Below are 57,671 nucleotides of genomic sequence, written 5' to 3'. Positions count from 1 at the left end.
CTATGCCGACGCGAAGCGAAACGTGATGGGCGAGTTCACCAAGCGAATCCTGGAGATGGGCCTCTGGGCGTTCGCCAAGTGGGACTATATCTTCCTCGCGCCGCCCCTGATCATCACGCCGGAGCAGATCGACGAGGCCGTGGCCATCCTGGACAAGGCGCTGGAATACCCGGATTCGCTGCTCAAGACCACATGAACCTCCGGCGACAGAGCGCCGGAGCTACAGGGTCTGTAGTCCCGCCGCTCTGCCGGCGGAAAGGGCGCGGCGGGCGACAGCGCGCGCGGTGAGGGGTTCCCATGGAACGCGAAATCAACGGGATCCACGAGTGGGACGGCGAGCTGACCGGCCCGCTGGCGAGCCGGGACATGGCGCCGGTCCGCCTCGCGGACCGGAAGTGGAACCGGTGGGACATCGCCGCGCTCTGGGTCGGCATGGCCGTCTGCATCCCCACGTACATGCTCGCCTCCAGCCTGATCGCGGGCGGCATGAACTGGTGGCAGGCCGTTCTCACGATCTTCCTGGGCAACGTCATTGTCTTGATCCCCATGGTGCTCAACGCGCATGCCGGCACGAAGTACGGCATTCCCTTCCCGGTTTTTGCCCGCGCTTCTTTCGGCCTCCAGGGAACCCATGTCCCCTGCGTGCTTCGCGCCATCGTCGGCTGCGGGTGGTTCGGCATCCAGGCGTGGATCGGCGGGGCGGCGACGCATCAGATTCTTTCCGCGGTGTTCGAAGGCTGGCGCCACCTGCCGGTCCTCGATCTCGGCATCCTGGGGATTCAGCCGGTGGGCGCCTGGCTCGGGTTCCTGATCTTCTGGGCGGCGAACCTGGCCATCGTCATCCGGGGCATCGAATCCATCCGGTGGTTGGAAAAAATCGCCGCGCCCTTCCTGTTGCTGATCGGCCTGGCGCTGCTGGCCTGGGCGCTGGTGCGCGCGCAGGGGTTCGGGCCGATGCTCGGCAAGCCGTCCGCGTTCAAAACCTCCGCGGATTTCTGGGAATATTTCTTCCCGGCGCTGACCGGCATGGTTGGCTACTGGGCCACGCTGTCGCTCAATATCCCGGATTTCACGCGCTACGCGAAAAGCCAGCGGGACCAGGTCGTCGGCCAGGCGCTGGGCCTGAACACCACGATGCCCCTCTACTCCTTCATCGGCGTGGCCGTGACCTCGGCGACCGTGGTCATCTTCGGGCGGGAGATATGGGACCCCGTCCAACTGTTGGCGGAGTTCAAGAGCCCGGCCCTGGTCATCCTGTCGATGGTCGCCCTCTGGATCGCGACGCTGACCACGAACCTGGCGGCCAACGTGGTCGCCCCGGCCAACAGCCTCTCCAACCTCTGGCCGCGTCGGATCTCCTTCCGCCTCGGCGCCATCCTGACCTGTGTGATCGGGGTGGTGATCATGCCGTGGAAACTGCTGGAGACGCCGGGCGGATACATCTTCACGTGGCTGGTCGGCTATTCCGGCCTGCTGGGGCCCATCGCCGGCATCCTGATCGCGGACTACTACCTTGTGCGCCGGATGCGGCTGGACCTTGGCGCCCTGTACGGCGTGGGCGACCGGTATCGTTATCGCGCCGGCTTCAATCCGGCCGCCATGGTCGCGCTGGCGGTCGCCATCCTGGTCAACTTGCCGGGGTTCCTCGCGGAGATCCGGGTGCTGGATGACACGACCTCCAGGCTTGCAGCCGCGGCGCACCGGCTCTACAGCTATGCTTGGTTCGTCGGGTTTGCCGTGGCTTTTATCCTGTATCTCCTCCTGTGCCGGCCGGCCCGCGCCAAGGAGTAAAGCCCCATGGACCTCCACCAGATCATCAGCCTGTTCGGCACCGTCATCCTGCTCTTTATCGGTTGGCTGTTCTGCAAGCACCGGAAGAGCGTCCGCTGGCGCACGATCCTGTGGGGCACGGCGCTGCAACTGGTCTTTGCCCTGCTGGTTCTCAAGACGCCGCCCGGGCGCTGGCTGTTCAATTTCATGAACGATGCCATCGTCAAGCTCCTGTCGTTCCAGGAGGAGGGCGGCAAGTTCGTCTTCAACGCGCTGTCCATCCCCGTCGGCCAGCCCGGCTCCATGGGCTTCTTCTTCGCCTTCCAGGTCCTCACCACGATCGTTTTCTTTTCGTCCCTGATCTCCGTGCTCTACTACCTGGGCGTCATGCAGAAGCTGGTGGTGTTCTTCGCGCGGATCATGTTCGTCACCTGCCAGACCTCCGGCGCGGAGACGCTCTCCGCCTCGGCGAACATCTTCGTCGGCCAGACCGAGGCCCCGCTGCTCGTCCGGCCGTACATCAAGGACATGACCGAATCCGAGCTGATGTGCGTCATGGTCGGTGGCATGGCGACCGTGGCGGGCGGCGTGATGGCCGCGTACGTCGGCATGCTGAAGGGCTATTTCCCGGACATCGCCGGCCACCTGCTGGCCGCGAGCGTCATGTCCGCACCGGCCGCCCTGGTGATGGCGAAGATCATGATCCCGGAGACCGGGCTCCCGAAAACCCACGGCACGGTCGCCATCGCCTACAAGGATCCGAGCGTCAACGTGATCGAGGCGGCCGCCAACGGCGCCACGATGGGCATGCACCTGGCCTTCAACGTGGGGGCCATGCTGGTGGCGTTCATGTCGCTGCTGGCGATGGCCAACTGGGCCGTCGAGCACGTGATCGGCTGGCTCGGGCCGGAGGGCGTGACGCTCGAGAGGCTCTTCGGATGGGTCTTTGCGCCGCTGGCCTGGATCATGGGCGCGCCGTGGAAGGACTGCCAGGTGCTCGGCCGGCTGATGGGCGAGAAAACGGTGCTGAACGAATTTGTGGCCTACACGAGTTTGATGAAGCACGTCGCCGCGCACCCGGGGGCGCTGTCGTACCGCTCCTACGTGATCGCCACCTACGCGCTCTGCGGGTTCTCGAACTTCCTGTCCATCGGCATCCAGATCGGCGGCATCGGCGCCATCGCCCCGAACCGCAAGCGGGACCTGGCGAAGCTGGGCCTCTACGCGCTCGTCGGCGGCTCGCTGGCCTCCTTCATGACCGCCACCATAGCGGGGATACTCATCCCTTGAATCGCGTTGGCTGGGGCTAGGCTTGGCTGGCGATCTGCGGCAATGTGAAAGATTACCGAGGCAACTTGCTTAAACGATATACGCCGGTATTGACAAGCAAGATGACCTTGTGCCATAGGGAAAAGTGCGGAGGCCAACTCTTCAAGCATGGCTTATGAATGAACGTGGATATGTTCTCTCTCTCTCTCTCTCTCTCGTAGCAAGAAATGCCGGCCGAATGGCCTTGTAGCCGTTTGTTGCCTGGCTGCTTTCCTTTGCTCGGCGTCCTTAATCGCCGCGGCGCCCGTGGCCGGATTGCGCGAGGTGCAGGTGGCGTTCTCGCCCCGGGGAGAGGCGCTGCCCATGATCCTGCGCGAATTGCGAGCGGCCCGCCGGGGCGTGGACGTCGCCATGTTCTACATCAATCAGGGCGAACTGGTGGATGCCCTGTGTTTCCTGGCCAGCCGGCAAAGAATCCCGGTGCGCCTGATCACGGACATCACCATGGGCGCGCCCGCCCAACGGCCTCTCCTGGAGAAGCTGGCCCAATACGGCATATCGGTCTACCTGGTGCAATTGCCAGGCGGCGGCAAGATGCACTTGAAAAGCCTGGCGATGGACGATCGCCTGGTCATTACCGGCACGGCCAATTGGACCCAACAGGCCTTCGGAGGCAATTTCGAGGACACCCTCATTATTCGGGGCGAAGCATTGGCGCGTCATTATCGCGAGCAGTTCGAATCGCTCATTGCGACGGCTGAAGACATCGTGGAGTCCAGCGAGACAACGATACGCCCGCCGAGGCTGGACTACCCGCGTCCGTCGCGCGGCGCATCCCGTACTCCACCGGATCGCGTGGACGCGCCCCGACCCAATCTGTTCCGTACCGTCCATGAAGTCGACGCGCATTTCATGCCCCGGCCCGAGGTGATCGTGACCCTTCAGGACCAATTGCGTCGCGCGTCCAACCGGGTGGACCTGGCTCTTTTCCTGATCAATGAGCCCGCGCTGGTGGACACGCTGGAGGAGATCGCCCGCGAGAAGCGTTGCCGGGTGCGGCTGCTGGCGGACCACATGATGCTCGATCCGGGCAACCTGAACGTCCTGCATCAACTGGCGACCGCCGGAGTGGAGGTGAGGGTCTTCGGCTCGGATCGCGAAAGCCTGCACCTGAAAACGGCCGTTATTGATGATCGTCACGTCTGGACCGGCTCGGCCAACTGGACCCAGGGGGCCATCGGATTGAACGTGGAGGACATGCTCCGCTTCGACTCCCCCGACATGGCGCGATATTACCGATCCTGGCTGGACTCCATTGCCCAGGTCGCCGATCCCTTTGTGCCGGTCAGCCTGGAGCGGTCGAAGGTGGAAACGCAGGCTGCACTGGATGCGTCCGGTTATTTGGTGGGCCTGCCCCTCACCGGTGCGCGCACTAACTGGAGTGACCTGTATCAGCATGTGGATGTCCCAGGCTTCGACGTCGAGGCGTGGACGCGGTATTTGCCCGACGAGCAGTTTGTCTCCGTTCTCTTGGATCTCATCCGCACTGCCCATCAGTCCATCCTGATCAGCCTCTATGCCCTGCCTCCGCGTTCCTCGTCCGAGGATGAAGAATCGCTGAAGTTGGATGTCCTTCAGTCGCTTCAGGAAGCCGCATCACGAGGTGTGTATGTGCGGCTGTTGCTGTATTTCCCTTCTTCGCCGCAGGATCGGCTCTACGAGACGCACAGTGAATGGGCGGAGGAATTGCGAGGGCAGGGCATAGACGTGCGCCTGGGTCTGCTGACCCTGCCGTTTCACGAAAAAATCGTGGTGGTGGACTTGTGCAAGGTTCTGATCGGCTCGCACAACTGGTCGAAGGGGGCTCTTTCGGGCGAACGGGTCTACGAGTCGAGCGTACTCGCGGTCCTGCCGAAGCAGGACATTCGCCTGGCCGAATATCTCTCCAGTCGGCCGATTCTTTCCGACATGCGTAGCAGGGCTGTGTGGGAACAGGAGGCGGCCCTGATTCGCCGGGTGATCAGCGTCAGCGGGTCGGATCGTGACGAACTCATCCGAACCCTCGAGGAGGATGCGCCATGATTCTCCAACAGGTAGGGCGGGTTCGCCGAACCCGCCTCCGCATGGCGTTGGCTATCTGCGCCCTGCCCCTCTGGGCTAGCACCTCTGTTCATGCCGCCGATCAGGTCTACCTTCGTGACGGACAAATCCTGGAGGGCCGCGTCTTGAGCGAATCCCGCGGATCGTATCTCCTCCAGCCGGATGCGCCGAGCGAACCGGTGCGACAAATCCCTTCTCAAGCCGTTATGTACGTTTTGTATGAAGATGCCGCCCGTGCCGCGCAGGTGCTGGGCATCGAGCAGGCCCGGCGGCATACCGAAGGCGAATGGACATTCGTCCGCGTTCTTCCCACCCGCGCATTTGGCCAATCGCTTCTGGAGGCATTGCGCCAGGCCCAGACCTCGATCTGGATCACCGTCTACTACCGCCGGACAAGCCCGATTCGGGACGTCTACGAGGTGCTCCAGGACAAGGCGAAGCAGGGCGTGGAAGTCATCTTGATCGCGGAGCAGGGCGCGGGCACAAGCAGCCGCATCAAGGAAGCCAGTTACAACTTTGCCCAAGAACTGGCGCGATCGGGGATCCAGGTGCGTTACTTGCGAGAGCGGAGGGTGTTGCATAAGAAGCTCATCATCGTGGACGGTCGGGCCGCCTTCGTCGGCAGCTCGAATCTCACCCTTTCCGGCACGTTGCAGGGCTATGAGAGCAATGTGCTGGTAACCGAGACGAATTGCGTGGCGCGGGTCATGGAAGATTTCCGCAGGATTATGGGGCGGAGCCGGGAGACACTGGAGAAGTTGTGAAAGGAGGGCGGGGGTCGTGTTGACAAATCCGAGAAGAAAGACGCACAGTGCCACCGACAGACGCGCCGTGCTCGTCACGGTGCGCGTGCTGTGCCTGCTGACGATGGGCGCCCAAGTGCAAGCGGAAGAGGCTTTGCCGATGACCAGGCACGAACTGCCTGATGGACGGTTGTACTTTGCCATCCATACCGCCGAGCGGCCGGCAGTCCCCGAGCCCGGCAGAATTACGGTCATCGGTCCGTCCGATGCTGGAAGCGACAACCAGCCCATAGCCGGGAAGTCAGCGGGTAATTGCACCAATGCGTGCGAATACTGGGATCAGCATGCCAACAGCGGCCAGGGCGCCTGCTTCCCCTTGCCCGCTGGCACCGCGATCGAAGGACAGCCGTGCAAGATGTGCGACGATAGCGGCGGAATAACGAATAGGCCGGCCGGAACGGCCGTGCCCGATAAGCCTTGTCAGGTGTGCGATGGCATGGGAAGCGTAACGAATCGGCCGGATGGAGTTCAAGTAACCAACCAGACGCCGCTGGGCGCATACTATCGTTGTTGTGGAGGCGAGCCGATCGATCCCAACTGGTATGCCTGCTGCGGGGGGAAGCCACAAAGCTATGCCACTCAACAATGCTGCTGTGCAAAGTACGTATATGATCCCAATAATAAAGGCTGCTGCGTCACCGAGTTCAATCAGCGGTGCATGCTCACGGATAACCCAGAAAAAGGAGTTAACCCATGCGAAGCCCTCCCGCCTCAATCTAATGCGTTAGCACACGTCCTGTGCTATAACGGAAAGCCGATCCCTTGTGTGTATCCGGCCAAGTTTCCACCGGAATGGCCCGCGGCTATTGCCGAAACGTGTGCGAAAGCGCATGAGCAGGCGCATGTAGACGACGGGCGCCGGACTCGATGTTACCTGTGCGAACCTTATCATGCCGGGTATCCTATTACCGCTTCCGCCGCCGGCGAGTGTGAGGCCTATCGGGCTGAACTGAAATGTATTGATGAAAACAAGCAGGATTCAGAGGCGTGGAGACGACTGCGGGCGGACGTGGTAAGAACAGGTCAGCCATTCTGCAAGGAGGCTGGGCTGCCCCCAATACAATAGCAGGCAACCGGAGTTGGAAAATGACACGAGCAATAATCGCGTTAATGGTGCTAACAGGCCAGGCTATCGCCAGCGTTGATCCAACAAATCAGATCGCTGTCTCGTATGACTATATTCCTGAGGATCGGGTCAATGTACTGCGTGCTCTTCTTGTTGATAAGCTGGATGGCGGCGTGGTGTATCAGGTCATCGAAGTAAACAGGGGCACCGTGTCAACGGGTGAGGTTGTGAAATTATATATGAAGGACGGCCTCCTGGAGGGTGGGATTCCCGAAGATGCCATTCTTGTTCTTGAGAGGCATCAGTCTAGCATTAATGCGTCGGATGTATGGTATGAGCAGTTCGATGGCCCAATAGGCAGGAGTATAATTTCGTATTCAAATGCGCTATGGCGTGAAATAAGCGCGGCTTCGTCTATTGTTCTTAGTCGTCAAAAACCGGACGGGATTCTGCCTGTCGATCAGGCCATTCAAAAAGCGGTAGAGGAGTCAGTGAGGCGATACGGGGCCTCTTCCGTAATCTCCTTGAAAAACGGGAGAGTTGTGCGGCGTAGTTTCGGGTGGGAGATCCCATTGTTAGTGCGCATGCCCATTTCAGGGCGCGACCATGTTTACCTGCAAATGCTTGATTATGTAACCGTTGATGATGCCGGCATTGTTCAGCATTATCTTGCGGATCGCCATGCTCGGGAAGTCGGGGAGGATGGCTATTCCGTGCGTCCGGTGGAAGCCCTCATTGATCGCTTCGCGATCAGCGTAGCCGATGCCAGATTAATGGTTTCTCACGAGGTGGTGTGTGGAACGAATACTTATCGTGTGCCCGAAATCTCCTTGGAATTGCCGTACGAAGACCTGTTTGTCTGGTGGGATGAAGCACAACCACCCGAGGCCCTTGAAAACCAGTACGTTCGGTGGCTGCGCACGCTGGATCCGGGCCGGGATTGCGTGGTTCTAAAGGGCGTATTAGAGGAGGTCGGGCCTTACTGGCAGAATTTGTGGCTGGCCAATGCAAGGAACGGCATTCGATTCGCCATTGATCTTAAGAAGCGGGCCGAATCCTCGCCGGCACAGGACGTTGATGGGCACCCCCCGCAGTAGTGCGCCGAGCGTTGCCGCAAAACTCTACTGCTTCAGTTCGCCTTCGAGTTCCCGGCCCAGCGTCACCGTGTCGGCGCGCTTGTACGACTTGGGCATTTCCTTGAAGGTGATCAGGCCGTCGACGGGGCAGGCGAAGCTGCAGACCATGCAGCTCAAGCACTTCTTCTCGTCGAGGACCGGGCGGCGCTTTTTCGCGTCCCAGTCCAGCGCCCAGCCGCCGGCGTCCTTGCAGACCGTGTAGCACTGGCCGCAGCCGACGCAGCGGTCGAGGTCGTACCGGGCGATGCCCTGCCGCGCGAGGTTGAAGTCGTGCGTGGCGTGCACGTTGGGGAGGGCCTTGCCGATCAACTCCTTCACGCTCTTGATGCCTTTGATCGTCAAGTAGTCGGACAGGCCCTCGATCATGCTTTCCACGATACCCTGCCCGTAATGGATGATGCCGGTGGTCACCTGGATCGTCGTCGCGCCGACGAGCAGGTACTCCAGCGCGTCCACCCACGTCTCGATGCCGCCGATGCCGGAGAGCGGCAGCTGCAGGTCAGGGCACTTGGCCAGCTCGGAGATGCAGCGCAGGCCGATCGGCTTGATCGCCGGGCCGGTGAACCCGCACGCGGCGCCCTTGCCGAACACGTTGGGGCTGGGCACCCAGTCGTCCGCGCCGATCCCCGAAAGCCCGGCCACGGAGTTGATCGCCGCGATGCCGTCCGCGCCGCCCTTCTTGGCGTACATCGCGGGCACGGTGATGTCCGTGATGTTCGGGGTCATCTTGGCGACGATCGGGATCGAGCAGGAGTTGCGGCAGGTGGCCGTGAACTTCTCCACCAGTTCCTGGCACTGGCCGACCTTGGCGCCGGAGCCCTCGACGGTCATGTGGGGGCAGGAGACATTGACCTCCAGCATGTCCGCGCCCGCGTCGGCGCAGGCCTTCGCCAGGTCCGCCCATTCCTGGTTGGAGAACCCCATGATGCTGACCATGACCAGGTGGTCCGGCCAGTGCTTCTTGAGGTACAGGATGTCCAGCAGGTTGGCCTTCAGGCCGCGGTCGGAGGTCTGCTCGACGTTCTGCACGCCCATCTGCCGCTTGCCGGCCGGCCGGTACGCCGCCATGCGCGGCGACGGGTGGATGATCGGAATCCGGTCCGACACCACCGTTTTATACGCCACGCCGCCCCAGCCGACGTCGAACGCGCGCCCCACCATCTCCGCGCTGTTCGAGACCGGAGACGACGACAGCATGAACGGGTTCTTCATCTTGAACCCGAGGAACTCGACGGAGAGATCGGCCTTCTTACTCATGGGCGTTCTCCTTCTTCGCGAAGCGTTGGATGATGGCCTGGGCGGCGGTCTTGCCGTCCCGCACGGCCTCGATGATCAGCGCGGGGCCGCGGACGATGTCGCCGCCCGCGAAGACCCGCTGGATGGACGTCTCGCCGGTGTCCGGGTTGACCGTGACCAGGTGGCCGTCCGACAGCTTCATGGACCGCGACCACTCGATCGAGTCCCGGGCCGGCTGCGCGCCGATGGCCTCGATCGCTACGTCGATTGGCAATTCCCAGTTTGAACCGGCGACTTCGACGGGCTTCCTGCGCCCGGAGGCGTCGGGCTTGCTCAATTCCGTGCGGACCAGCCGGACGGCTTGGAGCCGGCCCTTCGCGTCGGTCGAGTAATCCACCGGCTGGTTCAGCAGCAGCAGATGCATGCCCTCCCGCAGGGCGGCCTGCTTTTCGTCCTCCTCGGCGGGCATCTCGGTGTACGAGCGGCGGTAGACCAGGTAGACGTCCTTGGCGCCGAGCTTGATCGCGGATTCCGCGCAGTCCATGGCTACCGAGCCGCCGCCGATGACCGCGACGCGCCGGCCCTTGACCTGCTTGCCGAGCGCGGCGAACTTGCCCTCCTTGAGGGGCGTCAGGAATTCCGTCCAGGCCAGCACTCCCTTCCGGACCTTGGCCTTCACCTTCAGCCGCAGCGGTTCCCAGCAGCCGGGCGCGAGGAACACGGCGGCGAAGCCCTTTTTCAGCAATCCTTCCAGGGCGCCTTTGCCGCGGACCGGCTTGTTGCACTGAAGCTTCACGCCCAGAGAGGTCAGATCCTTCAGTTCGCGATCGATGAAGTCCGGCGAGAAGCGATAGGACGGCACCCCGTAGCGCAGCACGCCGCCGGCCTTGGCGCGGGCTTCAAAGACGGTGACTTGGAAGCCGGCCTTCGCCAGTTCCGCGGCGCAGCTCAAGCCGGCCGGGCCCGAGCCGACCACGGCGATCTTCTCCTTGCGCGCCGGGCCCTTTTCGAGCGGGTTGAATCCGATCTGCCAGGAATGCTCGACGAGGAAGCGCTGGATCTTGCCGATCTGGATCGGGCGGTCGAGCCCGGCGGCGGAGCACTCCTTCTCGCAGAGCAGCGGCGTGGGGCACAGTTCGCCGCAACTGCCGCCGAGGATGTTGTTCTGCTTGATCGTGCGGACGGCGCCGGTGAGGTTCTGGAACCGGAGCTTCCGGATGAACGTCGCGGGATCGGTCCCGCCGGGGCAGCCCTTGGAGCAGGGCGCGTCGTGGCAGAGCAGGCAGCGCTGGGCCTCCGCCACGGCTTGTCCATAGTCGAAGCCCTTCTTCATGGAGGCGAACGGGGCTGGAACTTTCGGCATGAGCCCTCCTTACTGTTTGGCGGCCAAGCGTTACACGTTAATCCTAGTTTGTTCCCGAAGCCTCGTACAGGCTTTTTCGGCGGTTCAGCTGACGTCAGGCCGGGCGAGCCGCGCGTCCTATCCGCGGCGGAGGCCCCGCCGTTCGGCGGCATGACCTGTGACATGTTTTATAAAACATGTCACAAGCCCCGGGGTGCGAGTCGCGCGGGGGGAGGTCTTTACGGCGCATAAACCTGGATCCGGCTCGCGGGCACGCGGCGGGAGAGGCGCTCCAGGGAGCGGTTGACCTGCCGGATGATCTCGTCCTTGTCGAGGGTCAGCAGCTTGCGGTTGCGCATGATCACCTTGCCGTTGACGATCACGGTTTGCACGTCCGAGGCGCGCGCCGCGTAGACCAGGCTCGCGGGCACGCTGTGGAGGGGCTGGTGATGCGCGCCGCCGAGGTCCACGAGGATGAGGTCGGCGAGATAGCCCCGCTCCACGGCGCCGAGCCGGTCGCCGAGCCCGACGGCCTTCGCGCTGCCGCGCGTGGCGATCTCCAGCGACTCCGCCAGGGTCATGTTCTCCGCCGCGCCCGTGGCCTCTTTCTGGGTCATGGCCATCAGGCGCAGGCTCTCCCAGACGTCCAGCGTGTTGTTGCTCACCGCGCCGTCGGTCCCGAGCCCGACGGTGACGCCCGCCTTCCGCATCGCGACGACCGGGGCGATGCCCATCGCGAGCTTGAGATAGGTCTTCGGGCAGTGCGCGACGGCGGCGAGGCGGTCGGCCAGCAGCCGGATGTCGTCCTCCGTCGCGCCGACGGCGTGGGCCAGGAGGCTCGGCAGGCGCAGCAGGCCGAGGTCGTCGAGCAGGCGGATGGGCGTGACGCCGCGCTTTTTCACGTGGGCCGCGGTCTGATCGCGGGTTTCCGCCACATGAATGTGAATACCGATTCCGAGTTCGTCCGCCCGGTCGCGCGCGGCGCGCAGGAAATCGTCGTCGCAGGTGTACGGCGCGTGCGGGGCCATCCAGGTCGTGATCCGGCCGTCCGCCGCGCCGTTCCAGCGCCGGCAGAACTCCGCCGTGCGGTCGAGGGCCTCGATCCCCTGGCTGCCGAACACGGCCCAGCCGAGCGCCGCGCGGGTGCCGGCCTGCCGCACCGCCTCGGCGGCGCGGTCCATGAAGAAGTAGTGGTCCGCGACGCAGGTGACGCCGGCCTCGATCATCTCCGCGAGGCCGAGCAGCATGCCCCAGTAGACGTCCTCCTCCTGCAGGTTGCTCTCCAGCGGCCACATGTACTCGTTGAACCATTTTTCCAGCGAGACGTCCTCCGCCAGCCCGCGGAAGATCACCATCGGCACATGGGAGTGACAATTGATGAGGCCCGGCATGAGCAGCAGGCCTCGGGCGTCGAGGACTTCGTCCGCCGGCGCCGGGTCCGGTCCCGAGGGCTGCACCGAAGCGATCCGCGACCCGTCGATCAGGACATCCTGGTCGGGAAGCGCGCGCGGCGCCGGACCGGAACATGGTTGCAGCACCCTGGCGTGGCGGATCAGCAGGCTCATGGCGGCCTCCGGTGTTACCTGGTATTCTGCCCGAGCCCCACCTGCCGTCAAGCCGGCTTGACGGCCTCGATCAGGGCGGCGAGTTCGCCGGGCTGAAAAGGATTGTAGGGCGCCGGTTGGCTTGCGAGGACACGACGCCAGCCTTCCGCATTCCATCCGGGCCATGTCGCGGCGCGGCGCATCTCCTCGACCAGCGCCGGCAAGCCCGCCTGTTTCTGCCGGGCGTGCAGGATGTGGAGGAGGGCCGTGTGCATCGACGCCTTCTCGGTGGCGGCGACCAGGCGCGGGAGGGCGCGCGGCCAGTCCAGGCGGGCCAGGCTTTGAAGGGCCTCGGCCTGCTGGTCGGATTCCAGGAAACGCTCCACCGCGCGACAGGACGCCTCACCGGGGTAGCCCGCCAGCACCCGGATCAGCGCGCGGGAGAGCGGGGAGGTGACGGTCTCCCCGTCCAGCCGCGCCGCCAGCCAGGGGCCGGCCCCGGGAATATCGCCGCCGGCGCAGAGCAGGACGTTGACCAGCGAGGGATCGTTCTGCAGCCGTTCGAGAACGGTGTGCCGGTACACCTCGGTCATGCCGTCGCACAGACTCGCCACGAAGACACGCCGCGCGCTTTCGAACTCCGGCGCCTCGCTGTAGTAATGCGACTCGACGAAGGCGTCGATCGCGCGGTTCATTTGCTGGTGGAGCGCGCTCATGGCCGGGCCGCGGAGCCGCGGGCGGAGGCGGCGCACCCGCCGTTCGGGCGGCTCAAGGGACAGGAACAGTCGCCGCAACGATTCGAGGCGCCGCGCCGCCGCCGGGCCTTGGTCCAACCCGACCACGACAAGCCCGCGGCTGCGCCGGCCACGACCAGGAATACTATGGCTTGCTCCCACATCGTCCGCTCTCCCGCGTCTTCTTTACAGGCCGAGGCCCAGGAGGCGACCGCCCTGGTACACCAGCCCTGTGACAAGGTACGCCAGGATCGTCAGACTTCCAGACTGCAAGACCGCCCATTTCCAGGAGCCGCTTTCCCGGCCGACCACGGCGAACGTGGCCATGCAGGGCATGGCGATGAGCATGAAGAGCATGATGCAGAGCCCCGTCAGCGGCGTGTACTCGCGCGCCAGCACCTCGCGCAGCGGCTCGACGTCCTCCCCCTCCGAGCCCACGGCGAACACGATGCCGAGCTGCGAGACGAAGACCTCCTTCGCCGCGAAGGCGCCGATCAACGCCGTGCCGATCCGCCAGTCGAAGCCCAGGGGGCGCAGCACCGGCTCCAGGGCCTGCCCGACGCGCCCGGCGGCCGTGTGGGCCAGCGCCGCGGCCTGGCGCTCGGCCGGCGTTGGCTCCTCCGGCCCCGGACCGGGCCGGGGGTAGCTGGTCAGCGCCCACATGACGATCGAAATGCCCAGGATCAGCGTGCCCGCCTTCCGCAGGTACAGCCCCCCGCGCTTCCACATGTGCAGCAGCATGCCGCGCCACGTGGGCATGTGGTAGGGCGGCAGTTCCATCACGAACGGCATCGAGTCCCCGCGGAAGATCGTTCCCCGCAGCAGGCGCGCCAGGCCGACGGCCAGGCCGATGCCGACGAGGTAGATGATCCACAGGATCGGCGCGCGCCAGTGTTCGGGGAAGAAGGCGGGGATGATCAGCATGTAGATCGGCAGGCGCGCTCCGCAGCTCATCAGCGGGAGGACCAGCATCGTGGTCAGGCGGTCGCGCCGGGTCTCCAGCACGCGCGTGGCGAGCACGCCCGGCACGGTGCAGCCGAACCCGATCAGCATCGGGATGAAGCTCTTTCCGTGCAGGCCGATCTTGTGCATCAGCCGGTCCATGAGGAACGCCGCGCGCGCCATGTAGCCGGTGTCCTCGAGGAACGCGATGGCGAGAAACAGCAGCAGGATGTTGGGCAGGAACACGAGCACCCCGCCGACCCCGGCGATGACGCCGTCCACGAGCAGCGAGCGCAGCGGGCTGTCCGAGCCCGGCGGCCAGAGCGCGCTCACGTGGCCGCCCAGCCATTCCACGCCGGTTTCGATCCAGCCCATCGGCGGCTCGCCCAGCGTGAAGGTCAGCAGGAACACCGCGTACATCAGGCCCAGGAAGATCGGCAGGCCCAGCACGCGGTGCGTGACGAGCGAGTCGATCCGGTCGGACATCGAATGCCGGATTTCGGCGCCCGTCCGCACGCTCTCCTGGCAGGCCCCGGAAATAAAGCCGTACCGGTGGTCCGCGATGAGATGCTCCGGGGGCACGCCCCGGATGCGCTCGATCTCGACGGCCCGGCGGCGGACTTCGTCGCCCAGCGAGGGATCGTGCACCACGGTCTCCACTTCGGCGTCGTTCTCCATCAGCTTCAGGGCCAGCCAGCGCAGGTTGTACCGGGCCGCGAGGTCGGTCCGCGGCCGGAGCCGATCCTCCACGGCATCGATGGCCTCGTTCAATTCGGCGTCGTATTCGAAGCGGTGGGGGGGGCGCACCTCCGGCCGGTCGGCGACGGTGTCGATGGCGTCCAGCAGTTCCGAAATGCCCTGGCCCTGGTGCCCCACCGTGGGGACGATCGGGGCGCCGAGCAGCCGGGACATCTGCGGGAGGTCGAACTCGATCCCCCGCGCCCGGGCCTGGTCGCTCATGTTGAAGGCCAGCACCAGCGGCACGCCGAGTTCCATGAGCTGCACGGCAAGGTACAGGTTGCGCTCCAGGTTGGAGGCGTCCACCACGTCCACGACGACGTCGGGCCGCTCCTCGATCAGGAAGTGCCGGGCGGCCAGTTCCTCGGGGGAGTACGCGGTCAGGCTGTAGGCGCCCGGCAGGTCCACGAACGTGATGTCCCGGTCGCCATGCCGGCACCGGCCCTCGCGCTTCTCCACCGTCACGCCGGGGTAGTTGCCCACGTGCTGGCGCGCCCCGGTCAACGCGTTGAACAGGCTGGTCTTGCCGGAATTCGGGTTGCCGGCGAGGGCGACGACGAGCGGGCGGCTCATGCCTCGATCCTCTCCACCAGCACCCCGGCGGCCTCCGCCTTCCGGAGCGACAGCCGGTACCCGCGGACCTGGACCTCCATGGGGTCGCCGAGCGGCGCGATCCGCTTGACCTCGACCAGGGACCCGGGGATCAAGCCCATGTCCGCCATGCGCTGCCCCAGCGCGCCGCGCCGGTCGAGGCGGACGATCCGTCCGCGTTCCCCCGGGCTCAAGTCCTTCAAGGAAAGGCTCACGGCCGGTGGCCTCCCCGGGCGCTTGGCGCCGGGCAACGGAACCCCCGGCCCGGCTTCCACCGCGGTCCGCCCAGGGGGCAGCGCCGCATCAGCCGCGCGAATTCCGTCAGCCGCCGCCGGATGGAAGGCGAGAGGGCATGTTCCATCTTGCATGCGACCTGCTCGGCCTCGCGTTCCTCCACCTCCAGCACCTTCACGAAGAAGCGGCGCAGGGCCTCGTGTCGCCGGCTGATGTCCCGCGCGGCGGTCCGCCCCCTCGCGGTCAGCGTGATCCGGTCGTAGGGCGAGTAATTCACCAGGCCGCGCGCGGACAAGGAGCGGAGGGCCAGCGTGACGGACGATCGCCGGACCTGCAGACGCTCGGCGATATCCCGTCCGCGGGCGGCCTTGCCGTCCAGGGTCAGTCCGTGGATGGCCTCGAGGTAATCCTCCAGGCTCGAGCTCAAGGCCGCGGCGTGTTTTCTTGGCGGTGCGATGCCCATGGAAAATGTTTTGTGGGCCTAACTTTATATTCCGCCCCGCCCTTGTCAATCCCGTTCCGAGGTCTTGCATTCGGGGCGGCGGGGCGGCACGATGGCCGGGCGATGACCGATTCGGCGGACACCCTGTCGCTGGACAACATCCGCAGCGTGCTGGTGCGGCTCGAGGAGACCATCCTCTTCGGCGTGCTGGAGCGGGCGCAGTTCCGGCAGAACCCCGTGATCTACCGGCCGGACGGGGTCGGGCGGGAACTGGGCGGGGAAAGCCTCGTGCAGTTCCTGCTCCACGAGAGCGAGCGGGCGCACGCCAAGGTGCGACGCTACACCAGCCCGGACGAGCATCCCTTCTTCCGCGACCTGCCCGCGCCGATCCTGCCGGCCGCGGTGTACGACAACCCCCTCCGGCCGAACGCGATCAACCTCAACGACCGGATCTGGGCGGCCTACGTCGGCGAGATCATCCCGTTCCTGTGCGCGCCCGGCGACGACGGGCAGTGGGGTTCCAGCGCCGTCAACGACGTGCACCTGCTGCAGGCCCTGTCCAAGCGCATTCACTACGGCAAGTTCGTCGCCGAGAGCAAGCACCGCGCGGACCCGGACCGCCTGGAACCGCTGATTCGGGCCGGGGACGCCGACGGCCTGCGCTCGGCGATCACGGACCTCGCGGTCGAGCGGGCGGTGCTGGACCGGGTCGAGCGGAAGGCCGGCACGTATGCCCATGAGTTGGAGTTGATCCCCGGCCAGCATGTCGCGGGGCCGGCGGCCCTGCGGGAGTTGTATGCCCGCTGGGTGATCCCGATGAACAAGGACGTGCAGGTCCTGTACCTGCTGGCGCGGCGCTGATTTTGCGCTGGAAATACGCGCCCGCCCGTATATGCTCTGTTCCCGGCGGTGGATGTAGCTCAGTTGGCAGAGCACCAGGTTGTGGCCCTGGGAGTCGCGGGTTCAAATCCCGTCATCCACCCCATCAAAAACACCTAAGGATTCAACCCCCGATCCGCAACGCCTTGGCCGGCGGCGGCTTGCCGGGTTGTCTCGGCGGGCACGCCGTGAACAGGCAGGAGCGCGCCTACCGGAGCCAGATTTTGTCGATCTCCAGGCGGAAGGATTCCGCCTTCTTATTGGCGATGAAGAACCGGACCTGCGCCAGGGTCCGGCCGGGAAAGTTCGGGATATCCAGGCGGTCCCCGCGGTACACGGGGACCATCTCCGCGAGGGGGATCTCCACCGTCTGCCAGTCCGTGCCGGTCTCGAACTCGTACACGTAGTAATGCCGCGCGTCGCGCTCCGCCTCCACGAGAAACTGGTAGCGCTTGCCGTCGCCCTTGAGCCGGATGACGGTGGTGCGGTAGGCCGAAACGTCGATCGGGTCGAAGTAGTACTGCAGGGACGAAAACCCGCCGTCGTTCTCCAGCGAGACGTCGCCCGTGAAGACGGCGTGGCCTTCGTCGCTGATGAAGAAGCGCCCCTGCGAACGCCCGCCCATCACCACGTCGTCCTCGATGTGCCAGCCGCCGGCGTCGGTTTCTTTGCTGAAATCAAAGATGACCCGTTCGGCCGGGGGCGCGTCCCCGGCGGCCGGCGCCGGACGCTCCTGTCCATGGGAAACGATCGCGATCCCTAACCAGCCCGCCAGGATGGCGCCAAGTAGAAGCGTCCGCGCGTGTTTCATCATGGCCCCCTTGTTTGCTTCATGATTGGTTTGAACATACTTCGCTCAATCCGCGGTTTTTTCAAGTTCGGGGAATCCCCGGAGGCTGGGCCCTGGACGCCGGGGCCCGCGCCGGCGCGACCCGCGGGCCTCCCGGTCAGCCGCCCTTGTCCTCGCGCCGATAGGGCTTGAGGAGGCCGGCCGGGGCGGCGGCCTTGCGGGAGACGCTGATCATGGCGAGGACGGTCATGACGTAGGGGAGGATCAGGAAGACGTGGAAGGGCACGTGGAGCCCGACGGTCTGCAGGCGGAGCTGGAGGCCGTCGAGCAGGCCGAACAGCAGGGCCCCGAGCGCGCCCTTGACCGGGCTCCAGTTGCCGAAGATCACCATCGCGATCGCGATCCAGCCGCGGCCGCCGATCACGTCCATGAGGAACATGTTCTGGTGGGCCAGGGTGAGGAACGCGCCGCCGACGCCCATCAGCCCGCCGCCGATCACGAGGCTGACGGTGCGCGTGCGGTGGACGTGGATGCCCACCGTGTCGGCCGCCAGGGGATTCTCTCCGACCGTTCGGATCCGCAGGCCCGCGCGGGTGCGGTACAGCAGGATCGAGACCGCCGGAACGAGCAGCCACGAGAGGTACACCAGCGCGTACTGGTTGAAGAGCGCCGGCCCGATCACGGGGATCCGCGACAGCAGCGGGATCGCGACCTGCCGGAAGGGCTCGACCGTGGGCGGCAGGGTCGGGGAGCCGAAGACCAGCCGGTAGATGAACATGGCCAGGCCCGTGGCGAAGAGCGTCAGGCCCAGCCCCGAGACATGCTGGCTCAACCCGAGGTAGACGACCAGCACCGCCATGATGAAGCCGAACAGCATTCCCACGCCGGCGGCCGCGGCGACCCCCAGCCAGAGGCTGCCGGTCTTCAGCGCCACGGTGAAGCCGGTCATCGCGCCCATCAGCATCGTGCCCTCGATGCCCAGGTTCAACACGCCCGCGCGTTCGCCGATGATCTCGCCCAGCGTGGCGAAGAGGATCGGCGCGGCCATCCGCAGGGCGGCGGCCAGGACGCCGGCCAGGAAGGCCAGGGACAGGAGGTCATCCATGGCCGGCCTCCTGTCCCGCGGGGCGGCGTCTTCGCACCCGGTATTCCGTCAGCAGCAGCGCCACGAGCATGACCATCAGCGCCAGGCCCTGGATCACCTCGGAGATGTAACTGGGCACGCCCGTCATCCGGCTCATGGTCTGCGAGCCCACGCTGATGCTGCTGAAGAATAGGGCCGCCAGCACGACGCCGGCCGGGTGCAGGTTCCCGAGCATCGCGACGACGATGCCCGAGTAGCCGTAGCCGGGCGAGAGGTCCATCAGGAGGTGATGCTGGACGGCGCAGACCTCGCCGACGCCCGCCAGCGCCGCGAGCCCGCCGGAGAGGACGGCCGTCTTCAGGATCACCGACGAGGTCGGGATGCCGCCGAAGTGCGCCGCAACGGGATTCGCGCCCACGGCCCGGGTCTCGTAGCCGAACACCGTCTTGCGTTGGATGAACCAGACGACGCCCGCGGCGGCGAGGGCCAGCGGGATCCCGAGGTGGAACCGCGAGCGCGCGACCAGCACCGGGTATTGCGCCGTCGCGCGGATCTCCGGCGAGCGCGGCCAGCTCGATTCCGGCTGCTGGAGCGGGCCGAAGAGGAGCGTGCCCATGAAGTGCAGCATGATGTAATTGAACAGCAGCGTCGTGACCACGTCGTCCACCTTGAACCGGGTCTTCAGGAAGGCCGGGATCGCGGCCCACAGCCCGCCCGCGAGGAACGCCGCCGCGAGGATCACGGCCAGGTGCAGGAACCGCGAGGGGATCGGCAGCGCGATGCCCAGCCAGCCCGCGACGATCGCGCCGGCCATCAACTGGCCCTCCGCGCCGATATTCCAGAAACGCGCCCGGAACGCGAAGGCCACGCCGAGCCCCGTGAAGATCAACGGGCTGGCCTTGACGCACGTCTCCAGCAGGTTGAGCCGCGTGCCGAGGGCGCCGTAAAAGAGATAGTGGTAGGACTTCCACAGGTTCCCGCCGGCCGCGAGGATGGGGACGGCCGCCAGCAGCAGCGTGGCGAGAATCGCGGCCAGCGGGACCGCGACCTTCGCCCAGTCGGGCAGGGGCGGACGCTTTTCCAGGCGCAGCCGGATCATTGGACCACCCCGCTCATCCAGAGGCCGATCTGCTCGCGGGTGACGTCGCCGACGGGGCGCAGCCCGACCACGCGGCCCTCGTACATCACGGCCACGCGGTCGCTGACGGACAGGATCTCGTCGAGATCCTCGGAAATCAGCAGCACCCCCGCGCCGCGCTCGCACTCCTCCAGCATCCGGCCGCGGATGAACTCCGCCGCGCCGACGTCCAGCCCGCGCGTCGGTTGCGCCGCCACGATCAGCCGCGGCCCGTCCGACAGCTCGCGGGCCAGGATCACCTTCTGGAGATTCCCGCCGGAGAGGGTCTTGGCGGCGGCGTCCGGCCCGGCGGCCTTGATCCCGAACTGCGCGATCAGCCGCCGGCCGTGCTCGCGGACCCGCCCGTGATCCATGAGGCCCCGGCTTCGGAACTCCGCCGAGCGCCGGTTTTCCAGGATCAGGTTGTCCGCGATCGACAGGTCCATCATCAGGCCCGTCGCGATGCGGTCCTCGGGGATGCGCGCGACGCCCGCGGCCATGACGGCCGGCGGGCGGCCGGGCGCAACAGGCCGGCCGCCGATGGAGACCAACCCGGCCTCGGGTGGCCGGAGGCCGAAGAGCACCTCGGCCAGCTCGCGCTGCCCGTTGCCGGAGACGCCCGCGAGGCCGAGGACCTCGCCCTCGTGGACCGTCAGGTCCAGATCCCGGACGGCGGGCAGCCCCTTGTCGTTCGACGCCGAGAGGCCGGAGATCTCCAGCACCGGCCGGCCCGGTGATCGCCGCTTTCGCCGGTTATCGTTGAGCACGTCGCGCCCGACCATCAGGCCGGCCAGTTCGCGCGCGCTCGTGTCGCGCGCCGGTTTCTCCGCCATCACCTCGCCGTTGCGCAGCACGACGATCCGGTCGGAAATCTCCATGACCTCGTGGAGCTTGTGGGAAATGAACACCACGCCGTTCCCCTGGGCCGAGAAGGCCCGGAGCATGGTGAACAATTCCTTCACTTCGGAAGGGACCAGCACCGCGGTCGGCTCATCCATGATGAGCACCCGGCAGTCGCGGTAGAGGGCCTTGAGGATCTCGACCTTCTGCTGCTCGCCGACGGAGAGGGTCCAGACCTTCGCGTCCGGATCGAGCGCCAGGCCGAACCGCCGCTCCAGTTCCAGCAGGCGCTCCCGCGCGGTCTTCCAGTCCAGGAACCCGAGCCGGTGGTCCTCCTGGCCGACGGCGACGTTCTCCAGCACCGACAGCGAGGGGACCAGCGCGAAATGCTGGTGGATCATCCGGACGCCGCGCCGGACGGCCTCGCGGGGCGAGGCGAGGTTCACCCGTTCGCCCCCGATCCGGATCTCGCCCTCGTCGCACGCGTAGTAGCCGAAGAGGATGTTCATCAGCGTGGTCTTGCCCGCGCCGTTCTCGCCCAGGAGCGCGCAGACCTCGCCCGGGAAGAGCCGGAAGCGGATGTCGCGATTGGCCGGGACGCCGAGGAACCGCTTCGTGATGCCCCGCATCTCGATCAGGGGTGGGGTGAGGCTGGGCATGTCGATTCTGGTCTGGATCATGAGGCGCCCCCGGCGTCGCAGGAGCTCCGCCCTCCAGGATCGCTTGGAGGGTCGAGCTCCCGCGAGACCGGATCAGTCCGACACGGTCTTCGACTCGTCCACCGGGACGCGGAAGGCGCCCTGGACAATCTTCGCTTCCAAGTCCCGGACTTCCGCCAGGACGTCCGCGGGGAGCCTGCTTTCGAAATCATGCAGCGGGGCCAGGCTCGCGCCGCCCTGGGCCATCATGGACCAGTCCTTCAAGTCCATGCCTACCCAGGCGCCCTTCTTGATGGTTTCGATGCAGTGCCGGAGGGTGGGGCCCATGTCCCAGACCGGGCCGGTGACGATCGTGTCCGGGGCCATCGCGTGCTGGTCGTACATGTTGCTGAAGGCGAGCACGCCCTTCTCCCTGCACGCCTCGTACACGCCGAACCGCTCGGCGAAAATCAAGTCCGCGCCGGCCTCGATCTGGGCGATGGCGGCCTCCTTGGCCTTCGGCGGGTCGAACCAGCTGCCGATGTAGGATACCTTCAGCTTCACGTCCGGCCGCACGGAGCGCGCGCCCTCGCGGAAGGCGTTGACCAGGCGGTTGACCTCGCCGATGGGGATGGCCGCCACCGCGCCGATCGTCCCGGTCTTCGTCAGCCGCCCGGCGATGACCCCGCAGAGGTAGGCGGGCTCGTGGATCCAGTTGTCGAACACGGACAGGTTCGGCGCGGCGGGGCCGAATTCCGAGCCAAACGCGAAGGCGATCTCCGGGTACTCCTTCGCCACGCGCCGCACCGGCTCCTCGCCGGCGAGGAAGGCGTCGCCCACGATCAGGTTGAAGCCGCGCTCGGCGTATTCCCGGAGCACTTTTTCGTAGTCCGCGGCGGCGACCTTCTCCGTGAACTCGTACTCGATCGCGAGTTCCTCCTTGGCCTTCAGGCAGGCCTGGTGGATCACGCCGTCCCACGGCTCCTCGATGGCGGTCTGGAACACCGCCGCCACCCGGAACGCCCCGCCGGCCCCGGGCCCCGGCGCGGCTGGCGGCGAGCAGGAAAAAAGACAGCACGGGATCAACACGGAGGGGATCAGCAACCAGCGTTTCATGATGTGTTTCCTTTTAGTGCGCGGCCTTGCCTGATGCAAACCTGTTGTCTGAAACGTATCCGATCGGATCATGTCTGGGCGATCCCGTATTTCGGCGCCGTGAGCATGGGGCCCCTGCTTGTGGCGCCCTTCTCGCCCTTACAGATTCTGCAACCGCCTCCATTCGTCGAACAGCACGCCGGCAGCGCGCTCTGCCAGGATAGACAGGTCGTTCCGCCAGAAGCGCAGGGCGGCCCGCGCGTCCGACGCAAGAAGCTTGCAGAAATAATGCAGACGTCCTCTTAACTCATGGATGATGGCATAGGTCGTATACCCGCCGAAAAGCAGGGGAGTCATGCAGAGGATATCCAATTCAGCAAGACGACGCAGGACTTGTTCCTGGGTGGTCAGGATCATTTCGCTCGTGGGGCGTCGGCGCCCCTGGAGCGGCTCGGTGGCGACCCGGGCGGCCTGGATCACTTCATCCGCTTTCCGCAGGTGCTGCAGGCACTCCACGTGATGCGCTATCAAGCGGTCCTGTGATGTCGAGGGCATGACCCCTCGCTCGCTCAACAGGACGGCATCCATGTGTTTGCCGGTGAGTTTCGTCGAGCCGAACAAGTTTCGCAGTCGGCAAAGAGCCGCCTTCAGTTCCCGCACGTTCCCTGGCCAGGACTGCTTTTGAAGTCGTGCCAGGATGTCGCTCGCCAGAGTTTCATTCTCCCGGCCGGTGATGTGTCGCCATAGATGGCCGGCTAGAAGCGGTATGTCCTGCGGATGTTCCCTCAAAGCCGGGGTATGGATGGTAAAGCGGCGGAGAAGGTAGAAGAGCCGCTCATCGAATTGACCCGCAGTCACGGCCGAGCCAAGCTCCCTATTGGTGGCGGCGATCACGCGCACCCGGACGTGCGCCACTCCCCGGCTATCGGGCTTGCGTTCGAACTCTGCTTTTATCGCTTCGCCGACCTTCACCTGCGAACTCATGGGAAGAGCGCTGATTTCGTCCAGATAGAGCGTACCATAGGCCGCTGCCTTCCACAGCCCCCCCGATGCCCGGGGGCCTCGTCGTTCTGTCGGCCGCGGCCCGAAGAGCTCGAGATCGGCGGAGGAGCCTGCAGCGGCGCAATTCATCTGGATGAACGGCCCCTCTCGAAACCTCGAGATGGTGTGGGCCACCAGGTCCTTGCCCGTTCCCGGTTCCCCCACGATAAGGATCGGCTCCGTGACACGCCGGGCCCGGAGGATCAGTTGCCGAACCAGCCTCGCGCCCAGCGAGTTGCCCACAAAGGTGCGGGCCAGATCGTCGGGCTCAACTTCCCGGGGCAACAGTTCCATCAGGAGGGGCGAAGCCGTGGAGTGGCCCCCCTCCACGCCGTTGCGCTCCCCTGCCGGCTCCGGCTTCAAAGCCGTTTCCGCGCCGGCGGCTTGACGCCATAGTCCATCGAACAACTCATCATCCACTCCGATGAAGTAGAGGTTGGCCTCACCCCGTTCCAGGGCGTGGGCCACGAGGGTTCGCACGCTTCGCAGAAGTTGTCCCGCGGAGGAGTAGCTCCCGTGCAGCAGGGGCGTTTCCTGCCGGCCCAGCATCAGCTTGGAAAGCGGTGTGGCCTTGTGTTTGACCCCGCAGTCCACCACCCGGTCGCCCCCGTGCGTTCGAATAACAGGCAACTCGCCATTGCGGACTATGTAGGCGCAGGGTGTGTTCCGTGCCTCCATGTCGGGCATCGGGCGGATATCGGCTCCGCGAATCCAGCGTGGCCGGGGCCCCTCATCGGCCTGTGCTGAAACCCGGAGTGCCTGAAGGTTCACTTCGCGCATCATCGCCCCCCCCTGATTGAGTTCTTCCTCATTATGACCACGCGGGCCGGAACTCAAGCCGGAAATCCGCATAAACTCAACATCTCAACCGGGACAACTCAATCAGAAAATGGCTCGAATACGGCGTAACCAGCGCGATCCGTGCTGGATATGTAAATAGCGCGCAAGGCAGATAAATATCGATTGACGGAGGATATGATGGCCGTGTGGTAGCAAAGGCACACGCATACACGGAGACATGAAATGCGGGAGAAGGTCGATCAAGCCGGTCCGGTCAAACACGCCTCCGTCGCGGGCGGCGTGGCGGCGCCGCAGGTCGTCTTCCAGCGCGCGCAAGCCTCCACGGAAGAAGTCGTGGCCCGGCTCCATGCCGTGGCCGACATGGCCTTGAAACTGGCGGCGATCTTAACGGGTACGCCTATGGACAAGGGACAGAAACAGGGGCTGCAGAGTCCAACCCACGGAAAGGAAACACCCATGAAAAAGCGGAAAGACGGGGATCACTACGATGACATCCTGGTCCTGCGATTGGCCGGCGGACGTTATGGGACGCGTGAACTTCTCTTGCGGGACGCGAAGCTAGTCCTCACGCTTCGCGAATTCGTACTCCTGAAGTTGTTGGCCGCGTGCGCCACGCAATGGTATGTGACCATGCCCGACCTCCTGGACGGCGTGGCGGCCGTGGCGTCCGCCTTCGAATGGCATGGCGGCACGTTGTGGCAGAATCCGGACGGGGCGGATGTCCACCGCGTGATCTCGAAGCTGCGGGGGGCCCTCCGCAAGAACGGAGTGCGGCAGACCGTCATCGCCACCAGCCCCTGCAAGGGAGGTGGATTCAAGCTGTGCGCCTCGCAGGTCATCCTCGACATCCCCCCGGAAATACGAGGGTAAGGCACGGACTCGAAAGACATGTGAAAAAAACACGGAGGGTATAATGAGCATGCCACTGGCTCGACGGCTTACCGTACTCAACCGATACGGCATGTATGCCCGACCCGCGGCGCTGATCGTAAAAATAGTACAATTGAAAGGCCCCCACACGGCCGTAACGATTACAAAAGACAACGACACGATCAAGGGAACCTCTATCATGGGCCTGCTGACTCTCGAAGCCACCCAAGGCGTGGAACTGTTGGTCGTCGCGCAAGGGCCGGAGGCCCGGGAGGTGCTGGAGGAGTTAACGCATCTATTCAACGTGGGGTTTTACAGCGACGAGGCGCAGCTCGCTGTCCCTCCGGCTCATTCGGAATTCATCGAACTGAAGGACGAGGACGTCCCGATCCCCGACTGAGGCGTAGGAGGCCGCGCCGGCCAACCCCTGCAGAAGCTTGGAAACTACGGGATAGACGAGCCTGCTCCGCGCAACTATTCTTTGGTCCGGAGTGCAGCCCGCCGGTTGGTGAAGGAGCGTCAGTGGCGCTCAAGGAGATGACGATGCCAGGCAAACCATACAAGCTTGCGGTGCGTGCAGTGATCTTTGACGAGCAGCGGCGATGCCTGTTGATCCGTCGTTCGAGCGCCAACAAGAGCTTTGTCGGAACGTGGGAGTGGCCGGGCGGGAAGGCGGATCCGGGCGAGACGTTCGACGAGGCCGTGCGGCGGGAGGTCAAGGAGGAAACCGGGCTGGACATCGCCTTGACGGGCGTGGCGGGAGCCTACCGAATCGAAATGGCGGACAAGAACCTGGCCGTGCTATGCCTTGAAGCCGTCTCGGCGGGCGGTATCCTTCGTATGAGCGAGGAACACGACGATTCCGCCTGGGTGCCCGTTGCCGACCTCTCCAAATGGAACCTGACCGCCGGCTTCCGGGAGTTCGCTGAAGCCTATGCGTCGCGTAAGGAGGGGTGCCCGTGAGTGCGCGAGTGAAGAAGGACGCTTGCATCTGTTCCCGCTGGCCTCGATCGCTTGTCATCGCACAGGCGGGTGACATGCTCATCTTGCGCGGACGATGGCTGTCTTTTCCGAGGGGTCGTGCGTGACGGATCGGGATCACATCGTGGGCTCACGGGGTCGGAGTGGGCTTAGTCGCAGGACAAGGCTACCGGGCGGCACAAGGGCGTTGAACGGGCCCGCTGCTTTCGACCGTGAATGACCTATCCACATCGGCGCACGGCGTTGTAGCCCCTCGCCAGATTCGCGTATTCATTTCGTCCACCTTCCGCGACATGCAGGCGGAAAGAGATCATTTGGTGCGTTTCGTCTTTCCGCGGTTGCGGGAGGAGTTGTGGAAGCGCCGGATACACCTGCTGGACGTCGACCTGCGCTGGGGTGTGACTAGCGATCAGGATGCGCTGGGTGTGTGCCGCGAAATCGTGGATGAATGCAGGCCCCGGTTCCTCTGCATGCTCGGCGGCCGGTATGGCTCGATCCCGCAAGGCAAGGACACCTCGATCACGGCCGACGAGATCCACTACGGCGTGCTGGACCGGCTGGGCCGTCATGGTTCGGCCTTCTTCTACTTCCGCAACCCGGAGAGCACGGCTCAGATGGAGGAGACGATTCCCGGAGAGATGCGCGAGCCGACTGGCAGCGAGAACGAGCGGCGGCTTGCGGACCTGAAGCGGGCGATCGTCGCCGCCGGCCTTCCCGTCTTCGTCTATGCTGCGCACTGGGATGCGCAGCGCGGCCGCCTGGCCGGGCTGCAGGCGTTCGGCCAGAGAGTCTACGATGATCTGTTCAGGAGTATCTCCGAAGATCCCGAACTCGCTTCTCGCTTCGATGCGGCCGCGATGGCGGCCGGCGACGAGTTCGCTCTGCAGCGCGACGCAATGGAGGGCTTCATCGATGAGCGAGTCCAGCGATACTACGCTGGAAGCCGCCAGCCGTTGCTGGATGATCTGACACACGTCGTGCAGGGCGGTGCGAACGGTGGTATGTGTGCGCTCATTGGGCCGGCAGGGTCCGGCAAGACGGCGCTGATGGCGAAGCTATGCCGGCTGTGCTCGGCTAACGCCGGGTTGGTGGTCATTCCTCATTTTGTCGGCGCCAGCGAAGGCTCGACCGATCTCCGGCGGATGCTGCGTTGCATTTGTCATGCGCTCGCGAAGGTCTCGGGCGAAACGGCGCCGGTTGCCGATCGCGTTCAAGAGCTGGTGGACCAGTTCCGCGAATGGCAGGCGAAAGCCTCGGCCAAGTGCCGGATCGTCCTGGTCCTTGACGCTGTGAACCAGCTCGATGCGGCTGATGGCGCGCACGCTTTGCACTGGATTCCAGCTGTCCTGGCCCCGCGCGTGCGGCTGATCGTCTCCTCGAACGAGCACCCGGTCGTGGACGCCTTAAAGCGGCGCGGCGCGAGCGTACAATGGCGGGTTCTCGCTCCGTTGGAGCCGCAGGATGTGGAGGCCATCGGCACGGCGTACCTGCATCGTTACCGGAAGCGCATGGAGCCGGAACAGCTCGCGGAACTTGCGAAGAAGCAGGACAGCCGCCTCCCGATCTACATCCTGACCGCGCTCGAGGAATTGCGCACGCTCGGCACGTACGAGGAGATCACGGATCGCATCCGGGAACTGCCCGGAGAATCGGCCGGCCTGTTTCGGTGGATCCTCTTGCAGCGGCTATCCAACGATCCCGGCTTTGTTGACTCGTCCGGTGCACCCGTCGGCGCGGTGCTTGTGAATCGGCTGGCGTCCGCGCTGGCGGCCAGCCGCCACGGGCTTGCGGCGACCGAACTCACGGAGATGGTTGATCCGGGTGACCCGCTCGGCAACGTGGCGGCGCTGTTGCGCCTCCTGCGGCCCTATCTCATGTGGCGCGGCGAGTTGTTGGACTTCTACCATGGCCAATTTCGGTCGGCTGCGGAGTCCTGTTACCTCTCGTCGCCGCCGTCCGCGGAGCGCGCGCATCGCAGGCTGGCGATTCTCTTCCTCCGTCGCGCGGACCCCGGCGGCGATCGGCGATGGGGCGGGCCCGCCGCGCGGCCGTTCGAGGAGCTGACATACCATCTCCGACTGGGCGGCGGCCAAGGCATTGCCGTCCGACTGCTGCGGACGCTGTGTTACCTCGATGCGCGATGCAAGGCGAGCGGTCCGTTTCCGTTGGTGAGTGAACTCGCGGAACTGGTAAGCGCGGGCGTGCCGGGTGCAGAGGCATGGTGCGTGTTTTTGCGCGCCCGCGCCTCGACGCTGCAGCAATTTCCCGATACGCTTCCATCCTTGGCATGGCGCGAAGGTTCCCCGCCCGTGCGCGCCGCCGCGGAAGAGTACATTCATTCCGGGCCTCCGCGACGCCCATGGTTCAAGCTCGATCCGCTCCCCGATGTCGAACTCCCCAGGGAGGAGCCGTCGGCGGGGCCGGGGTTTGAAGTCGTTGCCGAGCGAGCGCTTCGCGCCAGTGCTGCCGCCATAGCCGCCCGGCTCGGGTGCGGTTTCTACCTCGAGCGGTTGGGCCGTGTCGCTGTGGTGGACCTGCGCCGTGGCCTTGCGAGCGCGTCGGCGCTGGACGTTCCGCGCGCGCGACTGCTCGCGATGGCGGCGGCCGACGATGGATCATGGGTTGCGATGGTGGACGAGCAGGGGAGGGGCGCGATCCTCCAACTTGCCTGGCCGGTGGATGGCGCGCTCGAGCCGACGGTTGGACGCCGCGAGTCGTTCATGTGCCGTTTGCCGGAGGTTGAACTTCCGGTGCTGGCGTCCGTTGGCGGCGCCCTGTGGTGGCAGGACGCGGACGGACAACTGCGCTCGCTGCGCGTTGTGGCTGGCGAAGGCGCTGACGGCGCGACGGTGGTGACGCAGCTCAACGGCGAACTGCGCGGCATCGTCGCGTCGCCGGAGTGCGTGGCCGCCTGGTCGGACGCCGGGGGGCGCACCGCCTTGACTGTTCTAGATACGGAAGGGACGGTTCTGCACAAGCGCGCCCTGCATGATAGTGTGTGCGGCGGGTGTCTGCTGTCGGGCCGCGACCTCTTTCTGCTCCAGCGAAACGCGACATCGGTCGTGCTGTCGGGTGACCGGTGGCGGGATAGGCGAGAGGGCCCCCGGCTTCCAGGCCTGATGTCGGAGAGTCATGCATTCGGCGGCGGAGTTTTGATGGTGAGCATGGAACTGCGCCGCTACGTCTGGTCCGGCCATCCCGGAGAGGCCGTGGTGGAGGTCACGGAGTTCCCCTCCGGCTACGGGACAACAAGGGCCATCGCCGAAAACGGCGACGAGTTGTTCGTGATCCTTCAGGGAGGGGCATTCTGCCTCAAGGCGGGCGGCGCGCATCGGGCCCGGTGGAGGATTCTGGCCGTCATGCCCTTCGGTTCGGGATATGCGGCCGTGGCGGAAGGCGACGACGGGTTGCACTTGGTCAGTTCAAACCCGCCCATGACCGGCAAGCTGGACGATCGAGGTGTCGGCGACGTCGCGGCCGCCTGCAACGAGCAGGAGATGGTGTGGGTTGACTACTCGGGTCGCCTGAACCGATGGACGCCGCCCATGGAGGCGAGAGGGCCCCCGCCCCGGCACGCGGGGCGCATAGAGGCGGTGGCGGTGGGGCCCGACGGAACGTTCTGGGTCGCGAATGAGTTTGGAGAGATTCTGTCGATGAAGGACGGCCAACTAAAACCGGGGGCCTCGCTGGATGTCTGGCAGCCGAACCGGCAGCGCCTTCTTGTGGGGAGTAAGCGTGTGATCTGGACAGGATTGAGTCTGGGCGAGAGCAAGAATGGCGTCGATAACCTCGAGACCATGGCCATTCTGGACCTGGAAGGCGGGGCGTGCCGCTGCGCAGGCCGTCGGTTCTTCGATCCCGCGGACGGATTGCTTACGCTCTCGTTGTGGGACGAGGATTCGGCCGAACTGGCCTGCTTCTTCCAACTGCTGGGCGTCCATCGTCAATTTGTGCGCGTGGGGACGGTGGAGGCAATGCTGGCGGGGCGGGAGCGCGTCGTTACACTCGATGTTGACGCCATCAACCTTCGGGCGGCGCTTCCCTTGCCGGGCCGCGACGGCTGGCTTGTTCACTCGTCGAACGGCCTGCTCCTGGCATTAAGCCGTGGATCGTTCGCGCAGATGGCTGCTTGGAAGGGCGCAAGGCCGTGTACGGCCTTGGCCTGCGGAGACGGTCGCGCCGGCCCGATTCTGATCGTTGAAGACTACAATCGTGTGCTGAACTGCTCGCTACAAACGGAGGGCGATCATGCCGGCCAATCTTGACCGTATCAACCAGGAGGCGATCCGTGCGGCGGAAAGGGGCCTGTTGCAAACCGCGTTGACCCGCTTCCAACAGGCGCTCGATTCCACGACGAATGCTCTGGAGCGTGCGCTGGCTGCGTATCAGCTGGGGGCGTTTCACTGGGGCGAAACCGGGGAGGGTTCCGCGGCACGCGAGTTTTTCCAGCAGACCATACGGGAGTGGAGGCAGGGCCTAAGCATGTGGGCTGGCGGCCGGCCACCGCCCAAGACGACCGTTGTCGCCAACGCCGCCGAGAACCTGATGCTGATGTCGCTCTCTTTTGATGAGTTCGACCAGTGGAGCGAGGTGCTTCGAAGTGAAGCCCCGGACGAGCCCATTCTCAGCGAACTGGCGCCCGTGTTCCAGCAGAAGAGGGAGGAGGGGGTGCCGTGGGGTGAAGTGATTCTGCACTACGCGTTTGCCTACGTGCGGAGCCCCGGTCTCGGCGGGGGCTCGCACCCGTCCAGCGGGGCCTGCATTTTCCGGCTCCTTATCGAGAACAGGAAGGCGCTGCGTCTTTCCCGGCAGAATTGGCGTATTGCGATTCTGGGGTATGTCGAGGCCATGTGCAGCGTTCTCGGGCGCGCGGAAGATCTTATGCGCAAGGCGGCCGGCGGATATCAGCCCGCGGAACTCGCGTTCGCGCATCCGTTCATGGTGAAGTGCGTGGAGGAGTACTGCGCGGAGAACCCGGCGGACAAGGAACTGGCCATGGCCCACGACATGGTGAAGAAGATGATGAAGCGGGCGTCGGCGCCGCCGGCCGCGGCCGCGCCGTCGCAGGCGGGCCCGGCGATTGATCCGCGGGCCAAGCCGACACCCGGGCACTTCGCGACGGCCCTTGTCGCCATGCTTCTCGGGCTGTGGCCGTTCGTTGCACACGCGGCGCTGGGGTGGCGCATCGCGGGTTCCGTGCTGATCACGATGGGTATCCTTTCCTTCCTGGGGTTGCTTGCGCTGGCGCGCCAGTTCGGGGGGGGGATGCCGGCCGGTTGGCAGCGAAACGACGTGGTTGCGGAAGGGATTGCGTCCGCCGGAATCCGTGGGCTGACGCTCCAGCTCGAGGGGTACAAGGTCGGGCCCATGGCCTACCTGTACCTGGATTTCGTGCCGGGGAATCCAGCGTCACAGGACGGCCAGGAGCGAGCGGTCCACATGGCGCTGCGCAGCATTGTTGCGCTGACGCTTCCCGTGGTGGTCGGGGGGATGGCGGGCTATCGCTTGGTCAATCCGGGGATTCAGTACACCATCGGATTTGGGCGCGGGGTGGCGGTGCCATTCTACGAACTGCACGGTCCCAGCGGTGTGCTCCAAACGCTGCAGGTGGGAAGCGAATTCGAAGACGGGCGCTACCGGATATGCATTCATCCCAGCGGCGGTCCCGTTGACGCCATGTTCCTTGCCGCCATGAACAATGCGGGCGCCGAGCTCCAGAGGGATTTGGGCGAGGCGTTCATGTCCATTCGTAGCCGGGTGATTACGCTATGATCGGCGGTGCGGGCGAGTGGGTGGAGAAAAAGTCATGAGCCAGTGCCGGGCCGGGCGAGCATGACCGACCCGCGTGCTGCGGCTGCGATCGTGGAGGTGTGAAGAGACAGGACAAAACCACAACTCACTCCGCGCCTCCACGCGGTCAGCCGGTTTTTGAAATCTCGACGTCCGCGACACGCAGCATGAGCGGTATGCGCGGCGGGACGGATAGCAGACCATGAACTCAAGCGAAGCAGGTAAGTCGCCGTTAACCATATTCATCTGGAAATCCCGCCCGATCTTCATCTCCTCCACGTTCCGCGACATGCACGCGGAGTGGGATAATCGGCCCCTTCCTTGAGCGTCTCCGAGACGCGGACTTCCTCAAACGCGACAATCTGCTGGGGCTGATTTCCTGACAGGACAGATCTCTGAAGGTGGCCCAACTGGTAATTGGGAATGGACATGCTCTCGGCGCCGCGATACGCTGCGAGCCAGAGGTTTTTTGCCGGCCGTTCAGCCGGATCAGGGGATGCGCTGGAGGGAGGCGGCCATGCAGGATACGGTGCTCGACTGGCACGCAAATGAGCCGTTCCTGGGGAGGGTTCTGGAATGACGCCACGGATCAAAGTGTTTCTTAGTTTTCCCCGCGCCACACAAACCGGGGATGATTCCTGTTCTCCGCGCGAGGAGGCCTACGTCCACCGAGTCAGCTACTTCCTCCGTAAGCAGGAAGATCTGGATGTGTTCTGCTATGACATAGCCGGGGAGGCTGGAGACCTCTGGAAGGTACATGTGGCGCCGCATTTGTCCGTGGCGGATGTGTTTGTTCTGTTTCTAGGTCCCGCGTTACGTGAGTCGTCGGGGCAATTGACGGAGTTCAGGACATGGTATGTTCCCCAGCGGAACAGGGAGCGGCTTCTGGTTGTCCACATGAGAGCGTGTGTCGATCTGTCTGTGCTTGAGGAGGAGGGGCAGTTGCCCGGGCCCGTATTTACAGTTCCGGACTTAAGTGTTGATGAACTTCATAATGCGCAGAAATGTGCCGAGCAGATATATTGTTCCATTCCGAATACAATGGGGAAGTTGTGGCTCGACGGATTACCGCTCGGGTACCTCTTTGACTACGAAAAGAAGATTATAGACGCTTTTGCAGTAGAAGGCGACCGTTCTTTCCAAGTGGTCGACGCGCGTACGGACACTCGAAAACGCGACTTGCGCAAACCGCCTGTCCTGGCGGGCGGGGGCTTGGTGAGGTGGCCGAGCCTGGAGGACAATCGGGAAACATGTTCTTGGGGCACACCTTTATCAAAGGAGGAAAATGGAGAGTATCGTGACGGGAAGGTCGTCATTGTTGACCCTCGCGGGGTCTATCATGGCGAACCCGAGAACAATGGCGCCTGTTTAAAAGAATTGCAGGGGCATTCCCAGAAGGCGGGGCCGCGCGAGGAGAGCGAAAGCACCTGCTTAAAAAATTTGCATTTGTATTTCCCGGAGGCGGGGCCGCGAGCGAAGTTGGCTTTTCCAATAGCTGGCAACACAGGGCTGACAATAGGCGTGGTTGTCTCTGGCGGCATCGCGCCGGGTATTAATGCTGTGATTGGGGGGATTGTTGAGAGACATCGTCAGTATTGTGCCGGGTCAGCGGGAACGAACGCATATTCACCCGGACAAGCAACGTCTTCTTACGGGCTTCGGATTAGGCTTTTTGAGCATGGGTTCATAGGAATTGCGGAGGCGCAACGAAGAGATGTTAGCATTGGAATAGGCGGAGAACCAGATGAGGGCAAGGATATTTTAAGCGAACTCCAGAGGGCCAAGTCTGCGGGCGGGTCCGTGCTGTCCACGGCGCGTCATGACGATCTTCTCGAGGGCAAGCCGGAGAGGAGGGGGCTGCTTGAAAAGGTTCTTTCCAATCTTACCGATAAGCCCAAGCATCCCCATGAGCCTGACTGCCGTGTGGACGTCCTTTACGTTATCGGGGGGGAGGGAAGCATGCGGGCCGCGCATGCGTTGGCGGAGCGTGCTCGGCTGACCGGGAAGCCGTTGAGCGTTGTTTGTATCCCCAAGACGATGGACAACGATATCCTCTGGGTGTGGCAATCATTCGGATTCCTGTCCGCGGTCGAAAAGGCCCGTGAGTTTTTTACTCAACTGGAAACCGAGGTGCGGTCGAACCCGCGGCTGTGCATCATGCAGTTATTCGGATCCGACTCCGGCTTTGTCGTCAGCCATACCGCGTTGGCGGGCGGGAGCGGTTGCTTGGCGGCCCTGATCCCCGAAATAGACTTTTCCATGACGGAGCTTTCCTGCTATGTCCGGCACAGGCTCCAGGAAAGAGATCACGGCATTCTTGTGCTGGCTGAAACCGCAATGCCTGTGGACGTGGAGGACTATGTTGAAGATCCGGTTGTGGCTCTCACTCCCCGGGAGAAAAGCGCGGTCCGCACCTTCGTTGGGTCAGCGTTGTTGCGGGAGGACGAAGTTGATCCGGGCGGTTGGAACGATTTGATTTCGAACATGCTGGACACGAGCAAGCCCTTGCTTGCGGAGGGTCTTGGGCCCTTTGCCCATACATTCAGTCAACAGGAAACGGCTTTTCTAAAAGACCTCCACCGTCGGCTTAATGGGCAGGGGGATATGGAGGAGCAGGACCAGTCCCGGATCGTTGCGATAATCAATGCCGCGATTTGCCGGAGGGCGGATGACTGGTTGAGTCGGATTGGGGAGCAATGTTCGCCACTGTTCGGGGTGCCTATGAGAAGAGCCCTTGACTACGTGCGCTCTTATCTGGCCGGGCCGGAGGATAGGACTCCCGCGATGGAACTGAAACACCTCGCGGCATTGAATACGGTCATGTGCTTGCCGTACGAGGCGCGTGCCATTATAACCAAAGCCCCTCCGTCCAAGGTGTTGTTCGAGCAACTGAAGAAGCGGCTTGGAGAAACGTACGGGCGCCTGGTTGTTGAGACGCATCTCAAGGTCCCGAGACGGCGCTGGACCGAGCACAGGGACCGGAGGGTTTTTGGACAAACGCCGGACGCGCTTCGGACGGCCGGGCTGAAGATAATTTCTCGTGTGCTCGAAAGGGAAATCCAAACAGAAAGCCGACAGGATCGGTCGGGCCGCCAGGCCACTTTCTGGGGCAAGTATCCACTGCGGGTTTTCGCCAGCGAGCCACGGCATTTGATCCGGGCGATCGGGCCCAGTTGTCACGACGTCATCTTCGGCGATCGCATGGGTAGGCTGGCCGTGGACGGGGCCATGGCGGGATACCGGGACTTCATGATCAGCCAGTGGTTGACCGAGTTCGTCCTGGTCCCGCTGCCCCTGGTCGTCCTGGGCCGGAAGCGCGTTCCGAGCGACGGCATCTTCTGGAAATCGGTCGTCGCCAGCACGGGGCAGCCCGACAATTTGTGGTATTAGCGCATTGTGGTAAGCCGGGGCTGCCGGGGCGGAAGGATGGGTTTGCGCCCGAGGGAAGGGGCGCCGGGAGTCGCCTTGGACAGGCCACGCCCCGTGCCCCGCAATCGTCCGAGATCTATCGGCCGGCTTGAATGATATCGCCAAGGTTTCGCATACATAAGCGGAAGCAAACAGAAGGTCGCACAGGATGCGAAAGGATGCGAGTCGGAAGTAGACTGCGCACCTATTCTTATATACAAAAGAAAACATTACTGTTATCTTTCGGATATGGAATATGATGCGTTGGTGAATTTAACCGGGGCGATGCCGTGCTTTGATCTGGCGTTGCTAGCACAGGCGTTTGATGACCGGCGGGATGCCATCCGGGTTCAGTTGTCGCGCTGGATGAAGCAGGGCAAGGTCATCGGACTCCGGCGGGGCATGTACACGCTGTCCGACACCTACCGGCGCGCGCCGCTGGTCCCGGCGGCTCTCGCCAACCAGTTGTACCGGCCATCCTACCTTAGCGGCTTATGGGCGCTGGGCCACTATGACCTGATTCCGGAACGCGTGGTTCGGTTCACGAGCGTGACTTCGCGCGTGCCGCGCCGCTTCGAGAATGCATTCGGCGTCTTTGACTACTGCAATATCAAGCAGGATTGCTTCTTCGGCTTCACGACGGTGAGCCGCGCCGGGCAAGACATCGTGATTGCGGAACCGGAGAAGGCGTTGCTTGACCACTGGCACCTGACCGCGGGGGAATGGACCACGGAGCGGCTCGACGAAATGCGATACCAGCATGTTGACCGGGTGTCTAAGCGGCGGCTTCGCGATTATGCCGCGCGCTTCAAGAGCCCGCGACTGGATCGGGCGGTCGGGCGATGGCTCGCGCTGGCCTCCGGTGCGGAGACAGGCGCGGTGTTGCTGTGAAGGAACAGGCCCTCGCGCTGGTTCGTGACGTAAAGGATACCGGTCAAGCCCTGAACAGGTTGCGGGAGTATCTACAGGCCCTCGTTCTCCGATCGTTTCATGAGTCAGAAGCCTTCCGCCCGCTCGCCTTTGTCGGCGGAACGGCGCTTCGGTTCCTGCACAACCTGCCGCGATTCTCGGAAGACCTCGATTTCTCGCTGGTCTCGACCGAGGGCTATGCGGGGAGAGAGTGGATGGAGAAGGTGAAGCGGGATCTGGGGTTGGCGGGGTTCGCCCCGGAAGTGACCTGGAACGACCGCAAGACCGTGCATGCGGGTTGGGTACGCCTGCCGGGAATCCTGCGCGACGCGGGCCTGTCGGCCATGGCGGACGAGAAGCTGGCCATCAAGGTGGAAATTGATACCCGCCCGCCGGAAGGGGCACGCTGCGAGCGCCGGGTGGTGACCCGATATGTGACCTTCCTGCTCCAGCACTACGACTTGCCGTCGCTGCTGGCAGGCAAACTGCACGCCGCGATCACCCGCAAGTATGCCAAGGGCCGCGACTGGTATGACCTTCTGTGGTATCTGTCGCAACGGCCGCCGGTGGCCCCGAACCTGGCCCTGCTGCAGAACGCGCTCGATCAGACCCAGGGCGCGGGCCGGCTGGATGCGCGCCAATGGCCGATGCTGGCGCGTGACAGGCTGAAGAAGCTGGATATGCAGGCGATCGCGGAAGAGATCCGCCCCTTCCTCGAACGCACTCGGGATGTGGAGTTTATCAGCGTGGAAACGCTGGACCATCTCCTGGCTGACACGTCCGGCGCGCAGGGATAGAATGTGCCCAAGGTGGTCGCCGGCCGGGACCGGAAGGCCATCGAATAGAGTTCGAGGTGCTGCGCGGGCCAACAAGGGGGGAACCGTCATGGCCGACAAGAAGAAGCTGACGCCGGAGGAGCACAAGTACCAGATCGAGACGTTTACCGCGGAACGGCCGAACTACGTCGTCTATGCCGACGCGCTGCGGCAGGCGCTGGAACGCGCGTGCGCCATCGCCATTCCGGAGGCCCTGGTGCAGGCCCGCGCCAAGACGGTATCGAGTTTTGCGGAGAAGGTGGCGCGCCGGTGGGACACCTACTACTACCCGGACCGCGTCATGACCGATCTGTGTGGAGCGCGGGTGATGGTCCAGACCCTGGAACAGGTCGCCGCCGTGCGCGAGTTCATCGAGGCGAACTTCACGATCTGCGAATCGGACGAGAAAGGCCTGCGCCTGGGCACGGACCAGTTCGGCTACCGCGATATGCACTACATCGTCCAACTGAAGAAGGAACGGTGTTCCGCGTTGGGGATTGACGACAAGACGGCGGCGAAGATCGGCGACCGCAAGGCGGAAGTCCAGGTGCGCACGTGGTTGCAGCACGCCTGGGCGGACACGCTGCACGACCGGCTGTACAAGAACCCGCTGCCGCTTCCCGCGGACACGCGGCGCACCGGCAACCTGCTGGCCGCGCTGATGGAAGAAGGCGACCGCACCTACAACGCCATGGCCCACGAAATAGACGGCATGCTGGCCAACTACACGTCCTTCGCCAGGAAACAGGACGTCGAGAACGAGGTCAAGGTGCAGGAACTGATCCTGGCCAACGAGCCGAATCCTGCGAAACGGCCGGCGTTGGCGCTCAAACTGGCCCGGCTGCACGCGGCCCGGGGCGACTTCGCCACCGTCGTGAGCGTGCTTGAACCGCACGCGGGGGTCGCCGACGCGAACCGTTGCGAGCTGCTCCAGGACCTCGGTTTCGCGTTGTGCAAGGTCCATCGGGGACGGCCCGATTCCGCCGAGTATCAACGGGGCCGGTCGTTGTTGAGCGATGCGATCGCGATCTGCTGCGAAGACGGCTGCGCTTTCGTGCCGAACCTTCGGAAACGGGAAAGCCTGCATGCGCGCGCCTTGTGGCGCCTTGCCTGGGCGCTGGAGCCCCTTCGCGGGGAACGGCACGTGGCCCGGGAACTCTACCAGCGCGCCCTGGAACACGAGCCGGATAACCCGTACTACCTGGCCGACATGATCGGCTTCGAGATCTACTGCGGCCACCAGCGGTCTCTGCCCGCCGCGATGCGGACCGTGCTGCAGGAGGCCGTCAAAACCTGCCGGAACCAGGCGGCGGCAGGGATCGAACTTCCCCGAGCTTACTTCGCCGCGGGCCGGCTCGGATTGGTGCTGGGAGCCCCCCTGGATGCCTTGGGCGACTACGCCCGCGGCATCCGCCATATCCTGGCCGGGACACACTGTGCCCCGACCGACGCGCTGGTCGTCGAGGTAGAGTGGGTGGAACGTCTGCATGTGGGCGAAGAGCCTCCGGATGGACACCGCTGGGTTCTGGAGTTCCTCGACCTCGCCGGTCGATGCGGCGCCGGCCAGGGGGGCAACGTGATTCCGCCTCGCGCGCTGATTCTGTCAGGCGGCGCCGCGTCGCTGGACGCGGCCGCGGTGGAGGGAATCTATCCGTTGATGGAGGCGGCCCTGGACGGTTTCGCCGGCACGGTGGTTTCGGGCGGGACGACGTCCGGGGTGCCGGGTGGCGCGGGCGCGGCGGCCGCCGCGCTGGCGACCCGTGGCGCCAGGCGGTTCGAGTTGGTGGGCTACATCCCCGAGCAGTTGCCGCACGATGCCAAGAAGGACAAACGCTATGACCGTTTGGTGGTCTGCGGCAAGGCCGGGTTCACGCCCGACCAGATTCTGCGAAGTTGGCGGGACCTGCTGGGCGCAGGCGTCAAGCCGCAGGAGGTCATGTGCATCGGGTTCGGCGGCGGGTCGATCAGTGCCGTCGAATACCGGCTCGCGCTGGCGCTGGGCGCGCGGGTGGTCGCCACCTTCGGGTCCGGCGGCGCGGCGGACGCGCTGATCGCCGATCCGCTCTGGGCCGGCATACCGAGCCTGATGCCGCTGCCTTCGGACCAGGCATCGTTCCACGCATTGCTCAAGCCCGGAGATGGTGAGATCGAACCCGCGGTCGTCGAGGTCATGGCTCAAGAACTCCACAGGCGGTATGTGGACGGCAGCGCCAAACGGCTGCCGGCGAACATGCGGCCATGGGACAAGCTCGGCGAAACCTACAAGACGGCCAACATCGAACAGGCCAAGTACTCCGTGCGCATCCTCGAGGCCTGCGGTTTCGAGGTGCGTCCGGCAGCCGATCCCAAGAAGTTGTGTGTCTTCGACGCCAACGACTTCACTGGCGAGGAAGTCAAGCTGATGGCCGAGATGGAGCATGGGCGCTGGAACGTCGAGCGGATTCGCGATGGCTGGCGTCCCGGCAAGCCGCGCGACGACGAGAAGAAGATCCACGACTGCCTGCTTCCATGGGCGGACCATGGCCTTGACGCCGTCCGGCACTACGACGAAGATGCCGTCCGCAAGTTTCCCGAAATCCTGGCCAAGGCCGGGCTGGAAGTGAGGAGGAAACAGCCGTAGGGCGCGCGATTCCATTGGGGCTCCCGTCTTGGCGATATGGAGAGTCACTCGCGCCGGGAGGTAGGCAGACCGTGACACCTGATACACCCATGGTCCTGTATGCCCTCATCCGGCGTGAGTCGGGTGGCGGGGGGCACCAGTTCCTTGTACGCCAGACGCACGGGTCGTTCACATTCCCGCCGACGAAGATGGCGAAGGACGAGGATCTGTATACGGCGCTCGATCGCATCATGGAAGGGGACCTGCGGGCGCGGCGAAAGTCTTTCTATCTGGAGGCCGAGTTCCCGGTCGTCGAGCGAGCACAGAACAGCCCGGCCTACGAGGGATTGTCCGGCACATGGTATCTCTATCCCGTCGCCGTCTCGTTGACGCCGGATGCCTTGTCGGAGCTCGGTTCTCCGGGATCCGATCTTGCCTGGATGACGCTCGACGCCTTGGCCTCCTCGTCGTCGGAACCCAACACGCAGGCGATCATTGACTCCCTTCGGACGGATGGGGCTCAACGGCTGAACGAGACGCCTGTCAAGCCGTCCATGGACGCTCTCGCCTCCTACTGGGCCCGGTTTCACGACAGCGGTGTGCGCATCGTGCGTGGCGAAACGGTAAAGAAGATTCTCAACACCGGCGATCGGGCCTTCAACCTGCGCGTGGCCGATCCCTATCTCTCGTACCAGAAACAAGGTCTCGGATTCACCTGGAGCTTCTTCACGCCCAGGGACAAGCAGGACCTGCACGTGCACGGCCTTCCGGCGGTGGAGATTTACGGCGTGATCGAAGGCCGCCTGCAGCTCTGGTGGAAACCGATGAACGCCCGCGGCGTCCGCGTATGGAAGAGCCAGATTCTCGAACCGGGTGACTGGGCCGAGGTGGAGCCCCTCCATTGTCATTTTGCGGCCTGGCTGACCCCGGAAGGCCTGGGCACGGTCATCAAGGCCGCCGGCACCGGCGAGTTGGCCGGCGTCGGCCGCCTCGGGGTCGCAGGAAAGACCACATGTGCATGGAAAGGCCCGGATGGCCGCGAACAGCATTGCAGCAACTACGGCCAGTGCGCCCTCTCGCCGGCAATGCAGGTGTTGATGGATGAATATGCCAAGCCGTTCGATAAGCGTGACTACAAGCGCATACATTCGATAGCCGAAACCGAACAGGGATTGTAGCCGCTTAGACAAGAGGCGCGGATAGTGACGCGGAGCTCCGGGCGTGAAGCGTGAAGCCATTGCCGTTGGGATGTACCCGGCCCGGTTGTCGGCGGACGGCAGGTTGCGGCTGCCGACGAATTGGCGCAACCTGTTTGTGACCTCCGCCGCCCCGATCGTGCTGCTGGCGCCTATCGAAAAAAGCTACCTTACGATGGTGCCGGAGTGCCGGATCAAGATGGAAAGAAAAGCGGCAAGGGCAGCGGAGCGGCGGCCGCGCGAGAATGACAAATGGCAGAAAGATCGCGATGCCGTCATTGCCGGCTTCAGGCTCGCCAGGGAGGTCCGGATCCGGAGCGGCGGGCGTTTCACCATACCCAGGGAATTGAGGGACCTGGTATTCCCTTCGCCTGAAGTTGTGCTGGCCGGTTGCTTCGATTCCGCCGAGATCTGGCCGCGTGACGAATGGGAAAAGGTCGAGAGCGGATTGCTTCGAAACGCGAAGCTGTTGAAGGCAACGTCGCGTCTCGGATTCTGAATATTAAAAAGCCTGATTAGGAGGCAATCCGGCCCGTGCCGCTCGATACGCTTCGGCCGGAGGACGAACCGTGAAGATCCGACACATCAAAATCGAACGGTTCCGGGGAATACGGGAACTGGAAGACCGCGTGGGCGGAGACATCGTGTGCCTCTTGGGCTGGGGATTCCACAAAGACAACAATGCTGAATGCGGTCGCGTTCAAGCGTGAGCCCGATGAGCAGCTGGTGGGGAGGGCCGGCAAACTGAGTCGCGACTGGTATGTGGTTGACATTTCATCATAGTGAGATAATTATTTCATTATGGAATCGGCGCTATTTGAGCACGCGTACGGCGCCGTGTTGGCGGAACTGGCGCGGCGGCTGAAGGAGCCGGCGCCGGGGCGGGTGCAACTGCTGACCGGGCCGCGGCAGGTCGGAAAGACGACGCTGCTGGGCGAGATCGAGGCACAGTGGCGGGGCAAGTCGCTGTACCTGGCCGCCGATGCGCCCGAGGCATCTCTACCCGGCTGGTGGGAGCGCCAGTGGCAGCGCGCGCGCGAACTCGCAGCCGGCACAGGACCGGCGATTCTCCTTCTGGACGAGATCCAGTATCTCTCGGACTGGAGCCGGCGGCTGAAGCATGAGACGGACCGGCTTGCGAAGGAACGCACGGCGCTGCATGTCGTGGTCACCGGTTCCTCGGCCCTGCACCTGGGCGCGGGGACGCGTGAGACCATGGCCGGACGCTTCGAGCGGCTTTCCCTGCTGCACTGGCCGCCCCGCGAACTGGTTGCCCGGTTTGGCCTCGCCCCCGTCGCCGCCGTCGAGTTCGTGGTGACGCACGGCGGTTACCCGGGGGCGGTCGCGCTTCGCGACGAAGAACGACGGTACCGGCGGTATGTGCTCGATAGTATTGTCGAGCCGGCCATCGGTCGCGACCTCCTGGCGACGGAAGTCGTTCGGAAGCCCGCGATGCTGCGCCAGATCTTTGCGGTTGCCGTCAGTCACCCGGCGCAAATTGTCTCCCTGCAGAAGATCCAGGGCGCCCTGGCCGAACCGGGGTCGCTGGCCACGGTTGCGCACTACCTGCGCCTGCTGGAAGAAGCCTGCCTGGTCGCGCCCGTCGCCAAGTACTCGCGGCAGGCGGTCCGGCAGCGCGCGGCCCCGCCCAAGCTGGTGGTGTTGAACAACGCCCTGCTGGGCGCGGGCGGCGGTGCGCCGCCCGATCCGGAAACCCAGCCGGAACGCTGGGGGCGCTGGGTGGAGAACGCCTGCATGGCCTTGGCGTGGAATGCCGGCCAGCAGATCCGGTACTGGCGGGAAGAGCCCTGCGAGGTGGATTTCATCTCCGAAGGTTCGTGGGGCGGTTTCGCGGTGGAGGTCAAAACGGGGGACTACACCGGCCGCGATCTCGCCGGCCTGCTGGAATTCCAGCGCCGCTTTCCGGAACTCCGCCCGCTGGTCCTGTGCGATCCGGGCCGCGAAGCCATCGCCCGGCGCCTCGGCTTGCCGGTCTCGAGCTGGAAGGAATTCCTCCTGAACGGACCGGCCTCGGCGGCGGCCAGACCCGCATGAAACCGCTTGCAGAAAAGCCGGCCCCCGTCCCTTGGAAACGCATCGCTGTATTCGTCGGTTCCACGTTCGGCGCATGTACGGGGAGCGGGATTACGAGGACTAAATCGACCACGATGATCCTGGAGATGTGCCCCCTATGACCTCGACAGAAACCGCCGGCCCCGCCCGCGTCTTCCTCTCCTACGCCCGCGGGGATGATGAGGCGTTCGTCCGCCGGCTCCATGCCGACCTGACCGCCTCCGGGTTCGAAGTCTGGTTCGACCGCGAATCGCTGCTGTCGCGCGGGCTGACCTTCCACCAGGAGATCAAGGACGCCATCCGCACGGAAGTGGACCGCATCGTCTATATCGGCGGCCCTAAGGCGGCGATCTCCCTCTATGTGCGCGAGGAGTGGGAGACCGGCTTGGAGTTCGACCACATCGTCGTAACCCCGATCCTGCGGCTGGGCGACTACGAGACCTGCGTGCCCGGCGAACTGGGCCTGCTGCACTGCGAGGACTTCCGCGACGACGCGAAGTACGAGGGCGCGCTGTCCAAACTCGTGGAGAGCTTGCGGCAGCCCAACCCCAAACTCGGCGCACTCTTCGCCGTGCCCACGCTGCCGCCCCACTTCATCGCCCGGCCCGATCTGCTGCGCCGGGTGCGCGACGCCCTGCTGGTGGACCTCCAGAAGCCGCAGGTGATCACCAGCGCCGACGCCAAGGTCGGCATGCAGGGCATGGGCGGCATCGGCAAGTCCGTACTCGCCGCCGCCATGGCCCGCGATCGCCAGATCCGGCAGTCCTATCCCGACGGCATCGCGTGGATCGCCTGCGGCCAGCGCCTTACCAATGACGATCTGCTGGCGCGGCTGCGCGATCTGGCCAAACACCTCGGCGGCGACTCCTCATTCACCTCGTTGCCGCAGGGCCAGGGCGTTCTCCGGGAACTGCTCCAGTCCAGGTCCGTTCTGATCGTGCTCGACGACGTCTGGCACGCGAAGGATGCCCAGGCCTTCGACGTGCTCGGGCCCCGCTGCCGGATGCTGGTCACCACCCGCGACGCCGGCATCCTGCACGCGCTGAACGGCGACCTTGTTCCCGTCTCGCTCTTCACCGAGTCCGAGTCGCTGCACCTGCTCGCGGATGCGGTCAGCACCAAGGAGCACCCCGTCTCCGCCGCGACGCTCCCGCCCGAGGCCAAGGCCATTGTCAAGGAATGCGGGTGCCTGCCGCTGGCCCTCGCCCTCTGCGGCGGCATGGCCCGGAAGCGCGGCGGCGATTTCTCCAGCGTCCTCGAACGCCTGCGCCGCGCCGACCTCGACAAGATCGCCGACCGCGAATCCATCAACGAGCAGCACCGCAGCATCTGGCGCGCGATGCAGGCCAGCGTGGAGATGCTGTCGGCGGACGAGCAGAACCGCTTCGCCGAACTGGCCGTCTTCGACACCGACGGCGCCGTGCCCGCAGCGGCCGCAGCCGTCCTCTGGGCGCATACCGGCCAGCTCGACGACCTCGACACCGAAGACCTGCTCATCAATCTGTCCGAGCGCTCCCTGATGCAACTCGACACCAAGCCTGACGCCAACGGCAAGCCGTTGCGCCGCTTCCGCCTCCACGACCTCCTGCACGACTACGCCGTGCGCCTGTCCGGCGACATGAAAGCCCTGCACGGCAAGCTGCTCGATGCCTACCGCGCCAAATGCCCCGCTGGCTGGCATGAGGGGCCGAACGACGGCTACTTCTTCCAGAACCTCTGCCATCACTTCATCGCGCGCGAAGACTGGGACAGTCTGATCGGCAATGACGCGACAGCCGGCCCGCTTTCCGATCTGCTTTTCATCCAGGCCAAGTGCGAGGCGGGGCTGGTTCATGAACTCGTCACGGACTACAACGCCGCGCTGACGGCATTGCCGGAGTTCGCCGAGGAGAACGAACACAACCGCAGGCGCGACGCGGCGACGATCGCCTACAACCAGGCGCTGCGGGACTATGCGGTCGTCCGCTGCGACTGGTGGTTTGCGAAGGAGCGCGGCGAAGCGCGCCCCGAACCGCCGTACCCGCCGCTGCCGCGGGGACTGCAGGAGGAGACCCAGTCCGCCATCCCCGAGGAATCCTCCCCCCGCGCCGCGCGGCTGCGTCACTTCGCCAACTTCGCTTCAAGTCACATCGCACTTCTAGCGGCAAATCCCGGAGAGACGCTCCCCTTGGCCTGGAACACCGCGGACGAGGGACCAATCTGCGAGCGGGCCGAAAGACAGATCTCCGGTTTCAGACGGCCCTGGCTCCGCCGTACACCCCGCCCGCCCGCCCACCCCTTGAGACCGCAATGCCTGCGCACCCTCGAAGGCCACGCGGACGAGGTCAGTAGCGTGAGCGTGAGCCCCGACGGGCGGCGCGCGGTCTCGGGCAGTTCCGACAAGACCCTGCGGGTCTGGGACCTGGAAACCGGCCAATGCCTGCGCACCCTCGAAGGCCACGCGGACGGGGTCAGTAGCGTGAGCGTGAGCCCCGACGGGCGGCGCGCGGTCTCGGGCAGTTCCGACAAGACCCTGCGGGTCTGGGCCCTGGAAACCGGCCAATGCCTGCACACCCTCGAAGGCCACGCGGCCGGGGTCAGTAGCGTGAGCGTGAGCCCCGACGGGCGGCGCGCGGTCTCGGGCAGTTCCGACAAGACCCTGCGGGTCTGGGACCTGGAAACCGGCCAATGCCTGCACACCCTCGAGGGCCACGCGGCCGGGGTCTGGAGCGTGAGCGTGAGCCCCGACGGGCGGCGCGCGGTCTCGGGCAGTGACGACCAGACCCTGCGGGTCTGGGACCTGGAAACCGGCCAATGCCTGCGCACCCTCGAAGGCCACGCGGCCTGGGTCTTGAGCGTGAGCGTGAGCCCCGACGGGCGGCGCGCGGTCTCGGGCAATGACGACAAGACCCTGCGGGTCTGGGACCTGGAAACCGGCCAATGCCTGGTGGTCTATCAGGCCGGCGCGGCCGTCTTCGCCGCGTTGTTCTCCCCCGACGGCAACCGCCTTGTTTGCGGAACTGCCGACGGTCAGATGCACTTCCTCACGCCGATCAACTTCCCGCCATCCGGCCCGCCGGTCGTCACGCCCGTGCGCCTCTGGCTATTTGGCGAGGTCCGCAAGAATGCCGCCGGCGCCTTCGCCTCCGCCCCCGGGCGCTGGGCCGATGACCTCACCTGCCGCTGCGCTCATTGTGGCCAGGTCTTCGTTTCCAATCCGCCATCCGCACCCGTTCCAACCTGCCCACACTGCGGCGGCGCGCTGAAGTTCAATCCGTTTGTGGTGGACGGAAGAGATTTTGGATGAGCGGCAGGAATGAAATCTTATGGTTTCTTCTATAGAACCTGATTGTCCTGCCCTATCGAGGACGGCAAAGTATGGGTGTTGTTGTGAACGGATGCCGGTGGCCTGGAACACGCACGATTCTGCCAATAATTCGCGAAAGAGGTGAGCCATGAGTTCTGACGAATCGCTTGTGATCGGTTCGATTGTGCGTGGTCTCACCAAGGGTCAGCCGTTCGTGTTTTTTGTAATGGACTACAAGAACAAGTTCTTCCTCTACAGCCGCATCAAGGACGTGATCGAGAAACGGCTTGGGCTGCTGTGTATTCGGGCTGATGATGTTCCAAGCGGAGGGCATGACCTGCGCGCCAAGATACACCTCATGATTGAGCGCGCGGAGCTGGTTATCGCGGAAATAACCCACAAGGGACCCAACGTCTATTACGAGATCGGTTACGCGGTGGGGGCGCGTCGCCCCCTGTTGCTTGTCATGGAGAAGGGCGCCGAGGTGCCGGAGGACTTGAAGGGCCGCGAATTCATCGAATACAGCGAACGCCGGGAAGACTGCGAGGTATTCGAAGCGCGGTTGTGTGAGCAGGTGCGCACCCGGGTCAACTCCAACATTGCGCTCTTGCGCGACATGCTGGAAGCTGAAAACTCTCAACCGGCGTACATTGTGGCCAATCCCAAACAGCCCACGCCTACGTACAGCCGCCTTAAGGGCCAAATGTACGATCGTCGCACGTACGGGGACAATCTCGGAGTCCTGGGGCTGATATCCGCCTTCGGGTCCATTATGGGCGAAGGGGCCGCCGTGGAGTTGATTTCCGCCAAGTACGGTCCGCCGGATCTGCTCGATCGCGATATTAACTTGTATCTGGTTGGATCGCCAAAAGTAAATCCCGCCACGGAAGTCATGCTGGAGCAATTGCAGCGTGGCGGCAAGCCATGCTGGTCCCTCGATCCCTATCCTGGAGCAAAGAAGAAAGACGATTATCGTGTGGCCCTCTATCGCGGGGATAAAGGGAAGCGAAAGCGGTATCATGGTCGAACCGTGGCTCAAGGCGAGAAGGGCGGGATTGCCCATAAGCTCGACTACGGCATTATCATTCGAGGGCCGCATCCCAAACATCCCGGCCGTATGGTTATGATCATGGCTGGCCCGCACAGCCTTGGCACTGGCGCAGCCTGTCTCGCCGCCACTCGATCGGTCCGTATACAGGATATTAAGAAACAACTTCCCCGAAATGTGCTATCCGATAAGCGAAAAACCATCTGGGTGCTTGTCAAGGGCCAGGCCAATTCCCGGGATGGACTACTGGATGTTGAAAACGTCGAAGTTGTTGACGCCGGTGTCTATGCGTAAGCGCACCAGCCATTTCGTCACCGCCACACACGAGAACCGCCGGGTCTGTATCCTGAATCCGCACCACGGCAGGAGCGACCTGGGTGGCTGGCCGTGGCAAATCCGGATTGCCATGTCCTGGGATCCCGGGCACAGTAGGAAGCGTGGAGTCGGGCGGGGAGGGGGCTATGTTTAAGCCGGTTCCATTTCTGGATTGCTGCGGCCAGCCGAGGCTGGAGGCCGTCAAGATGTTCCAGGCAACCCACGGCGAAACCATCTCCATTCGCCGGTGCCACGCGTGCGGCGCGCACTGGTTCTACCACATGAAGGAATACTGCCTGTCCGGCGACGACTACGACCGGCGGGCCTGGTACGTGCGATTGTCCCCCGAAGAGGCCGGCAGCCTGATCCAATCATCTGAATCGCCGGCGGCAAGTTTTTTTGCAGACAGGGACGGGATCGTGAGGAGCGAGGACGGGATCAGCAGGATTCGTGGCATTCCTTGCTTTCTTCAGTAAATGCCGCCGGCATGAGGGGTGCCCGAGGGGGGGGGCTTAATGGTATTCACTCTGATCTGCAAGGATGATTACCGGGGAGGAAAACATGACTGATCCAAAACAGGCCGTCATTCTCGTTGCCGGTGATGTTTGTCTTGATGCCGTCGGGATGCCTGTCCCGGCCGCCTCGGCGGCGCGGGTGGAACGGGATAATTGGCGGTTGACCGGTGAAATCTGCACGCACTACCTGCCCGGCGGAGCCTTTCAGTTGGCAGAATTTGTGAAGGGAGCATGCCGTGGCTTCGATGTGCGGGGGCCCATTCCTTGCAGACCAAAAGAACTTACCTGCGCCGGGCCATCGGATCAACCGATGGGCATGGACGAGTTTCTGGGAAACGCGGAGCGCCTGACAAGGGATGAAATTGTCCACTCCCTGCTCCAGTTGAGTCTTTACAAGAGCGCCCCGGATGCGAAGAAGGCCGATACCATCCGCGTTAAGTGGCCCCACGGATTCTCGGGCCCCAAGGATGGCGATCCTTCCATGAAAATCCACCCCCCGGGCGAATCCGACAACCCCGCCCGCGTCGTGGTGCTGGATGACACCGGCAATCGGTTCCGTCGCGCACCGGAGCAGTGGCCGGCCGTGGTCGGCAAGCCACCTGCCCCGGGCCTCCATCCGCCGACGATCGTCTACAAGCTTCATAGGCCGTTGCCGGCCGGAAAGGGAACCAATCAACTCTGGGACGCGGTGACGGCCCATCACGCCGATCGCTGCCTTGTCATCGTCTCGGTGGATGACTTGCGCGAGCGCGATGCGCCCATCAGCCGCGGCCTTTCCTGGGAGCGCACGGCCCTCGACCTGGTGTGGCAGTTGCTGCATACCGAGTCCTTCGCTTCCCTCCGCGACTGCCCGCACCTGGTTGTTCGCTTCGGATTGGACGGGGCGCTTTACTGGCATCGCAGCCAGGGGGAGAAGGAGCCCGAGTACGCGGCCTGGCTCGTTTATGATCCCTCGGGCATCGAAGGCACTGGAGCCAGCGCCTGCCCGGGACAAATGGTGGGGTACGGGTCTGCTTTCACGGCGGCCATCGTTCATCAGTTAGCCGTCGCGCCAGTGGCCGAGCGCTTCTGCATCGCCAAGGATAAGGAAGAGAAGCTCCGTCCCCCGGAGGCCATCCAGCGGGGACTCAAGGCCGGGCTTGCCGCTTCTCGTCGTTTGCTGGCTCTCGGATTTGGCAAGGACGGAGGCTGTCCGGCTTACCCCAAGGCCGAGTTATTCGGGGTTGGGGATCAACCTTCCTTCTTTGCTTGCCAGCCGGTGCCGATCATTCCAGGCGCCTCGGTACCGGATCGCGGCTATTGGCGCCTTCTGGAGTCGATATTCTCGGGCAAGACCGCGCTCCTGCAGCGCGCCGTGGCTATGACCGCGACAGGAGCTAAACCTGTTGACGCTGACGGCAAAGAGGCTGAAGCCTTGCTCAAGGCAGCGCCCGTGGCTGTCTTTGCCAAGGCACTCCGGGCCCTAGATCGCCGCGAGGTCGAAAATTACCGCGCGCTCTACTGCCTGCTCCGCGAGTACATCGGGATGCCCTCCACATCGCGCCCCCTTAGCGTCGCGGTTTTTGGTCCGCCGGGAGCGGGCAAGTCTTTTGGTGTGAAGATGGTGGCCAAAGCCTTGGAGGAGCTCGGTGGAAGTCGGCCTATTCAACCCATCACCTTCAATCTTTCGCAGTACCAGAAGGCTGACGACCTCGCCGTCGTCTTTCATCTCGTGCGCGACTACGTCCTGCAAAACAGAATCCCGCTCGTATTCTTCGACGAGTTCGACGCCTCCATGGACGGCAGGGCGTTGGGTTGGTTGCGCTATTTTTTGGCTCCCATGCAGGATGGAGAATTTCTCGACCGCGGCGCACCGCATCCTATTGGACAGGCCATCTTCGTTTTTGCCGGAGGAACCTGCGGCACCTATGCCGAGTTCGCCCGGCCTTTCCTCGGCAGATGTTCGACCAACGAAGACGTGCTAAAGCGCGAAGCATTCCGGAACGCCAAGGGCCCTGATTTCCTGTCGCGCCTTCGCGCTACACTGGATATCCCCGGGCTGGACCTCCAAGCGGAATTTGATCCGTTCGGGCCGGTGGAAGCCTTTCCCTGCGAGCCGGCGATTCTCCTGCGCCGGGCCAGCATCTTCCATTACCAGTTGGGCGAGAAAGCCCCGCACTTGCGGGATGCCGACGGAGTATTCCGCGTCAGCGCCCCGGTGCTCCGGGTCCTTCTGCATTTGCCGAAATTCGTGCATGGCAATCGATCCTTCGAGGCGATGCTGGACATGAGCCATTTCCAGGGCGCGGACAAGTTTACTCCGGCCCTGTTGCCGGCGTGCGGCCACACAGCCCTTCATGCCGATGCCACCCATCTCGTGCAGCTTCTCTCCACCGATTACCCCTTCCCGCCCGGGGAGCGCGAACTGATCGCCCGGGAGATTCACAGGCAATACGTCGTGGATCGGAAGAAGGATCCCGCTCACAACCCGAAGGATCCCGCGCTGGAGGATTGGGATGCCTTGGCCCAGAGCGAGTTAGGTCGCAGCCTCCAGCGGTCGAACATGGAGCAGGCCGATCATATCGCCATCAAGCTGCGCGCGGCAGGCCTGTGGTTCCGGAAGGTGGTGCCGGGCGCGCCAACCGATCCCCATGTTGCCCATCGCCTGCAGGTGATCCTCGAAACGCTGGCGCGGTCGGAGCACAACCGGTGGGTTGCCGAGAAGCGGAAAGAGGGATGGATCGCGGCCCCCGACACGTCGCGCACCAGTCGCAACAACCGTTATCGGCTTCATAACGCCATCTTTCCATGGGAGGAAATCCCGGATGATACGAAGGAACTCGACTTCGGTCCTGTCCGCGGCATCCCCGGGCTGCTTGCCGTTGCTGGCTATGAGATCATCCAGTTGGAGCCGGGCGGAGCATGAAATCCAGCGGGCCATGCCGCCGTCCCGGGGAAGCCTTCCCCATAGCTACCGTGGTCCTGCATGCCTCATCAGTTGTCACAGGCCACGGAAAGGCGCAGCGCGCGTCCTGCAGATCGAGAAGAACGAGGTGCGTGCGCTTATCACGCGCTGTTCAAACCGGCGATCATGGGGGCAAGTAAACACGACCCCGGAGTGCTTCAGGACCATGCTCATTGAAGCGCCGCTGGCTCTCTACGGGTTATTCGTCTCGGACAGGCGCAACATGCCGGCGGGGACAGGCAGGGGGCCGAGGGCGGGGCCTGCGACATCCACGATGACGTTGGACCATGTGCCGTCCGGCGCCGGCGCATGTTGCAGGTTGTACCGTTCGCCGGGTTCGGCGGTCCATTCGAGGGTCACGGCGTCCGGCGAGGGGACGGACAGCCGGGTCACGGCGGGCGGCGTGTTGCCGGTTTCCATCCGGACGCGGACGACCTGGACGCCCCCGTCCGGCCAGAAGGGCAGGAAGTCGTCCAGGCCCAGTTTGACCTGCACGTTGTCGCCGTCCACCATGTTGGTGTCCTTGCGGTCATAGTCGACGGTCCACTTCAGGTTTGTGGGCTCGGCGGTCAGCCCGTCGCAGGAGACCAGCTCGATCCGGTGGTTGCGGGCCGACCGGTAGGCGTGCTGGAGCCGCACGTCCGGCGAGACATGGGCGCGCAGCACCATCTGGCTGTACCAGAGGTAGCCCGGATCATAAACAATCGGGCACACGTTGGTGTCGTAATCCAATCCCACCACGGCGCCGGAGGCGACGATGTACTTCACGTCGTGGGTGGAAACGGTCTTCCCGCTGTTGACGGAGTACCCGTCGTCCAGGAAGTCCGCGTTGTTCGTGACGCCGACGTACCGGTGCAGGGGGTCCAGCAGGTCGTACCAGGAGGGGAGGCCGTGCGTGAGGTTGGTGACGACGTGCATGGACGAGGCGCCGAAGAGCTCCCACTGCTCGCCGAACAGCCGGTGGGTCTCGTTGTGGGGAACGACCGCCCGGCCCGAGGCGTTGGAAACCGTCAGCGCCGCCCGCATGGCCGTCCGCAGCAGGTCGGGCGCTTCCAGCGTCGCGCGGCCCGTCACGTCGAAGCGGTCTCCGGAGGCCGAGTGGTTCTCGTAGGCCGTCTCGATTTCCAGTTCGCCCGCGGCGTTCGTGCCGAGGACTTTCATGCCGGTCGCCGCGAGCCGGTCGCAATTCTCGTTGCCGCTGCCGAAGTACCGGAACAGGCGGTAGGAGGTGAGCAGTTCCGATTCCTGGCTGGTCTGCCGCCAGAAGCCGTCCGTGAGCAGGGCCCACAATTGCGGAGCATGCACCGGGGTGAACTGGTAATGCACCGCCACCGCGTTGCCCGTCTGGGCGCCGCCGCCGGGGAATTCCACGCGGCAGAGCGGCGATCCGGCGGCCCCGCCCAGGTCAACCAGGACGCCCCAGGGGCCGTTGGTCCAGTCATAGGCGCCCCACGCGGCCGGCGCCAGGACGGCCAGCCCGCCCGCGAGCCAGGCGCGCACCCGTTTCATGCCGAACCCCGGGTTTCGCGAAGGATGGCGGCATAGAGGTCCGCGAACTTGCAGCCGTCGCGGAACAGGCAGGCGAAGGTGGCGGCGTAGCCTTCCTGCACCCAGCGGTCCAGCGCCTCGTTCCAGTCCCAGGGCCGGCGGTCCTGCTCGCTGCGCTGGTATTTGAACAGTTCCAGGCACTTGAGCTGCATCAGGGTGCGCGAGTCGCGGGGCGCGAAGCGGACCAGGATTTCCTTGAACGTGCAGTAATACCCCTTCGGGCAGCAGGCCAGTTCCTCGATCAGTTCCCGGGTCGCGCCGTTCGGCCCGTTCCCGGGCACGGCAACGGGCACCCCGCCGAAGGCCGCGGCGTGGCCCTCGGCCTTCCACAGGTCGAGCGCCTCCTCCCACTCGATGGCCCGCCCCTCGCGCTGGCTGCGGTGATACTTGAAGACCTCGATGGCCTTGATCTGCTGCAGCATCCGCGTGTCGCCGGGCGTGCGCGCGAAGACCTCCTTGAACGTGCAGAACCGGCCGGCCGGGCAGCACCCGAGCGATTCGATCAGCCCGCGAATGTACTCCTGATGGTAGTGATCTCCCGTCATGGACTTCTCCTTTCTACTGCCGTTCCCGCGCCGTCGCAAGCCCGGCGAAAGACGATTCGAAGACCCGGTCCCCGGCCGGCGGCGCCAGGGGATCGCGGCCCAGCGACCGGCGTCCGATGTTGAGCAGGATGCCGACCTGGAACAGCGACATGACCAGCGAACTGCCGCCGTAGCTGAAGAACGGAAGCGTGATGCCCTTGGTGGGCAACATGCCCGTGACCACGGCGATGTTAAACATCGCCTGGAGCGAAACGGACAGCGTGATCCCGAAGCCCAGCAGCGCGCCGAACAGGTCCGGGGCGCGCCGGCTGATCCGGGTGCCCAGGAAAAGAAACAGGCCGAACAGCGCGAGGACCGACGTCGAGCCCCACACGCCGTACTCCTCGGCCAGGATCGCGTAGATGAAATCGGTGTGCGGCTCCGGCAGGTAGTAGTGCTTCTGGATGCTGCGGCCCGGCTGGATGCGCGTGCCGCCGAGGATGAACGCGTTGCGGGACTCGAGGAACTGGTGGGCGATGGCCGGGTGCCGCTCGGGCCACCACCAGGCCTCGACCCGGCGCCAGCGGACGGGGTCCAGCCGGACATAGAGCGCGCCGCCCAGCGCGAGCACCAGCCCCGCGAGCACCAGCGGGTGCACGCGGAACCCGGAGACGAACAGCAGCACAACCCCGATCCCGCCCATCAGCACCGCCGTGCCGACGTCCGGCTCCAGCAGCACGAGCGAGGCCAGCAGCAGCGCCAGCCCGCCGGGGATCAGCAGCCCTTCCTTGTACCGCTGCGTCCGCAGGGGCGTGCCGGCGATCCGGGCGGCGATCATGACGATGGCCGCGAACTTGGCCAGCTCCGACGGCTGGACCGTGATCTCGCCGACCCGAAGCCAGCGCCGGCTGCCGCCGATCCGCGGCCCGAGGAACAGGACGGCGAGCAGCAGCACGATGGCCCCCAGCGCGAGGGGCCGGGTCCACCGGCGCCAGAGCGGGTACGGCAGGCGGTACCCCGCCCACGCGGCCGCGAGACCGAGGATCAACCAGGCCGCCTGGCGCTTGACGAAGTAGGCCGGGTCGCCCGCCAGCGCCCGGCCGCGGACGCTGCCCGCGCTCGCGAGCACCGCCAGCCCGAAGGCGACCAGCAGCAGCACGACGGCCATGAGCAGCGCGAGTTCCCGGTTCTCGCGCCGCTCTTTCTTCTGTGTATCGGGTTTCATAAGCCCCGGGGCTCCAGGGGAGCGCCGACCGGCCGGCAGAGCCCTTCGGCCAGGTCGAAGGCGATTTCGTGGTAACCGAGCGCCCCGCACGCCAGCAGGTAAAACGTGTTCAGCATAACCGAGGCCACGAGCAGGTTCGCGAAAAAAAGCTGGGGCACCGAGTCCATCAGTTCAGAGCAGCCCTTGTCCGTCGGCAGCCGGTCGCGCGGCGCCGCGATCTCGGGATGAAACCGGGACAGGTCCGGCGTGACGTCCGCCCCGTTCCGCCGCAGGTACACCTGCGCGTTGCCGTACGTCCCGCGCCGCACCTCGCCCTCGGGCGTGGTCTCGATGCCGTCGTTGCCCCCGCTGATGAGCGTGAGGTCCGCCGGCGCGGGCGCCGCGCCGCGCCCGGCGCAGAAGTCGCCGACCAGCTTCCGGGTGGCGTGGTTGTCCACGCACAGGAAGACGATGTCGCCCGACTGGATCCACCGCGGCAGGTTCTCCGCCGTCACGTATTCGCCCGCCGCCAGCAGCGTCACGCGGCTGTCCGCGAGGAACGGCAGCAAATCCTCCCGGAGCACCTCGGCCTTGTTGCCCGGCCGGCTGAAGAACATCCGCGAGGCATTGGCCGGCTCGAACGCGTCGCCGTCCAGCAGTACGATCCGGCTGTCCGCGGCCGCGGCCCCGAGGTAGAGGCACAGCCCGCGCGCGACCTGCGAGCCGGTGCCGCCGAGGCCGACGATCTTGACGGACAACCCCCCGGCCGGGAACCGGGCCTGCAACCAGGGCATGGAGGCGGTATCGCTCATGGGCACATCTCCCGGACGCCGCGCTCGGCATAGAGGGCCCCCGTCTCGAACCGCACCCGCTCCAGCCACTCCGGCGGCACGTCCTCCGGCCGCCGGCCGCGGTAGCCCTCGAACAGGCTGATCGGGTTCCGGACCTCGAACGCGAATTCGTCCACCGCGATCGTGGCGAAGAGGTCGGGCGGCTCGCGGAGCAGGTCGAGGTGCCCGACGACGACGTGGAGACCCGCCAACTGCCGCTGGTCCTGCCGGTCCAGCGGGCTTTCAAAGGCGCCCAGCGGGCCGTGGCTGTGGATGTCGCCGACCAGTTGTGCGCCGGCGGGGAGGGGGGGGACCTGGTAATCGATCCGCAGCGGGACGGGCCGGCCCCCGAGCCACTGTCCGCCGGTGGCCTGCTGCTCGGGGACGAGCACGTCGTAGCCAGTCCGCCTGTTCCACGTCAGCAGCACAATGGCCTCGCTCGCGTTGCGGCGGCAGACGAGGTCGAAGAATCCGACGACGGTCTCCAGCAGCGCGCCCGGGATCGTGGGGAACCGGTTTTCCAGCCAGGCCCGGTGCCGGCGCAGGGCGGGCGGGCCGCCGGGCGCGGGAACGCTCGACGAGAAGAACGGGGTATGGCGGTTCAGGAACAGGCCGTCGCCGGTCAGCAGGTAGTACACCTCCTCGGCCGGCTCGGGTTCGCCCTCCGCTTTCTTGAGGTAGACGGGAATGCTCATGTCAGGTGCCCTCCGAAGCCCACATCCGGTGCGGGTAGTTGAACCGCCGGGCCGGCGCGCGGATGAAGACCCGCCGCGCGAGGTCCCGCGAGGTCTCCGCCGGCGGGACGGCCGCGTTGAACTCCCGGAACAGCCGCTCGGCCACCTCGCCGGCCGGGAAGCCCGTCCGCAGAAACGGCACGTCGAAAATGAAATCGGGGTTCCCCCGCGTGGCCTGCGCCCAGGCCTCGGGCGAGGCCACCCGCGAGTCCACGCCCAGCTTCTGGTAGATCGTAAACCAGCTCGCTTCCTCGCCGGGCCATGTGCCGCTGTCCGAGCTGCGGTTGAACCCGGAGTAGAGCAGGTGCTCGACGAGCCCGGCCAGGCTTGCGCGGATGCGCGCGTTCATCGGCAGCGGATCGAACGGCGCCAGGGGAAGGTGCTGGGAGCATAACCACGACAGGCATTTGCCCGGCACGGCGACCGCGCGCGGGTCGGCGGCGGAGTAGGGGATCACGCGGTCGGGCGGCTTGTGCTTCGTGGCATTCAGCAGGCAGGGATAGAGCAGCTCGTCCGCCAGGCTGGCCAGCGGCTCGCGGCGGAAGAACACCTCGCACCGCTGCGTCAGGCGGAGCCCGACCTCGGTGTCGCGGACCGCGAAGACGGCAAAGATCACCAGGTAGGGCAGGCTGATCTTGTACTCGCGGTAGCGGGTGGCATAGCCGTGGGTGGCGGGCGAGTCCGGCGCGATCCACCGGACCCGCACCGCCTGCGGCGGGCGCTCGTAGAGCAGGATGGCCATGGGGTGCCGCGTCCAGACGTGCTTGACCCCGTCGGGATAGACGACCTCCTCCAGGCCGGTCCGCGCGGGCTGCAGGCCGGCCGTGAACTCGCGCAGCGGCATCGAGGCCGACAGGCCTTCCGCCGTGCGCGCCGTGATCTCGGTCCCCGAGATGGTCAGCGTCTCCATGGTCTCGTCCCCCCCGCGTCAGGCCGCGCCCTTCTCCCCCGCGCGCGGGTAAAACGTCAGGAACTCGCCCGCGCGGACGGTGGCCTCGTCCGCCGCGAGATCGCCGTTCAGTTGCGCCGCGCTGCCCGGCGCGATGTGCAGCCGCACGCCGAAGCGGCGGCGGATTTCACCGACCGTCGTTCCCGCCGGCACCGTGACATGCTGGCTGAACGGTCCGGACTGGATCGTCAGCCCGATGCCCGCCGCCGGTTCCGGGTCGTCGCCGCCGAACAGCGGCAGCCCCGCGATCGCCGTTCCCCGTTCCCTGGTCCGTGTCATTTCCATCTTCGTTCTCCTTTTATGGGTGTGTCTCTGCCGTCGCCCGGACCGCCGCGTGCCGGGGCACGACGGGCGGGCGGATTCGCCGGACCGCCCCCACGCGGCGGCCGTCCGGCAAATCGAGATGTTCGCGGGCGTTGTGCTCGGTCAACTGCGCCGCCAGGTCGCGGACCTGCCGGTCCAGCGCGTCCTTCAGTTCCTCGACCGTCACGCCGGCCGGTTCGAGGCCCGCCGCCTCCCGGCGGCAGGCTTCCTCGGACGCCTGGATCACGGCGCGGTTGACCACCGCCGGCGTCAGGAAGTCCCGCCGCCGGACCGGGACCGTTTCGCCCGAGCCCACGTACTGGAGTTCGGCCACGGCCTCCGGGTCCTCGGCCGCGTACAGCCAGCCGGCGAGTTCGAGCACGGTTTCGCGCGTCCGCTCCTCCGCCGTCGCCGCGCCCGCCAGCGGCACCCGCTTCAACTGCGTGTCCGCGACCGCCTGGAACTCCCGGCGCCGGGCGAGGCGGCCGAACCGGTGCGTCCGCATGCCGCAGCGCCGCAGCATCGCGGCGTCCAGCAGGTGCGGCGCGTTGCTCGTGAAGAGGCACAGGATCGCGTGGTCGCGGAACTCCGGTCGCGA

The 57,671-nt window shown here is 65.0% G+C and carries 45 protein-coding genes and 1 tRNA gene (2 of these 46 cut by a window edge); 24 read left to right on the top strand and 22 right to left on the bottom strand.

Annotated features, from left to right (window positions below; genetic code table 11):
- The 6 genes from KA248_02245 to KA248_02220 all read left to right on the top strand — a co-directional run.
- Nucleotides 1–196, top strand: partial view of an aminotransferase class III-fold pyridoxal phosphate-dependent enzyme gene (locus KA248_02245; GenBank protein ID MBP7828719.1) — the 3' end only. It extends 1,145 nt beyond the left edge of the window; 196 of the gene's 1,341 nt are visible here — the last part of the coding sequence; its start codon lies beyond the left edge, outside the window; its stop codon occupies nucleotides 194–196.
- 101 nt (nucleotides 197–297) lie between these two features.
- Nucleotides 298–1,791 (top strand): NCS1 family nucleobase:cation symporter-1, encoded by a 1,494-nt coding sequence (locus tag KA248_02240; GenBank protein MBP7828718.1) that lies wholly within the window; start codon nucleotides 298–300, stop codon nucleotides 1,789–1,791.
- A 6-nt stretch (nucleotides 1,792–1,797) separates the two neighbouring features.
- Nucleotides 1,798–3,060 (top strand): NupC/NupG family nucleoside CNT transporter, encoded by a 1,263-nt coding sequence (locus KA248_02235; GenBank protein ID MBP7828717.1) that lies wholly within the window; start codon nucleotides 1,798–1,800, stop codon nucleotides 3,058–3,060.
- 342 nt (nucleotides 3,061–3,402) lie between these two features.
- Entirely contained in the window at nucleotides 3,403–5,121 is a 1,719-nt protein-coding gene (locus tag KA248_02230) for a hypothetical protein (protein ID MBP7828716.1), read from the top strand.
- A complete protein-coding gene (locus KA248_02225) occupies nucleotides 5,118–5,903 on the top strand; it encodes a phospholipase D family protein (protein MBP7828715.1) in 786 nt (261 codons plus the stop codon). Before KA248_02230 ends, KA248_02225 begins: the two co-directional genes overlap by 4 nt.
- Nucleotides 5,904–7,028: 1,125 nt before the next feature.
- A complete protein-coding gene (locus KA248_02220; GenBank protein ID MBP7828714.1) occupies nucleotides 7,029–8,105 on the top strand; it encodes a hypothetical protein in 1,077 nt (358 codons plus the stop codon).
- A gap of 24 nt (nucleotides 8,106–8,129) precedes the next feature.
- On the opposite strand, the gene preA is transcribed toward KA248_02220, so the two are convergent.
- The 8 genes from preA to KA248_02180 form a co-directional block, all read right to left on the bottom strand.
- Nucleotides 8,130–9,401, bottom strand: a complete 1,272-nt coding sequence (preA, locus tag KA248_02215) for an NAD-dependent dihydropyrimidine dehydrogenase subunit PreA (GenBank protein MBP7828713.1) — start codon at nucleotides 9,399–9,401, stop codon at nucleotides 8,130–8,132.
- Entirely contained in the window at nucleotides 9,394–10,743 is a 1,350-nt protein-coding gene (locus KA248_02210; protein ID MBP7828712.1) for an FAD-dependent oxidoreductase, read from the bottom strand. Before KA248_02210 ends, preA begins: the two co-directional genes overlap by 8 nt.
- A 218-nt stretch (nucleotides 10,744–10,961) precedes the next feature.
- Nucleotides 10,962–12,287, bottom strand: coding sequence for an amidohydrolase (locus KA248_02205; protein MBP7828711.1), 1,326 nt, complete (start codon nucleotides 12,285–12,287; stop codon nucleotides 10,962–10,964).
- 47 nt (nucleotides 12,288–12,334) lie between these two features.
- Entirely contained in the window at nucleotides 12,335–12,982 is a 648-nt protein-coding gene (locus KA248_02200; protein ID MBP7828710.1) for a hypothetical protein, read from the bottom strand.
- Complete coding sequence (locus KA248_02195; GenBank protein ID MBP7828709.1) at nucleotides 12,979–13,164, bottom strand: hypothetical protein; 186 nt, start codon at nucleotides 13,162–13,164, stop codon at nucleotides 12,979–12,981. Before KA248_02195 ends, KA248_02200 begins: the two co-directional genes overlap by 4 nt.
- Before the next feature lie 22 nt (nucleotides 13,165–13,186).
- Nucleotides 13,187–15,253: a ferrous iron transport protein B gene (gene feoB, locus KA248_02190; protein MBP7828708.1), complete on the bottom strand. Its 2,067-nt coding sequence runs from the start codon at nucleotides 15,251–15,253 to the stop codon at nucleotides 13,187–13,189.
- Nucleotides 15,250–15,486: a ferrous iron transport protein A gene (locus KA248_02185; protein ID MBP7828707.1), complete on the bottom strand. Its 237-nt coding sequence runs from the start codon at nucleotides 15,484–15,486 to the stop codon at nucleotides 15,250–15,252. Before KA248_02185 ends, feoB begins: the two co-directional genes overlap by 4 nt.
- Nucleotides 15,483–15,968: a metal-dependent transcriptional regulator gene (locus tag KA248_02180; protein MBP7828706.1), complete on the bottom strand. Its 486-nt coding sequence runs from the start codon at nucleotides 15,966–15,968 to the stop codon at nucleotides 15,483–15,485. The genes KA248_02185 and KA248_02180 overlap by 4 nt, the downstream gene beginning before the upstream one ends.
- 102 nt (nucleotides 15,969–16,070) lie before the next feature.
- Here KA248_02180 and KA248_02175 point away from each other — a divergent pair, with 102 nt between their 5' ends.
- The gene (locus KA248_02175; protein ID MBP7828705.1) at nucleotides 16,071–16,808 is read left to right on the top strand and encodes a chorismate mutase; all 738 of its coding nucleotides are present in this window, start codon (nucleotides 16,071–16,073) and stop codon (nucleotides 16,806–16,808) included.
- A 48-nt stretch (nucleotides 16,809–16,856) separates the two neighbouring features.
- Nucleotides 16,857–16,932: transfer RNA gene (locus KA248_02170), tRNA-His, on the top strand.
- Between the two features lie 102 nt (nucleotides 16,933–17,034).
- On the opposite strand, the gene KA248_02165 is transcribed toward KA248_02170, so the two are convergent.
- The 6 genes from KA248_02165 to KA248_02140 form a co-directional block, all read right to left on the bottom strand.
- Nucleotides 17,035–17,637 (bottom strand): CIA30 family protein, encoded by a 603-nt coding sequence (locus KA248_02165; GenBank protein MBP7828704.1) that lies wholly within the window; start codon nucleotides 17,635–17,637, stop codon nucleotides 17,035–17,037.
- 136 nt (nucleotides 17,638–17,773) lie between these two features.
- On the bottom strand, nucleotides 17,774–18,721 hold the full coding sequence (locus tag KA248_02160) for an ABC transporter permease (GenBank protein MBP7828703.1): 948 nt from the start codon (nucleotides 18,719–18,721) through the stop codon (nucleotides 17,774–17,776).
- Complete coding sequence (locus KA248_02155) at nucleotides 18,714–19,799, bottom strand: ABC transporter permease (protein MBP7828702.1); 1,086 nt, start codon at nucleotides 19,797–19,799, stop codon at nucleotides 18,714–18,716. The genes KA248_02160 and KA248_02155 overlap by 8 nt, the downstream gene beginning before the upstream one ends.
- Nucleotides 19,796–21,316 carry an ABC transporter ATP-binding protein gene (locus KA248_02150; GenBank protein ID MBP7828701.1) on the bottom strand — a complete coding sequence of 507 codons (1,521 nt, stop codon included), beginning with the start codon at nucleotides 21,314–21,316 and terminating at the stop codon, nucleotides 19,796–19,798. Before KA248_02150 ends, KA248_02155 begins: the two co-directional genes overlap by 4 nt.
- Nucleotides 21,317–21,409: 93 nt before the next feature.
- Complete coding sequence (locus KA248_02145; protein MBP7828700.1) at nucleotides 21,410–22,411, bottom strand: BMP family protein; 1,002 nt, start codon at nucleotides 22,409–22,411, stop codon at nucleotides 21,410–21,412.
- A gap of 138 nt (nucleotides 22,412–22,549) precedes the next feature.
- On the bottom strand, nucleotides 22,550–24,214 hold the full coding sequence (locus KA248_02140; protein MBP7828699.1) for a sigma-54-dependent Fis family transcriptional regulator: 1,665 nt from the start codon (nucleotides 24,212–24,214) through the stop codon (nucleotides 22,550–22,552).
- A gap of 240 nt (nucleotides 24,215–24,454) precedes the next feature.
- Between KA248_02140 and KA248_02135 the strand changes: the two genes are divergently transcribed.
- The 16 genes from KA248_02135 (at nucleotide 24,455) to KA248_02060 (ending at nucleotide 50,942) form a co-directional block, all read left to right on the top strand.
- Nucleotides 24,455–25,102 (top strand): hypothetical protein, encoded by a 648-nt coding sequence (locus tag KA248_02135; protein MBP7828698.1) that lies wholly within the window; start codon nucleotides 24,455–24,457, stop codon nucleotides 25,100–25,102.
- Nucleotides 25,103–25,145: 43 nt separating this feature from the next.
- Nucleotides 25,146–25,502, top strand: coding sequence for an HPr family phosphocarrier protein (locus tag KA248_02130; GenBank protein ID MBP7828697.1), 357 nt, complete (start codon nucleotides 25,146–25,148; stop codon nucleotides 25,500–25,502).
- A 122-nt stretch (nucleotides 25,503–25,624) separates the two neighbouring features.
- The gene (locus KA248_02125; GenBank protein MBP7828696.1) at nucleotides 25,625–26,065 is read left to right on the top strand and encodes an NUDIX hydrolase; all 441 of its coding nucleotides are present in this window, start codon (nucleotides 25,625–25,627) and stop codon (nucleotides 26,063–26,065) included.
- A gap of 230 nt (nucleotides 26,066–26,295) precedes the next feature.
- Nucleotides 26,296–30,348 (top strand): DUF4062 domain-containing protein, encoded by a 4,053-nt coding sequence (locus tag KA248_02120; GenBank protein MBP7828695.1) that lies wholly within the window; start codon nucleotides 26,296–26,298, stop codon nucleotides 30,346–30,348.
- Complete coding sequence (locus tag KA248_02115) at nucleotides 30,332–31,855, top strand: hypothetical protein (protein MBP7828694.1); 1,524 nt, start codon at nucleotides 30,332–30,334, stop codon at nucleotides 31,853–31,855. Before KA248_02120 ends, KA248_02115 begins: the two co-directional genes overlap by 17 nt.
- A gap of 594 nt (nucleotides 31,856–32,449) precedes the next feature.
- Nucleotides 32,450–35,263, top strand: a complete 2,814-nt coding sequence (locus tag KA248_02110) for a 6-phosphofructokinase (GenBank protein ID MBP7828693.1) — start codon at nucleotides 32,450–32,452, stop codon at nucleotides 35,261–35,263.
- Between the two features lie 267 nt (nucleotides 35,264–35,530).
- Entirely contained in the window at nucleotides 35,531–36,172 is a 642-nt protein-coding gene (locus tag KA248_02105; protein MBP7828692.1) for a hypothetical protein, read from the top strand.
- Nucleotides 36,169–36,987 (top strand): nucleotidyl transferase AbiEii/AbiGii toxin family protein, encoded by an 819-nt coding sequence (locus KA248_02100; GenBank protein MBP7828691.1) that lies wholly within the window; start codon nucleotides 36,169–36,171, stop codon nucleotides 36,985–36,987. The genes KA248_02105 and KA248_02100 overlap by 4 nt, the downstream gene beginning before the upstream one ends.
- 88 nt (nucleotides 36,988–37,075) lie before the next feature.
- Nucleotides 37,076–39,625 carry a hypothetical protein gene (locus KA248_02095; protein MBP7828690.1) on the top strand — a complete coding sequence of 850 codons (2,550 nt, stop codon included), beginning with the start codon at nucleotides 37,076–37,078 and terminating at the stop codon, nucleotides 39,623–39,625.
- A gap of 89 nt (nucleotides 39,626–39,714) precedes the next feature.
- On the top strand, nucleotides 39,715–40,782 hold the full coding sequence (locus KA248_02090) for a hypothetical protein (protein ID MBP7828689.1): 1,068 nt from the start codon (nucleotides 39,715–39,717) through the stop codon (nucleotides 40,780–40,782).
- A 43-nt stretch (nucleotides 40,783–40,825) separates the two neighbouring features.
- Complete coding sequence (locus KA248_02085) at nucleotides 40,826–41,299, top strand: hypothetical protein (protein ID MBP7828688.1); 474 nt, start codon at nucleotides 40,826–40,828, stop codon at nucleotides 41,297–41,299.
- A gap of 302 nt (nucleotides 41,300–41,601) precedes the next feature.
- Nucleotides 41,602–42,855 carry an ATP-binding protein gene (locus KA248_02080; GenBank protein ID MBP7828687.1) on the top strand — a complete coding sequence of 418 codons (1,254 nt, stop codon included), beginning with the start codon at nucleotides 41,602–41,604 and terminating at the stop codon, nucleotides 42,853–42,855.
- A gap of 136 nt (nucleotides 42,856–42,991) precedes the next feature.
- Nucleotides 42,992–46,159 (top strand): TIR domain-containing protein, encoded by a 3,168-nt coding sequence (locus tag KA248_02075; protein ID MBP7828686.1) that lies wholly within the window; start codon nucleotides 42,992–42,994, stop codon nucleotides 46,157–46,159.
- 148 nt (nucleotides 46,160–46,307) lie between these two features.
- Complete coding sequence (locus KA248_02070; GenBank protein MBP7828685.1) at nucleotides 46,308–47,501, top strand: hypothetical protein; 1,194 nt, start codon at nucleotides 46,308–46,310, stop codon at nucleotides 47,499–47,501.
- 167 nt (nucleotides 47,502–47,668) lie between these two features.
- Nucleotides 47,669–47,998 (top strand): hypothetical protein, encoded by a 330-nt coding sequence (locus KA248_02065; protein ID MBP7828684.1) that lies wholly within the window; start codon nucleotides 47,669–47,671, stop codon nucleotides 47,996–47,998.
- Between the two features lie 85 nt (nucleotides 47,999–48,083).
- Nucleotides 48,084–50,942 (top strand): hypothetical protein, encoded by a 2,859-nt coding sequence (locus tag KA248_02060; GenBank protein ID MBP7828683.1) that lies wholly within the window; start codon nucleotides 48,084–48,086, stop codon nucleotides 50,940–50,942.
- A gap of 231 nt (nucleotides 50,943–51,173) precedes the next feature.
- On the opposite strand, the gene KA248_02055 is transcribed toward KA248_02060, so the two are convergent.
- The 8 genes in view from KA248_02055 to KA248_02020 are tightly spaced (at most 18 nt apart) and all read right to left on the bottom strand, a layout consistent with a single transcriptional unit that may run on beyond the window.
- A complete protein-coding gene (locus KA248_02055) occupies nucleotides 51,174–52,490 on the bottom strand; it encodes a hypothetical protein (protein MBP7828682.1) in 1,317 nt (438 codons plus the stop codon).
- Entirely contained in the window at nucleotides 52,487–53,074 is a 588-nt protein-coding gene (locus KA248_02050) for a hypothetical protein (protein MBP7828681.1), read from the bottom strand. The genes KA248_02055 and KA248_02050 overlap by 4 nt, the downstream gene beginning before the upstream one ends.
- A 13-nt stretch (nucleotides 53,075–53,087) precedes the next feature.
- Nucleotides 53,088–54,278 carry a cell division protein FtsW gene (locus tag KA248_02045; GenBank protein MBP7828680.1) on the bottom strand — a complete coding sequence of 397 codons (1,191 nt, stop codon included), beginning with the start codon at nucleotides 54,276–54,278 and terminating at the stop codon, nucleotides 53,088–53,090.
- Complete coding sequence (locus KA248_02040; protein ID MBP7828679.1) at nucleotides 54,275–55,069, bottom strand: ThiF family adenylyltransferase; 795 nt, start codon at nucleotides 55,067–55,069, stop codon at nucleotides 54,275–54,277. The genes KA248_02045 and KA248_02040 overlap by 4 nt, the downstream gene beginning before the upstream one ends.
- Nucleotides 55,066–55,782 (bottom strand): hypothetical protein, encoded by a 717-nt coding sequence (locus KA248_02035; protein MBP7828678.1) that lies wholly within the window; start codon nucleotides 55,780–55,782, stop codon nucleotides 55,066–55,068. Before KA248_02035 ends, KA248_02040 begins: the two co-directional genes overlap by 4 nt.
- A gap of 1 nt (nucleotide 55,783) precedes the next feature.
- Nucleotides 55,784–56,731, bottom strand: a complete 948-nt coding sequence (locus KA248_02030; GenBank protein MBP7828677.1) for a hypothetical protein — start codon at nucleotides 56,729–56,731, stop codon at nucleotides 55,784–55,786.
- Between the two features lie 18 nt (nucleotides 56,732–56,749).
- The gene (locus tag KA248_02025; GenBank protein ID MBP7828676.1) at nucleotides 56,750–57,055 is read right to left on the bottom strand and encodes a hypothetical protein; all 306 of its coding nucleotides are present in this window, start codon (nucleotides 57,053–57,055) and stop codon (nucleotides 56,750–56,752) included.
- A gap of 13 nt (nucleotides 57,056–57,068) precedes the next feature.
- A protein-coding gene (locus KA248_02020) for an AAA family ATPase (GenBank protein ID MBP7828675.1) crosses the window boundary here: on the bottom strand, nucleotides 57,069–57,671 show its 3' end. 1,062 nt of this gene lie beyond the right edge of the window; only the last 603 of its 1,665 coding nucleotides appear in the window; its start codon lies off the right edge, out of view — the gene reads right to left on this strand; it ends in the stop codon at nucleotides 57,069–57,071.

The organism is Kiritimatiellia bacterium (assembly GCA_018001225.1).
Taxonomy (GTDB): Bacteria; Verrucomicrobiota; Kiritimatiellia; order CAIQIC01; family JAGNIJ01; genus JAGNIJ01.
Note: the sequence above shows the minus strand (reverse complement) of the source record. Positions and strands in the feature narration are given on the sequence as shown.

Coding starts and splice junctions, on each gene's coding strand:
- KA248_02240 (MBP7828718.1), top strand. CDS start 298: ATGGAACGCGAAATCAACGGGATCCACGAGTGGGACGGCGAGCTGACC.
- KA248_02235 (MBP7828717.1), top strand. CDS start 1,798: ATGGACCTCCACCAGATCATCAGCCTGTTCGGCACCGTCATCCTGCTC.
- KA248_02230 (MBP7828716.1), top strand. CDS start 3,403: ATGATCCTGCGCGAATTGCGAGCGGCCCGCCGGGGCGTGGACGTCGCC.
- KA248_02225 (MBP7828715.1), top strand. CDS start 5,118: ATGATTCTCCAACAGGTAGGGCGGGTTCGCCGAACCCGCCTCCGCATG.
- KA248_02220 (MBP7828714.1), top strand. CDS start 7,029: ATGACACGAGCAATAATCGCGTTAATGGTGCTAACAGGCCAGGCTATC.
- preA (MBP7828713.1), bottom strand. CDS start 9,401: ATGAGTAAGAAGGCCGATCTCTCCGTCGAGTTCCTCGGGTTCAAGATG.
- KA248_02210 (MBP7828712.1), bottom strand. CDS start 10,743: ATGCCGAAAGTTCCAGCCCCGTTCGCCTCCATGAAGAAGGGCTTCGAC.
- KA248_02205 (MBP7828711.1), bottom strand. CDS start 12,287: ATGAGCCTGCTGATCCGCCACGCCAGGGTGCTGCAACCATGTTCCGGT.
- KA248_02200 (MBP7828710.1), bottom strand. CDS start 12,982: ATGAGCGCGCTCCACCAGCAAATGAACCGCGCGATCGACGCCTTCGTC.
- KA248_02195 (MBP7828709.1), bottom strand. CDS start 13,164: ATGTGGGAGCAAGCCATAGTATTCCTGGTCGTGGCCGGCGCAGCCGCG.
- feoB (MBP7828708.1), bottom strand. CDS start 15,253: ATGAGCCGCCCGCTCGTCGTCGCCCTCGCCGGCAACCCGAATTCCGGC.
- KA248_02180 (MBP7828706.1), bottom strand. CDS start 15,968: ATGGGCATCGCACCGCCAAGAAAACACGCCGCGGCCTTGAGCTCGAGC.
- KA248_02175 (MBP7828705.1), top strand. CDS start 16,071: ATGACCGATTCGGCGGACACCCTGTCGCTGGACAACATCCGCAGCGTG.
- KA248_02165 (MBP7828704.1), bottom strand. CDS start 17,637: ATGAAACACGCGCGGACGCTTCTACTTGGCGCCATCCTGGCGGGCTGG.
- KA248_02160 (MBP7828703.1), bottom strand. CDS start 18,721: ATGGATGACCTCCTGTCCCTGGCCTTCCTGGCCGGCGTCCTGGCCGCC.
- KA248_02155 (MBP7828702.1), bottom strand. CDS start 19,799: ATGATCCGGCTGCGCCTGGAAAAGCGTCCGCCCCTGCCCGACTGGGCG.
- KA248_02150 (MBP7828701.1), bottom strand. CDS start 21,316: ATGCCCAGCCTCACCCCACCCCTGATCGAGATGCGGGGCATCACGAAG.
- KA248_02145 (MBP7828700.1), bottom strand. CDS start 22,411: ATGAAACGCTGGTTGCTGATCCCCTCCGTGTTGATCCCGTGCTGTCTT.
- KA248_02140 (MBP7828699.1), bottom strand. CDS start 24,214: ATGATGCGCGAAGTGAACCTTCAGGCACTCCGGGTTTCAGCACAGGCC.
- KA248_02135 (MBP7828698.1), top strand. CDS start 24,455: ATGCGGGAGAAGGTCGATCAAGCCGGTCCGGTCAAACACGCCTCCGTC.
- KA248_02130 (MBP7828697.1), top strand. CDS start 25,146: ATGAGCATGCCACTGGCTCGACGGCTTACCGTACTCAACCGATACGGC.
- KA248_02115 (MBP7828694.1), top strand. CDS start 30,332: ATGCCGGCCAATCTTGACCGTATCAACCAGGAGGCGATCCGTGCGGCG.
- KA248_02110 (MBP7828693.1), top strand. CDS start 32,450: ATGACGCCACGGATCAAAGTGTTTCTTAGTTTTCCCCGCGCCACACAA.
- KA248_02105 (MBP7828692.1), top strand. CDS start 35,531: ATGGAATATGATGCGTTGGTGAATTTAACCGGGGCGATGCCGTGCTTT.
- KA248_02095 (MBP7828690.1), top strand. CDS start 37,076: ATGGCCGACAAGAAGAAGCTGACGCCGGAGGAGCACAAGTACCAGATC.
- KA248_02090 (MBP7828689.1), top strand. CDS start 39,715: ATGGTCCTGTATGCCCTCATCCGGCGTGAGTCGGGTGGCGGGGGGCAC.
- KA248_02080 (MBP7828687.1), top strand. CDS start 41,602: ATGGAATCGGCGCTATTTGAGCACGCGTACGGCGCCGTGTTGGCGGAA.
- KA248_02075 (MBP7828686.1), top strand. CDS start 42,992: ATGACCTCGACAGAAACCGCCGGCCCCGCCCGCGTCTTCCTCTCCTAC.
- KA248_02070 (MBP7828685.1), top strand. CDS start 46,308: ATGAGTTCTGACGAATCGCTTGTGATCGGTTCGATTGTGCGTGGTCTC.
- KA248_02065 (MBP7828684.1), top strand. CDS start 47,669: ATGTTTAAGCCGGTTCCATTTCTGGATTGCTGCGGCCAGCCGAGGCTG.
- KA248_02060 (MBP7828683.1), top strand. CDS start 48,084: ATGACTGATCCAAAACAGGCCGTCATTCTCGTTGCCGGTGATGTTTGT.
- KA248_02055 (MBP7828682.1), bottom strand. CDS start 52,490: ATGAAACGGGTGCGCGCCTGGCTCGCGGGCGGGCTGGCCGTCCTGGCG.
- KA248_02050 (MBP7828681.1), bottom strand. CDS start 53,074: ATGACGGGAGATCACTACCATCAGGAGTACATTCGCGGGCTGATCGAA.
- KA248_02045 (MBP7828680.1), bottom strand. CDS start 54,278: ATGAAACCCGATACACAGAAGAAAGAGCGGCGCGAGAACCGGGAACTC.
- KA248_02040 (MBP7828679.1), bottom strand. CDS start 55,069: ATGAGCGATACCGCCTCCATGCCCTGGTTGCAGGCCCGGTTCCCGGCC.
- KA248_02035 (MBP7828678.1), bottom strand. CDS start 55,782: ATGAGCATTCCCGTCTACCTCAAGAAAGCGGAGGGCGAACCCGAGCCG.
- KA248_02030 (MBP7828677.1), bottom strand. CDS start 56,731: ATGGAGACGCTGACCATCTCGGGGACCGAGATCACGGCGCGCACGGCG.
- KA248_02025 (MBP7828676.1), bottom strand. CDS start 57,055: ATGGAAATGACACGGACCAGGGAACGGGGAACGGCGATCGCGGGGCTG.